The sequence below is a fragment of the Actinosynnema sp. NPDC002837 genome (genome assembly GCF_040295345.1).
Lineage (GTDB): Bacteria > Actinomycetota > Actinomycetes > Mycobacteriales > Pseudonocardiaceae > Actinosynnema.
This window is the reverse complement of record NZ_JBEOVG010000021.1, coordinates 1-57,671: the sequence shown is the minus strand read 5'-3', so window position 1 is coordinate 57,671 and position 57,671 is coordinate 1. Positions and strand designations below refer to the sequence as shown.

Sequence of the window (57,671 nt, the reverse complement as noted above, 5' to 3'; positions counted from 1 at the left end):
CGTGCGACGTCCACGTCGCCGCCGACCGCGTAGGTGTGGTAGCCGGCGCGGGTGCGCTTGAGGTACCACCACGCCGCCGCGGCGACGAGCATCATGAGCAGCACGCCGACCGGGACCGGGCCGATGCGGTCGAACCCGAGGTGCTGGAACGCGCGCGGCACGCTGCCCGCCGGCCCGGTGTAGTTCTCCTCCAGGTAGCCGCGCAGGATGAGCGCCACGCCGAGGGTCGCGATGAACGCGTTGACCTTGAGGACCGTGACGACCAGGCCGTTGACCAGGCCGACGACCGCGGCGACGCCGAGCGCCAGCAGCACGCCGGGCACCATCATCCCGTCGCTGCCCGCCATCGTCTCCGCCGCCACGAGCGAGCACAGCCCGACCAGGTAGGCCACGGACAGGTCGAGCGAACCGGTGATGATCACGATGGTCTGACCGACCGCGACCAGCCCCAGCACGGTGCTGCGGGTCAGGATGTTGAGGATGCCGCCCTGGTCGAGCAGCACGCCGCCGTTCAGGCCGACGAGGATGCTGCCGACCACGAGCAGCACGACCAGGGCCAGGTAGACGGTGACGGTCGGCGTGAAGCCGAACCGCCGGACCCCGCCACGGCGGGCGGCGCCCGCGAGCTTGACCTTCTCCTGCACGACGCTCACGCCACTTCTCCCATACCGTGCCCCGTGGCGAGGCCCATGACGGCTTCCTCACCGGCGCCCGCGGGCAGCTCGCCCGCGATCGCGCCCTCGTGGACGACCAGCACCCGATCGCTCATGCCGATCAGCTCGGGCAGTTCGGAGGAGATCATCAGGATCGCGACCCCGCTGCGGGCGAGGTCGCGCAGCAGCCGGTGCACCGCCTGCTTCGCGCCGACGTCGACGCCGCGCGTGGGCTCGTCCACGACGAGCACGCGCGGTCCGACCGCGAGCCACTTGGCCAGCACGACCTTCTGCTGGTTGCCGCCGGACAGGTAGCGCACCTCCTGGTGCTCGCCCCGTCCCACGACCGCGACCGACTTCAGCAGCTCGGCGAGGTCGGACTTGCGCCGCCCCGCGCCGCCCGCCAGCGCCGCCCGGCGGACGAGCAGCGCGTTGTCCCGGATGGACTGGCGCAGCGCCAGCCCCTCCCCCTTGCGGTCCTCGGTGACGTAGCCGATGCCCAGCCGCACGGCGGCACGCGGGTCGGTGATCCGCCGCACGACGCCGTCGACCTCGAGCGTGCCGGTGGTGAACGGCTCGACGCCCCAGATCGCCCGCGCGATCGCGGACCGCCCGGAGCCCTGGAGCCCGGCGATGCCCACGATCTCGCCCGCCCGCAGCTCGAACGTCACGCCGCGGACCCGGTCGTTGCCCGCGCCGCGCAGCGCCAGCCGCACGTCGCCGAGGTCGTCCGGGGTCGCGCGGTCGGGGTAGAGCGCGTCGAGGGACCGCCCGACCATGTGGCGCACGAGCTGGTCGGAGGTCAGCTCGGCGGTGAGGGCGGAGGTGACGAATGCGCCGTCCTTGAGCACGGTGATCCGCTTGCTCAGGTCGAACACCTCGCGCATGCGGTGCGAGACGTACAGGATCGCGATACCCCTGGTGCGCAACCGGTCGACCAGGCCGTACAGCAGCTCCACCTCGTGGTCGGCCAACGCGGCGGTCGGCTCGTCCATCGCCAGCACCCTGGCGTCGGTGGACAGCGCCTTCACGATCTCGACGACCTGCTTCTGCGCGACCGACAGCCGGTTGACGGTCTCGGCCGGGTCGACCCCGTCCTCGCCGAGCCAGTCCAGCAGCCCCTTGGTGTCCGCCTCCATCTTGCGGCGGTCCACCTGACCCCGGCGGACGGGCTCGCGGCCGAGGTAGACGTTCTCCGCGACGGTGCGGTGCTCCAAGAGGTTGAACTCCTGGTGGATGATCGCGATGCCCGCCCGCTGGGCGTCCCGGGGAGTGGCGAACGCGACCGGCTCGCCGTTGACCTCCACCTGGCCCGCGTCCGGCCGGTGCGCGCCCGCGAGGACCTTGAGGAGGGTCGACTTGCCGGCCCCGTTCTCGCCCATGAGCGCGTGCACCTCGCCCGCGCGCAGTTCCAGGTCGACGCCGCGCAGCACGGGCACGCCGAGGAAGCTCTTGGTGATCCCGGTGAGCCGGACGACGACATCGCCCTCTGCGGTCATCGGGCCACCTCCGTCCAAGCCCCGGACGACGCGGCGGAAGTCAGGACCGCGTCGGTGATCCGGACCGCCCGCAGGCCGTCGGCGAAGGTCGGCAAGCCGTCCGGCCGGTCCTCGCCGAGCACGGCGCGGTAGGTGTCGGCGACGAAGGCGTCGAAGCAGTCCTGGTAGCCCTGCGCGTGGCCGGCGGGCAGCCGCGCGTAGCGGGCCGCCGAGGGCGACAACGTCCCCGGGTCGCGCAGGAGCACCTGGTTGCCGTCGCGCTTGCCGACCCACAGCCGCTCCGGGTCCTCCTGGTCGAACGCGAAGCTGGACTCGGTGCCCGAGACCTCCAGGTGCAGCCGGTTCTTCCGGCCGGCCGCGACCTGCGAGACCACCAGCGTGCCGAGGACACCGGACTCGGTGGCGAACTGGACGACCGCGACGTCCTCGGTCGGCGTGGCGGACGGCCGCGGTCGCGCCTGGACGGTCGCCGTCTGCGCGGACAGCCGCCGGATCCGGTCGCCGGTGACGAACTCGACCAGGTCGCACCAGTGCGAGCCGATGTCGGCGAACGCCCGGGACGGGCCGCCGACCGCCGGGTCGACCCGCCAGTCGTCGTCGCTCGGCCGGGACAGCCAGTCCTGCAGGTAGCCGCCGCTGACGGTGGACACCACGCCCGCCTGACCGGTCGCCAGCCTGGCCCGCAGCTCGCGCACCATCGGGTGGAACCGGTACACGAACGGCACCGTCGCCACCCGGCCCGCGGCCACCGCCGCGTCGGCCAGGACGGCGGCTTGGGCGACGCCGACCGCCAGCGGCTTCTCGCAGATGACGTGCGCACCCGCGGCGAGCGCCGCCTCCACCGCCTCCGCGTGCCGGGCGTTGGGCGTGCACACGTGCACCACGTCGGCGCCCGCTTCGGCGAGCAGCGAGGCCAGCTCGGGGTAGCCGCGCTCGGCGCCGACCGCCTTCGCGGCGTGGTCCGCGCCGTCCGGAGTGCTCGCCACCGCGGCGACCACGGCGGCCCCCGCCCGTCGGGCCGCTTCCGCGTGCACGCGGCCCATGAACCCGGCGCCCACCACGGCGACCCGCGGTGTCCGTGGCTCGGCACGACCGCCGGCGGCCGGCTGAGTTAGGTGGGTCACAGTCATGTGGCGAACCGTAAGATCGGTAATGGCGGATGTCAACCAAAAGTAGGACATGTTTCGACGGCTGACGCCGTATGACTGCAACCTCTGCTTCAATTGAAGGGTGAAAGAAGACGTTTCCACCGTCGGCGCCGCGTCTCCGGGAGAGCTGCTGCGCCTGCTCCGCGACGGCGTGCCCCGCACCCGGTCCGAACTCACCACGGTGACCGGCCTGGCCAGGTCGACCGTGCGAGCCAGGTTGGACGCGCTGCTGGACGCGGGCCTGGTCAGCGACGGTGGCAGTGAGGCGTCGACCGGCGGGCGCCCGGCCGGCCGGTTCGTGTTCAACGCCCGCGCGCGGGTCGTGCTCGCCGCCGAGGTGGGCGCCACCCACGCGACCATCGCGGTGACGGACCTGACCGCTTCGCCGCTCGCGGTGCACCGGTTCGAGCAGGACATCGCCGAGGGCCCGGAAGTGGTCCTGCCCAGGCTCGTGGCGGCCTGGCGGTCGCTGCTGGAGGAGACCGACCTCGAGTCGACGCGCGTGGCGGGGGTCGGCATCGGCCTGCCCGGTCCCGTCGAGCACTCCACCGGCCGGCCGAACAACCCGCCGATCATGCCCGGCTGGGACGGCTACGACGTGCCGAGCCACATCGGCGCGGAACTCGGGGTCCCGGTCCTGGTCGACAACGAGGTGAACCTGATGGCCCTCGGCGAGCACACGAAGTGCTTCCCGGAGGCCGAGCACCTCATCGTGATCAAGGTGGCCACCGGGATAGGCGCCGGTTTCATCAGCAACGGCAAGCTGCACCGCGGCGCGGTGGGCTCGGCGGGCGACCTCGGCCACATCCTCGCGCCGCACGCCGGCGACGTGCCGTGCCGCTGCGGCAACACCGGCTGCCTGGAGGCGGTCGCCAGCGGGTCCGCCATCGCGGCGGCGTTGCGCGCCAAGGGCGTCGAGGCGCACACGAGCGCGGACGTCGTCGCGCTGGTCCGCGCGGGCAACCTCGAAGCCGGTCAGGCCGTGCGGCAGGCGGGCCGCGACATCGGCGAGGTCCTCGCCGCCTGCGTGAGCATGTTCAACCCGTCGCTGATCGTCGTCGGCGGCACCGTCGCGCTCGCCGGCGAGATGCTGCTGGCCGGCGTGCGCGAGGCGATCTACCGGCGTTCCCTGCCGCTGGCCACCGGGAACCTGCGCATCGTGCCGTCGCAGGCGGGTGACGACGCCGGCGTGCTCGGCGCGGCGGCGATGGTGGTGCAGCACGTCCTCTCGCCGGACGTGGTCGACCGCCAGCTGGCCTGAGCCGCGGGCGCGATCGCGTCCCGGCGGCTCCGCCGACCCGACCGACCAGGAGGTGCGTCGTGCCGCCCGAAGCCATCGCCGGTGCCCGACCCGTGCGCGAAGTCGTGGCGTGGAGCCGCGACCTGGTGCAGCCGGCCCTGCGCGCCGCCGTCGACGGGTTGCCCGCCGCGGCGCGCCGCGTCGCCGGCTACCACCTGGGGTGGTGGGACGAGCACGGCGACCCGACCGACGCGGACGGCGGCAAGGCGATCCGCCCGGTGCTGGCCCAGCTGGCGGCCGAGGCGGTCGGGGGCGAGGCGATCACCGCCGTGCCGGCCGCCGCCGCGGTGGAGCTGGTGCACAACTTCACGCTGCTGCACGACGACGTGCTCGACGAAGACCCGACCCGGCGGCACCGTCCGACGGCGTGGCGCGTGTTCGGCGTGCCGGACGCCGTCCTGGCCGGTGACGCGTTGCTGGCGCTCGCCTTCGACGTGCTCGTCGCGGGCGGGCACCCGGCCGCGCTGACGGGCGTGCGCCTGCTCAACGCCGCCGTGCTCGGCCTGGTCGACGGCGAACAAGCCGATCTCGCGTTCGAGGCGCGGCACGACGTCGGCGTGGCCGACTGCGTGGCCATGGCGGAGCGCAAGACCGGCGGCCTCCTGGCGTGCGCCTGCGCCCTCGGCGCCACGTTCGCGGGCGCCGGGCCCGCCGAAGTCGCGGGCCTGCGCGACTTCGGCCTGCGCCTGGGGGTGGCGTTCCAGCACGTCGACGACCTGCTGGGGATCTGGGGCGACGAGTCCGTGACCGGCAAGCCGGTGCACGGCGACCTGCGCGCCCGCAAGAAGTCCCTGCCGGTCGTCGCCGCCCTGACCTCCGGCACGCCGGCGGGCCGGGAGCTCGCCGTGATGTACGAGGGCGACGGGCGGCTGGTCGCCGCCGACCCGGCCCGCGCGGCGCACCTGGTCGAAGCGGCCGGCGGTCGCGCCTGGAGCGAGCGCCAGGCGGAGCTGCTCCTCGACCAGGCGTTGCGCCGGCTCGACTCGATCAAGCCCACGCCGCGCGCGGCGGCGGAACTGACCGACCTCGCCCACGCGATCGTCCACCGCGACCACTGACCACGCGGTGAAGCGGCACGGTCGCCCTGACGTCATGGGCGCGCGCCGAAGTGAGTGCCGTCATATGAGCATGTCGAGGTGAAACTCGTCGCCTAAGGACGGTCCGTCCACCTACTTCTGCATGTCCTCCGCCAAAAGCCGGGATTCCCACGAGGACGGCCACGGCACCCACCGGGAGTGCCGTGGCCGTCAAGGGAGTCGGCTGAGCCGGGTGTCTACTCCGGACGCTGCCACCGCGGGTCGTCGGCGGGCGGCGCGGTCGGCGGCGCGGGCGGCTCGGGCACGTCGACCGGGGTCAACCCGGCGGACGACGGCGAGACGACCTCCGGCGGCGTGACGAAGCCGGGCACGGACTGCCACGCGCTGATCCGCCGCACGACGTTCACCGCGAGCGCCGCGGCGGCCACCGACAGCACGGCCACCACCACGAGCACCGCACCGCCGTTGGCGAACCCGTCCACGGTCGTGCTGCGGGCCAGCGACCGGTCCGCGATCCGGTCGAACACCTGGTAGGCGATGAACAGGCCCCACCACCAGTTGACCTCGGCGCGGCCCCGGCCGAGCTCGTGCCGCGGCAGGCTGACCTGCCAGACGTCCACCACGACTCGGCGCGGGAACCAGAAGTTGATGATCGGCAGCCAGCCCCAGATGGCCCAACGCTTGGCGAGGTGGTGCGCGTCCGGCGCGACCAGGTCCGCGTTGGAGCGGACGTTCCACGTCCACACCACGAACACCACGCCCGCGGCGAGGTACGCGGCGGCGGCGCCCAGGTCGAGCAAGTCGGTCACGGCGAGCGTGCGCTCCAGCTCGGCCTCGCCGATGCGGCCGTCGACGTAGTCCTGCAGCACACCGTGCACGCGCCACACCCACCCGGCCAGGACCAGGTCCAGCAAGGCGGTCGACGCGACCAGCACGGAGAACGCGACACCGAGGCCGCGCACGGATCGGAACACGGAATCTCCACTAGAAAGGTCCCCCGACCCGGAGGGCAGCCTACGCGACGTGCCGGTGGCGGCCGATCGCTTTTGCGCCAAGCACACCGGCGAGGAACGCGACCCTCACGGCTACCGCAGGCCGGTGAGCTTGTCCGGGTTGATCTGCAGGCGCAGGTTCTGCACGAGCCCGTCGGCCAGGTCGAAGGTCAGGGCGCCGATGGGGGTCGTCCCGATGGTGACCAGCACGCCCAGCTCGCCGTTGATGGAGGCCGGTTCGAGGACGACGCCCGCCGAGGTGGGTTTGGCCAGGACGCCGCGCAGGCCGCGATGAACCGGGACGTGATCTCCGCGCGCCGCTCCGGGTCGGTGTCGAAGCGGGGACGGCGGGCCTGCACGTGCTCGCGGGCGCGGTGCGCGATCTGGCGGACGGTGGGCTCCGGGCGGTCCAGCGCGTCGGCGATCTCCGCGTGGGAGTAGCCGAAGACCTCGCGGAGCAGGAACACCGCGCGTTCGACGGGGTTGAGGGTTTCCAGCACCACCATCATCGCGGTGGAGACGGTGTCGGCCATTTCGGTCTCCGTGGCGGCGTCGGGCGAGGTCAGCAGCGGCTCGGGCAGCCACGGGCCGACGTAGGTCTCCCGGGTGGCCCGGGCGGAGGTGAGCCGGTTCAACGACAGGTTGGTGACCGTGCGCACCAGGTACGCCTTCGGGTGCCGGACGTCCGAGCGGTCGGCGGCGTGCCAGGTGAGCCAGGCGTCCTGGAGGACGTCCTCGGCGTCCGCGACGCTGCCCAGCATTTGGTAGGCGGTGGTGAACAGCAGCCGCCGGTGTTCGAGGTACGGGTCCCGATCGGTCATGGCCGCCATGCTCTCAACGCGCGGCGGCCGGCTCGCGGGTGGCGCGGCCGCCCTTCGAGACGATGGTGCTGACGTTCACGCGCTTGCCCAACCGGTACATCTTGACCGGGCTGCCGCTGACGAACTCCTTGTAGAGCACGGCGGCGCGGCCCTTGAGGTAGGCCCGGCGCGGGGTGTCGTCGGCGCGGGTGAACTGGATGACCGCGTCGCGGCGGCCGAGGCTGACCGGCTGGTGGAAGTAGCCGAACCGGAACGGCCGGGCCTGCTTGCCGCGCAGCAGCCGGGCGATGGTGTCGGCGGTGTGCTGGGCGGTGGGCAGGCCGCTCTGGCACGTGCCGTGGACGCTCCCCCAGCCGAGCCGGACGGCGGCGGCGTCGCCGATGGCGTGGACGTCGGGGTGCGACACCGACCGCAGCGTCGCGTCGACCACGACCAGACCCCGGTCGTCCACCGCGATGCCCGACTCACGGGCCAGCGGCGACACCGCCACGCCCGTCGTCCACAGGCAGGCGGCCGAGGCTACCCGCTCGCCGGTCTCCAGTTCGACGGCGTCGGCCTGCACCCGCGTGACCCGTGCGCCGACCACGACCGTGACGCCGAGGCGTCGCAGCGACCGGTCGAGGTGGGCGCGGGCCCGGTCGCCCATCATCGCGCCGGGCTCGGTCGCGCTGATCAGCGTGACGTTCAGGTCGGGTCGGGCTTCGGCGACCTCGGTCGCCGCCTCCACACCGGTCAGGCCGCCGCCGCAGACGGTGACGGTGTCGCCGGCGGCGAGCTCGTTCAGCCGGTCGTGGAAGCGGACGGCGACCTGGGGGCTGTCGAGCGTGAAGGCGTGGACGTCCGCGCCCGGGACCCGGCTGGTGTCGGTGGCGCTGCCCGGCGCGTAGACCAGGGTGTCGTAGTCCAGCCGGGCGCCGTCGTCGAGCGTGACGGTCCGGCCGTCGGGGTCGATGGCGGTGGCCCTGCCCCGCACGAACACGATGCCGGTGCCGGCGACCAGGTCGGCGATGCGCAGGTGGGCCAACTCCTGCCCGGCCGCGAGCTGGTGCATCCGCAGCCGCTCGGTGAACCGGGCCGACGGGTTGACCAGCGTGATCCGGACACCGCGCCGGCGGGTGCGGTGGGCCAGCCGGATGGCGGCGAACATGCCGGTGTACCCGGCGCCGAGCACGACGACGTGGTGGTCGAGTTCCATGACCTGCCCCTGTTCTCCTGACCGTGCCACCGGTTCCCCGGGGCGTTGAACGGCCATAGGACAGACCGGCGCCACCGGACGTGACACCTGCGGATGTGACGCGCGACACGTCACCCGGAGCCGGTCGGGTCGGCCGGCTCAGGACTCCACGTGAGCGCGCCTCGGCGCGCCCAGGGCGAGGACCGCGGCGAAGGCCACGCACATCACCACCTGGTAGGCGAGGGAGATCGGGACGCCGGCCCCGAGGCGGACCGCCCCCACGAACCCGGACGCCCACCAGCCCGCCACCACGCCCAGCGCGAAGCCGTGCCACAGCAGGAACACCGCGCAGAAGACCAGCACGGCCGTGCCCGCGTCGGCCCTGCGCCGCACCCGGCGCACCATCGGCACGAGCGCGGCGACGTTGACCGGCAGGCCCAGCACGATCAGCACGCCCAGCGCGGCCTGGTCGAACCTGCTCATCTCACCATGCGGACCGAGCAGCAGCAGGGCCGTCTGCACCCCGGTCGCGACGACCGCGAGCCGGCTCGCCCGGGTGCGGCGGGACTTCTCCATCGGACTCCACTCCGGTGCGAACGGCGTCGGGCACGGGTCGTCGGCGGCTGTCGTGCCGGACCGGCCGCCCGCGAATCATGACTGGTCGGCCGCAGCGGTCCGCGACCCGGTCGGCCCGACCGACTGGGGACGGCGTCGAACCCGTCCGCCCGCCGTGCGTGGCAGCAACGTGCCGCTCTCCGGGTGAGCCCCCGAACCGATCCCATACTCGGGGCGAGAACACGTGGAACGGGGAGGAAGCGTGCGGACCAGCACGAAGGCGGAGATCGCCCAGATCTCCGAGGCGGTGGCGCGTGCGGTGTTCACGCAGAGCAATCTGCTGTGGATGGTGCAGAGCGAGATCCAGGCCCGCCTGCCGGAGACCATCCGCCAGCACGCCCAGGCGGCGCTGCCCGGCCTGGCCGAGCACGCGGTCGCCGCGGTCACCCCGGACCCGGCCGAGCTGCGGGCCGCGGTCGAGGGGGCGGCGCGCAAGGAGCTGGAGGCCGACCTGCCCGAGCTGGTCACCCGCGCCGCGGACGACCTGCTGCCGGAGCTGGCCAGGGCCGCGGTGCGGGAGGCGACGCCGGACGCGGAGAAGCTGCGCGAGGAACTGGTCGCCGCCGTGGCCTCGGCAGCGACCGACATCGTGCGCGGCGAGGCCGGGGACGTGCTCGCGGACGTGGTGCGCCAGGCCACCGACCAGGTGCGCGACGCGGTGGCCGGCGGCCTCGCGCGGCAGTCCGACGAGGTGATCTCCGAACTGGCCCGCGACGCGGTCGCCAAGGCCACCCCGGACCGCGACGAGGTGCGTGACGAGCTGGTGCGCGCCGGGTCCGCCGCGATGGTCGAGGTGGTGCGCGCGGCGGTCGAGGAGGCGGCGCCCGGTGCGGTGCGGGACGAGGCGGACAAGGTCCGCGGCTCGCTGGCCGAGGCCGTGCGGCGCGCGGCGGCGGAGGTGCTGCCGGGGCTCGCCCGCGACGCGGTGGCCGGAGCGACTCCGGACCTGCGGCTGCTGCACGACGAGCTGGCCGGCAAGGCCGCGGTCGCGGCGACCGAGCTGGCGCGCGAGGCGACCCGCGAGGCCCTGCCGGACGTGGTCGGCCAGGTGTCCGCGGCCGCGCTGGACTCGGTCCGCGGCGCGGTCCGCGAGGAGGCGGAGAAGACGTTCGCGCAGTACGCGCCGAACGTGGTCACGGTGGTGCTGCCGCAGGGCGGGGAGGTGGAGCTGGGCGCGGACACGCACACCGTGCTGCCGGAGTTGCTGGTGGCCCTGCACGCGCGCTGCCACGTGCTGCTGGTCGGCCCGGCGGGTACCGGGAAGTCCATGCTGGCCAAGCACGCCGCGGGGGCGTTGGGCCTGGAGTTCCAGGCGCTGTCGCTGGGCCCGACCACCCCGATGAGCAAGGTGTTCGGCTACTACGACGCCCACGGCCAGTACCGCGACACCCCGTTCCGCCGGGCGTTCGAGCACGGCGGCGTGATGCTGCTGGACGAGCTGGACAACGGCCACCCCGGGCTGCTCGCCGAGCTGAACCAGGCGCTCGCGCTGGGGACGTGCGCGTTCGCGGACCGCATGGTCGACGCGCACGAGAACTTCCGGTTGGTGGCCACCGGGAACACCTACGGCACGGGAGGCGACCGGCAGTACGTCGGCCGGCAGACGCTGGACGCCGCCACGCTGGACCGCTTCGTGGTGATCGACGTGCCGATCGACGAGGGGTTGGAGGAGCGGATCGCGCTGCGGCACGCGCCATCGCACCCAGACGCGGTGCACGAGCTCCTCGACGAGGTCCGGGACCTGCGCAAGCTGGCGGAGGACAAGAAGCTGCCGGTGCTCTTCTCGCCGCGGACCAGCATCGACGGCGCCAAGCTGCTGGAGGCGGGCGCCACCGTGGAGCAGGTGATGCAGTGGCGGGTCGTGCGCGGCCTCTCCGACGCGCACCGCAAAGCGCTCGGGCTGGACTGACCCGTGCTGCGGACAACGCTGCCCCCGCTGCTGTCCTGGCGCGAGTTCCTCGACGCCGCCACGGCTCCGCCGTCCATCGCCCACGGGACCAGCCGGAGAGCCGACACCGGGTGGCACGGCTCCTCCTGGGAGGAGGCGGTCCGGCTGGCCGTCGACGGCTGGCCGCTGGCGCTGGAGGAGGCCGACGTGACGATCAGCGAGCTGCGCGAGAGCGCCGGCCTCTCCCACGCCGTCACCGTGCTGGAGCCGACCTGGGACGTGACCGGCAGCGAGGTGGACGTCGGCGCGTACCTGGCCGGTGTGCCGGAGTGCATGGTGGACGCGGTGCCCCGCCAGGTCTCCCGGCGGGGCAAGGTGATCACGTTCCTCGTCCCGTCCGGGTACTCGCACCGGATCGCGCACGACGTGATCATCAACCGCGGCCTGGCGCTGGCCACGTTGTGCGCCGCGATCATCGACGCCGGCCACAGCGTGGAGATCTGGTCCGGGGACGCCGGGATACTGCACTCGCCGCGGCAGCCCCAGCGCTACTGCGGCGTGGCGCGGGTGATCTCGGCCGGCGAGCCGTTCGACGTGGGCAGGCTGATCTTCGCGATGGCCCACCCCGGGATGCTGCGGCGGCTGTGGTTCGGCGTCTGGGACGCGCAGCCGAAGGAGGTCGCCGAGGCGGTGTACGCGGACAACTACGGGCGTCCCCCGTACACCTGCCTGGCCGACGACCTGCCCGCCGAGATCACCGACCCGTACGTGTTCCCGTACCTCACCGAAGAGGACCGGCAGTGGGACGACCTGCCGACGGCGCTGTCGTGGGGCCGGCAGGTGTTCAACGACCTGGGGCTGATCCAGGACTGATCCAGGACCGGTCCGACCGCCCGGATCGACTGCGCCGGACGCCTCACCGCCGCGGCGCCCCGCAAGCCTTCCGAAGTGTTCGCCCGACGTCCGCGATATGATCGCGAACCGGTTCAAGTGGCACCGGGCGCAACGTTTCCGCATTATTGCGGACGATGTGGTCGACGGGCACCATGGAGGCGTCCTGTGCAGTCGTCCCGCGAGACGGACTTCTACCCGGTTGCGATCGTGTCGTGCGACATCCGCGGTCATTCGGAGGCGAATGAACGCGATCAGGTCCGCCGCATCGAGAAGATCAACCGGATCGTGGCGGCGACGATCGATTCGTGCGGCCCGGGCGAGGTCGTCTGGTCGTCCGGTGGCGACGGCGGCCACGTGGTCTTCCGGCAACCCGACTGGCAGCAGCCCGCGGTCGACCTGCTCACCGAGTTGACCTCGTGGGCGAGGGCCGAGCGCGTGCCGCTGCGCATCACCTGCCACGTCGGCGAGGTCTGCGACGTCGTCGGCGCCGACGGGCGGGTCCAACTCGTCGGCGGCCCGATCAACTACGCGGGGTGGCTGCTGGGGCACGTGGTGGCCGACGACGTCGTCGCCTCCGAGGAGTTCCGGCGCGGGATGCGATCGTCGGAAACCGATCCGGCCGTGACCTTCCACGAACCGCTGCCCTTTCCCGCGCGCAATTTCCCGACCCGGCTGCTGTACCTGCTCTCCTTGGACGAAACCGTGCCGGAGTGGCCGGTGGAAAGCCTGAGCGACTCGGACAAGCTGAAGAAGCCGTCGGTACCGGCCGACGATTTCCGCAAGCACTGGGACGCGCTGTACCACACCAAGCGGATCTGGCAGGTGAACTCGACGTCCACGATCGCCACCAGCGAACTCAAGAGAGCGGCGCTGAATCTCCAGTACCGCGACCAGAACAGCAACGAGCTCAAGTCGAACCCGTTGTTGAACCGCTTCAAGGAAGACGAGCTGGCGAGCATGCTGCGGCTGGGCCAGCTCGTGGAGCGGACCGAGGGCGAGTTCATCTGCCGCTTCGACGAGCCGGGCGATTCCCTGTTCGTCATCCTGCGCGGACAAGTCGGCGTGTACAACTCCGAGGGCACGGGCTACCACGGCGACGCCGCGCCGATGTACCCCTACGGCGTGGGTGAGATCGTCGGTGACTTCGCCTTCGCGCTGGGCCGCCGCCGCACCGCCGACCTGGTGGCGTTGACGGACGTGGCGCTGCTGTCGTTCAACAACAACGACGTCCAGTCGAAGCTGCTCGGGAACGACGCCGTGGGTAAGGCCGCCGCGACCCAGTTCAACGCCTACATCAGCGAGCGCATCCTCGAGCACGTCAGCGACAACGTCCCGTACCTGGCGGGCCCGAAGGGCAAACCGAGTGGCCCCCTCACCGTCGGGCCGGATTCCCCGGACGACCCGCTCCAGCCGCTGCGCCGGTACTGCGAACTGGTGCCGCTGACCCCGTTCCGGATCTCGCTCGACGACATCGCTCCGCACGAGCAGTCCAAGGGCCTGTGCATCCTCGTCGCCGGCACGCTGCGCACCGAGGCCCAAGGCGAGCTGGACGGGCGGAAGTTCCCGATCATCTGGATCGACCTGCCCGACCTGAAGGTCCCGCCGCCCACCTACACCAACCTCACGTCGCCGAAGATGCTGCGCATCGACGCCAAGGGCATCGACGAGCTGACCGGCCGCCAGCACGACGCCCTGTTCAAGGTGCTGTCCCGCGTCGGGCAGCGGTCCGAGGACGGCTACCGGTACGACGTGTTCCTGTGCCACTCCAGCGCGGACAAGCCCGTCGTGCTCGACGTCCTGCGACGCTTGGAGGCGGTCGGGCTGAACTGCTGGTACGACGACAAGGACATGTGGCCGGGCGACACCACGCTGAGCACGGTCGAGTACGGCGTGAAGCACAGCAGGCGGATCCTCATCTTCGCCAGCCCGTCGTACTCGAAGTCGAGCTGGGCCAAGCTGGAGACGGCGATCTTCGCGCACCACCAGGTCAAGAAGCCGGTCGACCGGGCCGTCCAGGTCCTGGTGATCGACCAGGACTTCGACGAGAACGACCTGCCGGGGAGCATCCGGATCAACCAACGGGCGGAGTACTGGCGGTCGCCCACCGTCGACCGGTTGATCGCGGTCCTCCAGTCATGACGTTGGACGAGCTCATCGACCAGGTCGCCGTGCTCGACCGACTGGCCCAGCAGGTGCAGGTCGACGACGTCGCCGCGGGAGCGCGCGCGGCCAGGCAGCTCGGCGACGACTACGACGAGTGGTTCACCAGCTGCCTGTTGCTGCTGCCCGCCGACCTCCGGGAGAAGTTCCGCTTCGAGTACGAGGGCAGCGTCCGCACGCTGCAGTACCGCATCAAGCACTTCCTCCACGAGCCCGTGAAGCCCCGGCCGAAGTTCTTCGGTGGCAGGCACAAGCGGCCGAGCGAGCACCAAGGCCTGCTCGGTTACTGGCAGCACCCGTACGCCGACCGGTTCAGAGGTCCCATCAAGACCCAGAAGCAGCTGCTGCTGGAGGCACGGGCCAGGCTCGCCGCCCCGGCTCCGTCCGTTCACCGCGACGGGTCGGCGCCCGAGCCGGACCGGGATCGCACGGTCTTCGTGATCCACGGGCGCGACAAGAGGGCGCGCCGTGCGTTGTTCGACTTCCTGCGGGCGATCGGCCTGCAGCCGTTGGAGTGGTCCCAGGTGCTGGCCGAGGTCCGGCAGGGCTCCCCGAAGATCGGCGACGTCCTGCACGCCGTCCTGGGCAAGGGCCGTGCCGTGATCGTGCTCGCCACGCCGGACGACGTCGTGCGGCTCAAGGCCGAGCACACCGACGACGAGCACGACCCGGCGACGCGGCCGGCGGGGCAGGCCCGCCCGAACGTCATCTACGAGACCGGCATGGCGATGATGTTGGTCCCGGAGCGCACGATCCTGGTCGAGCTCGGCAAGGTGCGGCGGTTCACGGACCTCGACGGGCATTTCGTGGTGCGGTTGACCAACGACCCCGCACCGCGCAAGCTCCTGGCCCAGCGCCTGTCGGACGTCGGGTGCGCGGTGGACCTCAGCGGGAGCGACTGGCTGGAGGCAGGTGACCTCAGCGGCGCGGTCGAGACCGCGTTCTGAGTTCGTGCGCGCGGCCGGACGAGTCGACAATCGAGGTCATGACCCCTCGAAGCGACGTGCACAACAGCCTGACCGGTGATGCGGCGGTCGCGGTGCAGGCCGGTGCCATCCACGGCGACGTGCACATCACGGCGGGACCCGCCACCAAGGCCGTGCCCCGCCAGCTCCCCGCCGGTGGCGGCAGGCTGACCGGCCGTGAGGACCTGCTGGCCCGGCTGGACGCGCTGCCGTCCAGCGGGGTCGTCGTCGTGTCCGGCATGGCCGGTGTCGGCAAGACGGCGCTCGTGCTGCGCTGGGCGAACCGCGTGGTCGACGAGTTCCCCGACGGGCAGCTCCACGTCGACCTGCGCGGTTTCGGGGGAGGTGAGCCGCTGCGCGCGCAGGACGCGTTGGCGGGCTTCCTGCGAGCGCTCGGGTACGCCCGGCCGGAAGCGCTGACCACCGTCGAGGAACGCGCCGCGCATTTCCGGACGTTGATGAGCGGGCGTCGGGCGCTCGTGGTGCTGGACAACGCGTTATCCGCGGACCAGGTCCGGCCGCTGCTGCCGGGTCCCGCCGGTGGGCTGGTCGTCGTGATCAGCCGCCACCGGCTCAGCGGCCTCGTGGTCGAGCACGCGGCCACCGCGCTGCGGGTCGAACCGCTGGCCGAGGACGTCGGCCTGGCGCTCCTGCGCGCGGAGATCGGCGATCGGGCCCGTCACCCCGCCGCGGGCAGGGTGGTGCGGTTGTGCGCCGGGTTGCCGTTGGCGCTGCGCATCGTGTCCGAGCGGATCGCGCGCTCCCCGTCCGCCGAGCTCGACGGTGTCGTGGCCGACCTCGCCGACGAGCACGCGCGGCTCGACGTGCTCGACACCCAGGACGACGACGCCCGTTCCGCGGTGCGGACCGTGTTCTCCTGGTCCGTCCGGGCGCTGCCGGCCGGCGAGGCCACGGCCTTCCGGCTACTCGGGTTGCACCCCGGCGCGGAGTTCGGCACGCACGCCGTGGCCGCGCTGCTCGACGTCCCGCACGTCACCGCCGCCACGCTGCTGAGGTCGTTGGCGCGGCGGCACCTCGTGCTCGACCTGGGGTCCGGTCGCTTCGGGCTGCACGACCTGCTGCGGCTGTACGCGCGGGAGACGTGCGACCGGGTCGACACCGCTGAGGACCGACGAGCCGCGGTCGAGCGGTTGGTCGACCACTACCTGCACATGGCCGACCGCGCCGGGCGGATCATCATGCCGCACCGGCTGCGGTTCCCCCTCGGTGGACGGGCGGTGGCCATGCTCGACCTCCAGGGGCGCGACGCCGCACTGCGGTGGCTGGACCTCGAGCGTCGGAACCTCGAAGCGATGTGCGCGCTCGACGACCCCTCGCTCGACGTACGGCGCTGGCAGCTCGCTTACACGTTGCGGGACTACTACTTCCTGACCAAGGCGCTCGACGGGTGGTTGAGCACCCACGAGCAGGCGCTGTCGGCGTGCGTCCGCGCGGGTGACCCGCTCGCCGAGGCGCGCACCCGCAACAACCTCGGCATGGTGCTCGTCGAGCTGAACGAGCTGGAGGGAGCGGCCGAGCACTACCGACGGGCGCGGGAGCTGTTCGAGGAACTCGGCGACGGGCACGGGCGGAGCAACGCGCTCGCCAACGAGGCGGCCGTGCTCCGCAGGCGTGGCGAGTTCGCGGCGGCGTTGCGCAACCAGGAGCTCGCGCTCGGCTGGTACCGCGACAGCGGCGCGCACCGCAACGTCGGGATCACGTTGCGCAGCATGGCCCTCGTGGAGATGGAGCTGGGCCGGTTCGCCGACGCGGTCGCGCACGCCGAGGAGGCCATCGCCGTCGCGATCGGGCTCGGCTTGGACCTGGACGCGGCCGAGGGGTTCGGCCGGCTCGGCCGCATCCGGCACCGTGCGGGCGACCACGTCCTGGCGGAGGTCGCGTTCCACCAAGCCGTCCGCTACGCGAGGGCGTGCGGCAGCAAGCACGAGGAGGCACGGGCGCTGCAGGAACTCGGCGTGCTCGCCGCGTCGGCCGGCGACTTCGCCGAAGCCCGACGCTGGTGGACCGCCGCCCTGGACCTGTACCGCGCACTGGGGTCGGCCCAGGGAGCCACCGTGGCCGCAGCCCTCGCCCAGCTGGAGCCGGCCGCCGGCCCGTAGCCCACCAGCCGCCAGCCCGCCGGCCACCGCGGCTCGTGCGACCGGGTCGGCACGGCTGCAGCCCGCCGGCCGCCGCCAACGACCACCGGCCACCCCCACTCGGTAGCCCGCCAGCCGCCGGCCCGCCAGCCGCCGGCCCGCCAGCCGCCGGCCTGCCGGCCACCGCCGCTCGGCAGCCCGCTGGCCGCTGGCACCGCGGGCCGGTAGCCCACCGGCCGCCGGCCACCCACCGCCGACCACCCACCGCCGACCACCCACCGCCGACCACCCACCGCCGACCACCCACCGCCGGCCACCCACCGCCGGCCAGCGGCCACCGCGGGTCGGTAACCCACCAGCCCGCCGGCCACCGCCGCTCGGTAGCCTGCCCGCCAACCACCGGGCGTCGGCAGCCCGCCAGCCGCTGCCGCAGGCACCGCCAGCGGTCGGTAGCCCGCAGCCCGGAGCCCGCTGGCCAAGAGCACGGCACGCTGATCTAGCGGGTGGCGCCATGGTCACGTACACCGGTTGGGTGGGCGACCGCCCGTGGCTACCGGAGTGTGATGTGACCGGGGCCGCCGCGCCTCCCTATCATTTCCGGCAACGCTATCCGGCTTTCCATTCATACCCGGAGGCCGTCACGCCTTCGGGTGATCTTGGGTCGGAGGTCCGGCGGGTCGGGCCTGAGGCCCTGGCGTCACGTGCATTCTGCCCGATCGCCACCGTGACGTCGAACGGGTCGCCGACGAGTCCACCGCCCTCGGTCGGCTGGCCACGGCATCGACCGGACCGACCGGGTGTCCCGCGGCAGCACGCGCGGCGGGGCACGCCGGTCGGTCCGGTTCCGGTCAGTCGGGGCACGTCCGGTCGGGCACGCGGTCGGTCCGGTTGGTGCGGGTTGACCGGTCAGGGCAAGGTCCACCGCTGGTTGGCGGCGCCGTTGCAGTCCCAGAGGTGCAGCGCGGTGCCGTCGGCGGAGCTGTTGCCCGACGCGTCCAGGCAACGGCCGGACTGCGGGTTGCGCAGCGCGCCACCGGACTGCGCGGCCCACTGCTGCGCACCGGTGCCGTTGCACGTCCACAGCTGGGTGAGCGTGCCGTTCGCGGTACCGCCGGACCGAACGTCGAGGCACTTGCCCAGCGCCCGGATGGTGCCGTCGCCCGGCAGGGTCCACTGCTGCGCGCTCGTGCCGTTGCACGTCCACAGCTGGATCTTCGTGCCGTCCGCGGTACCCGCGTTGCTGACGTCGACGCACTTGCCGCCGAGGCCGGTGATCCGACCGGTGCGCGTGCCCGACAGCTCCTTGACCCGGATGTTGCGGAACGACGCGTCGTCACCGTCCCCGTGGTTCTGCAGGCCGAAGTGCCCCTGTTGCAGGCTGCGCGCCGGATCGGTGTTGGTGAAGTCGTTGATCTTCACGCCGTTGAGGAACAGCTGCAGCCGCTCCCCTTCGACGAGCAGCTCGTAGGTGTTCCACTCGCCGGGCGGGTTGAGCGCGCCGTCCCGCGCGGCGATGTCGGCGGACTTGAAGCCGTACACCGCGCCGGTGGTCCGGTCGACCGCGTCGGTGGGGTCGATCTGGATCTCGTAGCCGTTGTTCACCGCCGACCACGGGTCGCTGCTCGCCGGGAACCCGATGAACACGCCGGAGTTGTCGTCGCCGGCGAGCTTCCAGTCCAGCTTCAACGAGTACGACCGGAACTCCTTGGCCGAGTACCACAGCAACCCCATCCCGCCACGCGAGGTGAGGGTGGCGTCGGCGACGGCGAAGCTGCCCGGGCCGGCCTGGCTCCACCCACTGGTGTCGGAGCCGTTGAACAGCAACGTGTAGCCGGTCTCGGCCCGGCAGTCGGCGTCGGTCATGCCGGCCGCGTAGCGGATGCCGCCGAGCAGGTGCGCGCGGAACCCGGGCTCGGCGAACGACTGCTCGGTGTGCCCGCCGGCGGTGTACCAGGACCGTCCGCCCTGGTAGGTCTGGCACCAGGCGATCGGGTGGTCGCCCATGTTGCCGCCGGAGTAGGTGCCCTCGTCCAGGCGCGCGAGCACGTGCACGTTCGCCCGCGGGTTGGACCGGAAGTTGTACCACTCGTCGGTCCGGACCCAGTCCTGACCGAGGTGGGAGGTCGAGGCGTGGGCGCGGTCCTCGACCCGCACCGTCGCCTGCTGGATCGCGGGGTGCGAGTGGAAGTACCCGCCCACCACGCCGCCGTAGAACGGCCAGTCGTACTCGGTGTCGGACGCGGCGTGCACGCCGACGAAGCCGCCGCCGGAGCGCACGTAGGACTCGAACGCGCCCTGCTGGGTGGTGTTGAGCACGTCACCGGTCGTGGACAGGAAGATCACGGTCTTGTACTGGGTCAGGTTCGCGCCGGTGAAGGCGCCGGCGTCCTCGGTGGCGTCCACGGTGAAGTTGTTCGCCGCACCGAGGTCGCGGATCGCCTGGATGCCGTTCGGGATGGACGAGTGCCGGAAGCCCGCGGTCTTGGAGAAGACCAGCACCTTGTAGGGGGGATCGGCCGCGGTCGCCGGGACGGGGGCCGCGGCGAGGATCACCACCGCCGTCGCGGTGATCGTCGACAGCACGGATCGCAGTCGGGACATCAGTTGCTCCTCGGTCGAGCGGTCGTCGTGGTCAGGGCCCGATCCACTTCTGGTTGGCGGCGCCGTTGCAGTCCCAGAGGTGCAGCGCGGTGCCGTCGGCGGAGCTGTTGCCCGACGCGTCCAGGCAGCGCCCGGACTGCGGGTTCACCAGGGCGCCGTCGGCGCGCGCGACCCACTGCTGGGCGCCGCTGCCGTTGCACGTCCACAGCTGGGTGAGCGTGCCGTTCGCCGTGCCGCCGGACCGCACGTCGAGGCACTTGCCCAGCGCGCGCAGCGACCGGTCGACGGCCGCGGTCCACTGCTGGGCGTTGGTGCCGTTGCACGTCCACAGCTGGATCTTCGTGCCGTCGGCGGTGGCCGCGCCGCTCACGTCGACGCACTTGCCGCCGATGCCGGTGATCCGGCCGGTGCGGGGACCGGTAGCGAAGGTGAAGTCGTCGACGTCGAACAACGCGCCCGCGCCACCCTTGAACACCAGGTAGAGGGTGGTGGTGCCGGCGGGCCGGTTGGTCAGCCCCGCGCTGACGTCGGTGAACGTCTCCCAGCCACCGGTCACCGGCACGGTGGCGGAGCCGAGCAGCGCGCCGGTCGCGGACCCGGCCCGCACCTCGATGGTGCCGCCCGCACCGGCCGAGGCCACCCGCGCGGTCATCGTCGTCGCGTCGGTCAGCACGTAGGGCTGGAAGGCGATCCAGTCGCCGTTGTGGATGTCGCCGACCGCCTTGCCGCCGTGCGCGGCGCCCTTGTCGTAGACCGCGACGCCGTTGGCCGAACCGTGGTGCTCGGCCTGCCGGTTCTTCGGCTGGGTGACGTGCTGGGTGTGGGTGGTGACGCCGCCGCGGTCGGTGTACTCCGCGTCCCAGACGCCGAAGATGTTGGCGTTGGGGTCGTGCTCGCCGTCCTGGGGTGTCTGGACGGTGCCCGAGCACCCGGTGGCCTCGGTCAGCTTGTGGCCGTGCGAGTCGTGCCCGAGGATGTAGCTGATCTTGACCTTGGTGCAGTCGACCGCGCCGTCCTCGGGGTCGGTCACGGTGATCCGGAACGGCACCGCGTCGCCGAAGTCGAACAGCTGGCCGTGCTGCGGCAGGTGCAGGGTGACGGTCGGAGCCGTGTTGCCGACGGTCACCTGCACGCTCGCCGTGGCCGTCCGACCGGTGCTGTCGGTGACGGTGAGCGTGGCGGTGTAGGCGCCGTTGGCCGAGTAGGTGTGCTGCGGGTTGGCCGCCGTCGACGTACCGCCGTCGCCGAACTTCCACGCGAAGGTGATGGCGTCGCCGTCGGGGTCGGACGAGCCCGCGGACGAGAAGGTCACCGTCAGGGGCGCCTGGCCGGAGGTCTTGTCCGCGGCGGCCTTGGCGATCGGCGCGAGGCCGCCGGTCACGTGCTCGATGCGGTACAGCGCGGAGTTCGCGTCGCCGGCGAACCAGCCCGTGCCGTAGTCCAGCACGTACAGCGCGCCGTCCGGGCCGAACGCCGAGTCCATCACCTGCGTGCCGGACCACGGGAAGGCTGTGATCGCGCCCGGCGTGCCGTTGGCGTTGACCGCGATGTCCTTGATCCAGCGGCGGCCGAACTCGGCGCCGAAGAAGTGCCCGTCGTAGGACTGCGGGAACTTCACCGCGGAGTCGAGGTTCGGGTTGTAGCGGTAGACCGGGCCGCCCATGGGCGACTCGCTGCCGCAGCCGAGCTCGGGCACGGAGCAGCCGTCGTAGGAGATCCAGGCCGCTTTCGCCGCGGGCAGCGTCGGCAGGCCGGTGTTGCGGGGCGAGTTGTTCGTCGGCCCGCCCGCGCAGTTGTACTTGGCCCCGGAGGCGCCGGTGGCGAAGTTGTGGTCGTTGTAGGTCTCCTCGGTGGTGTTCGAGCCCGTGCAGTACGGCCAGCCGTAGAAGCCGGGGCCGGTGATGCGGTTGAACTCGACCTGGCCCGCCGGGCCGCGGGTGGCCGACGTCGACCCCGCGTCCGGTCCGTAGTCGCCGAGGTAGACGACCCCGGTCGCCTTGTCCACGTTGAACCGGAACGGGTTGCGGAAGCCCATGGCGTAGATCTCGGGGCGGGTGCCCGCGGTGCCGGGTGCGAACATGTTGCCCGCCGGCACGGTGTAGCCGCCGTCGGCGTTGACCTTGATCCGCAGCAGCTTGCCGCGCAGGTCGTTGGTGTTGCCCGCGCTGCGCTGGGCGTCGAAGGCCGGGTTGCGGTTGGCGCGCTCGTCGAGCGGGCTGTAGCCGTCGGAGGCGAACGGGTTGGTGTCGTCGCCGGTGCTCAGGTAGAGGTTGCCCGCGGCGTCGAAGTCGAGGTCGCCGCCGACGTGGCAGCACGTGCCGCGGCTGGCGGGCACGTCGAGGATCACCTTCTCGCTGCCGGTGTTCAGCGTGCCGTCGGCGTTGAGCACGAAGCGGGACAGCCGGTTGACCCCGTTCCAGGCGGAGAAGTCGGTCCCGTCGGAGGGCGCGTCGCCGGCCGGCGTCGACAGCGGTGGCGCGTAGTAGAGGAACAGGTGGCGGTTGGTGGCGAAGTTCGGGTCGGCGGCGATGCCCTGCAGGCCCTCCTCGTCGTGGGAGTAGACGGTGAGCTTCCCGGCCACCTTGGTGTTGCCGGCGGCGTCGGTGAGCCGGACCGTGCCGTCCCTGGAGGTGTGCAGGACCGACCGGTCGGGCAGCACGGTCATCGAGATGGGCTCGCCCATCTCGGCCGCGCCCTTGGCGAGCGTGACCTGCTGGAACGAGGGCGCGAGCGCCTGTCGGGGCGCCGAGTGGTCGAGCAGTGCGGGCGCTTGGGCGACGGCGGTCGCCGGTAAGGCGGTCTGGACCGCGGCGGCCACCAGGAGCAGGGCGGCGGACGCGAGGCCGGTGCGGGTTCGCGGGGATCTGGTCATGGTGACGTCGTCCTCCTGGACTTCACTGCCTGGACGTGCGACGAGGGGTGGTTCGCCGGCCGGCAGGGCGACCGGCGAACCCGCGGACCCCGCGATCAGGGGAGGACCCACTTCTGGTTGCCGACGTCGAGGCAGTCCCAGAGGTGCAGCGCGGTGCCGTCGGCGGAGTTGTTGCCCGCCACGTCGAGGCAGCGCCCCGACCTCGGGTTGCGCAACGAGCCGTCGGGCTGCGCGACCCACTGCTGCGCGCCCGTCCCGTTGCACGTCCAGAGCTGGGTGACGGTCCCGTTCGCCGAGCCGCCCTGCTGCACGTCCAGGCACTTGCCGAGCGCGCGGAGGGTCCCGTCAAGGCCCACCGTCCACTGCTGCGCGACCGTGCCGTTGCACGTCCACAGCTGGACCTTCGTGCCGTCGGCCGTGCCCGCGTTGCTGATGTCCGCGCACTTCGCGGCGAGGCCCTTGACCGGCCCGGTGCGGGCGGTGGTGCCCGGCTTGACGTTGAGGGTGTACCAGGCTTCCGTGCTCCACAACGCTTTGCCGGACTCGGAGGAGAACGGTCGGGGCGAGCGCAGGTGCACCACGTGTCCGTGCTGCAGGCCGGAGAGCATGACGGTGACCTTCTTGCGGTCCGCGGAGGGCGTCGCCGACTGCACGGTCAACGCCTGCTGGCCGATCTTCGGTCCGCCGTAGGTCGACGTCGGCAGGTAGCGCCACTGCGTCGCCTTGTACTTGGTCGCGAGGTCCTGCACCGTCTGGGCGGACAGCGGTTGGGTGTACTCCAGCTCGAAGCCGCCCTGGACCGCCCGCATGGCCACGACGTCGAACGCCTCCGCGCCGTTGGGCGTCAGCTTCTGCAGGCCGAAGTTCAGCTTGCCCGCCTGGCCCCAGTTGCCGCCCGCGCCGATGCCGCCGGTGTAGATCGCGCCGTCGGGGCCGAGGCTGATCCGGTTCACGCCGGATTCGAGCCCTTGCGTCATGCGGAACACCGCGCCCTGGTACTCGCCGCCGACCTTCTCCAGGAAGCCGCGTTGCAGGCCGCCGTAGGTCACGTCGCCGAAGACCAGCTGCCCGGCGAACGGTCCCGTGGTCAGCTGCACCGGGTTGCTCGGCGAGTTCGCGATCTCGTTCTGCGGCAGCCACAGCACCGGCGCGGTGATCGCGCGGTTGTCGAACGGGCCGACCGGGTTGGTGTAGTGGTTGAAGAACCGGTCCTGCTTGACGTGCACCAGCTTCGACGACGGCAGCCAGCCGCCCTGGTTGTCGGTGACGAAGACGTCGCCGTCGGGGCCCCACCCGATGCCGTGCGGCGTGCGCAGGCCGCCGGCGAGGTAGGAGATGGCGCCGGTGGCCTTGTCCACCTTGATCGTGGTGCCGCGGTTGGCCGCGGGCTGGGGGTCGGTCGTGGCGCCGCCGTAGTTGATCGCGACCGACAGGTTCAGGTAGAACGCGCCGTCCCGGTACAGCATCCCGAACGCGAACTCGTGGAAGTTGCCGCCGAACGGCCAGGTCGCGACGCGGCGGTAGTTGTCGGTGACCCCGTCGCCGTTGGTGTCGTTCAGCTCGGTGAGCCCGGCCTTCTCCGACACGTACAGCTTGCCGTCGACGTACTTGAGCCCCATCGGTTCCTGGAGCCCGGAGGCGATCCGCTGCGTGCGCACCTTCGTGGGGTCGGTGGCTCCCGTGACACCGCTGATCAGGTGCACCTCGCCCAGCTTGGTGTTCGAGCCGCCCCAGGTGGCGATGGCCAGCCGGCCGTCCGGCAGCCAGTCCATGCCGCTGACCTGCGGCTCGAACCCGCTCGGGCGCAGGTTGGTCAGGGAGTAGGCGGGGTGCACGCCGGTCAGCGGCAGGCCGTCGCCCGGTGCGTCGCCGCTGCCCTCGCACTCCTTGCGGCCCGGCGCGGTCACCCGGACCACGCCCGCGTCGGTGCTGAGCGCGGAGTTCGGCACGACGCTGAACCCGGTCGCGCCCGGCGGCTGCCACTCCAGGGTGAGCTGCTGGCCGCCCCCGTTGTCGAAGTGGTCGACGCGCAGGGAGTGGTAGCCGGCCCCGAGCTGGACCGAGCCGCTCTTCGACTCGCTGCCGTGCAGCCCGTCGTGGTCGACCACCACCGCGTTGTCGATCCGCAGCCGGGAGCCGTCGTCGCTGGTGAGGCGGAAGCCGTAGGTGCCCGCGGTGGTGACGGAGACGTTGCCGGTCACCTCGGTCAGGAAGCGGTCGGCGAGGCCGAAGTCCCCGGTGGTGGTCCAGTTGACCGACGGCATCAGCTTGTCGACGTTCGGCGTCTGGCCGGTCTTGAGGGTGCACAGCCGGGCGAGCTCGGTTTGCAGGTCGAAGACCCTGAGCGTCACCCCGGGCTCTTGGGGTGGAGGCGCGGCGGCGTGCGCGGGCGAGGAGACCGACAGGGACGCGGCCGTGACGAGGGCGATCGAGGTGAGGGAACCGGCGGCGCGCAGCCACCGGATGCGACGGGCGGGGAACGACATCGGCGGTTCTCCCTTGAACTAAGCCGGTGAGCAGGGGACTCGACTCGGCAAGGGGGTTCGGGCAGGGAGCCCTGGGAGCCGGCGTGTTAGGCAGGTCACATCGGGCCAGGCGACGGTAAGGCGACTTTTGTACAGAGTCAACGAAAGATTGTTCAAGAATTACGAAAGTACGTCGAAGGATGGCGAAAGTACCGGCATTCAGCCGCAGGCCGATCGTCGGTTCGGTGCTGCGGGTTGCTGCCTTCGCCCGGCGCACGCCCAGGCCGTCTCAGGTGATCCCGGACCCCGGCCTGGCGCACGGCGCAGGACGCCGCCGGCAGGCGCGTGGTGGCGCGCCTGCCGGCGGGTCCGCGGAAGCGGGAACGGTCAGCTCGCGGCGTTCATCAGGTCCACCGCGCTGTGCTGGCGTGCCGCGTCGCTGCGCTGGAACGGCCCGGCCCACGGCTGGTCGTAGGAGTCGCTGCTGGACCGGTCGCGCGCGTGGGCGGTGTCCGCCTGCCTCTTGAGGTAGGCGGTGTACGGGCGGTCCGGCAACGCCCGGTTCAGCTGACCGAGCCCGCGCACGAAGGCGCCCTTGAACGACGGGACGTCACCGCCGCCGCCGTTGTCGAACACGATCCCGCCGGGGTTGAGCGCGGTGCTGGTCGTCGAGGCGTCGGCCAGCGCGCGTGCCCTGGCGAGGTACGCCTGGTCGCCGGTGGCGCGGTGCAGCTCGGTCAACGCGGCCGGCGGCACGCCCTGGTTGTAGCTCCACGGGGTCTGGCCGTTGTTGCGGCACGTCGACGTGACGAGCCCGTCGTTGACCAGGTTCGAACCGTTGATCATCCCGCTGTTCTCGAACCACCGCCAGCCGTCCCTCGCGCGCTGGGCGTAGGTCGTCTCACCGGGCAAACGGTTGTGCAGCGCGGCGTTGAGCTGGACGTACAGCGAGTTGGCGATGGCGTTCTTGTAGGTCCGACTGGACGTCCACCAGATGCCTCCGCCGCAGGTCTGGTCCCAGTACCGGTGGACGTGGTCGGCGCCGGCGCGGGCGGTGTCGAGGTAGCGGCGGTCGCCGGTCAGGTCGTAGGCGGCGATCCACGCCAGGCCCCACCACGCGACGTCGTCGTTGTACTCGTTGATGAAGTTGCCCGCCCAGGCGTTCCGGTTGAGGTCGTAGGTCCGCGCGATGGCGTAGCGGTAGCTGCCCATGCCGCTGACCCGCGCGTTGTCGATGATCGCGTTGAGCGCGTTGGCGGCGTTCCACCAGCCGGTGGTGTCGAACAGGCCGGTGCTCAGGTTGTAGCGCTGCATCAGGGCGGTGGCCGCCGCGGTGCCGCGGTTCCCGGCGTTCCACGTCGTGCGGTACCAGCTCGTGCAGGCGATCGACGACGACCCGGCCGGCTGGCCGCAGGCCCGCAGCAGCCCGACGCCGAGGTTCGCCCAGTCGTCCACGTTGTGCATGGACGTGCGCCAGCCGCCGTAGCCGGCCGGTGTCGTGGTCGAGCCGAGCTTGGGCTGCCAGGTGACCCCCGCGTCGTAGGAGCGGTCGAGCCAGACCGCGTCGCCCTGGCCGCCACCGGAGATCACCGCCCAGCCCATGGTCTCGGAGCTGTCGAAGTGCAGCGCGACCCGACGGGTGCCGACGGGCACGGACTGGGCGACGCGCTCCCCCGCCGAGAGGGCGGGGTCGCGGCCGTCGCAGTGGAGGTTGCAGACCGGTCCGAGGGCGATCGACCGGGAACCGGCGGAGGGCCGGGACGGCGACCGGTGCGCGCTGGGCGGCAGGGCGGGGTCGCGGTCGTCGCAGTAGCTGTCGCAGACGGCGGTCGCCGGCGGTGGCGCGGTGACCGGATCCGGTGGGGTGGCGGGCGATGCGGGCGCCAAGACCACAAAGGACAGGAGCAGGGATGCGTGAACCACGGTGTTCAGCACAGGACCTCCCCAACGGGAGTGGGTGGCCGACAGGGTGTGAGAACGCTCTCACACCGAGGCTAGGACCGGCCTTCGCACAGCGTCAACACGGAGCACCGGACAGGTTCGTGTCAAAGCCGGCCGGCCGCGGCCCTCGAAGATCGACCACGCCGAGCCGCCCGGGTTCGCGCACACAGTCCAAAGAGGACGGAACAAACGGCCCTCGACCTTCGGGCCCTGGGCGTCGACGACGCCAAGTCGGCCGCCCGCGCGGCCGACACCCTGATCGGGAATGGAACCCCTGAAGCAGTGACACACCGCGTCGACCACCCCGAACAATGCACGGATCAGCCGGGTAGGGGTGGTGCCGAAAATTCATCGCCCATCAGCCCGGCAATTCACCGGACATCATTCCGCAAATTCGAGAGCACCTCGGGAGCACGCCCTGCGAATCGCATTCCGACAAGGCGCCGAAACCCGGTGGCGGATGGCTTCACGGCCATCCGCCACCGGGCTCGGGACTTACTTCACTTGCCTTGCTTGACCAGGGCGCCGGCGTCGATCTTCAGGTGCGTGCCGGTGGTGTAGCGCGACTCGTCCGAGGCCAGGTACAGCACCGCGTGCGAGACGTCCTCCGGCTCCACGAACGGGATCGGCATGGCGTGGAACGCGAAGAAGCCCTGCACGCCCTCCTCCGGGGTGGGCTCCTCCAGGTCCGGCCGGAAGATCTTGTACATCGACGGGTTGTGCATCATCGCGGTGTTGACGTTGGACGGGTGCACCGCGTTGATCCGGATGCTCATCGGCGCCAGCTGGGTGGCGAGGATGTTGGTGTAGAGCACCAGGGTCTGCTTGGCGACCGAGTACGCCGCGCCGCCGGGGCCCATCGGGCCGGGGTCGCCGTGGCCCGGCATCAGGCCGACCGCGGAGCCGACGATGATGACCGACGAGCCGGGCTGCAGGTAGGACAGCGACGAGTGCACGGTGTTGAGCACACCCGTCAGGTTGATGTCGACGATCTGGGTGAACGTGGTGAGCGGGCGGCCCGGGCCGAGCTGGGCGATGCCCGCGTTCGGGATCACCACGTCCAGCTTGCCGAGCTCCGCCACGCCGGCGTCGATCGCCTGCTGCAGCGCGGCGCGGTCCCGCACGTCGACCTTCGCGGTGAACGCCCGGCGCCCGGCCTTCTCGATCAGGCGGGCGGTCTCCTCCAGGTCCTCCTCCGAGGCCATCGGGTAGTCGATACCCGGGAGGTCCTCGCAGAGGTCGAGGGCGATGATGTCGGCGCCCTCCTCGGCGAGCCGCACCGCGTGGCTGCGACCCTGCCCACGCGCCGCGCCCGTGATCAGCACGACCTTGTCTTCAACGCGGCCCATTGTGCGGCCTCCTGCCATCGCTGTGAACGAACAATTCGTCGACGGATGCCGCGATCACCGGTTCCGGTGTTCCGCGTCGGAACTCGCGAACACCCGTCGGAGCATTGACACCCGCCAACTGTCTACCGGTCCCCCGCAGCCCAGGGAAGACATTCGACCCCCTAGCGGCCCGGTGTTCCGAACTCGTCCGCAATCCCCTGTCGGGTAAGGGGACTAGGGGCTAGGCACTCCCACGACCCCTGGTTACAGTCGTCCACTGAACCGGTTTGAGCAGCCGATCCGAGGAGCACGGCATGAGCGGCACCCAGGACACCTCGATTCCGCAGAACGACGCCGACAACGCGTTGGTGGAGGCCGACTTGCTCGTCGAGGACGTGTCGATCGACGGCATGTGCGGCGTCTACTAGGTCGACCGGATGGAATTCGACCCGGACCGGCCGTACCGCTGCTCGCCCGCGCTCGCGCTGCGCCCGGAGCCGTTCGGCGCGCTCGCCTACCACTTCGGCACCCGTCGGCTGTCGTTCCTCAAGTCCACCAAGCTGGTCGAGGTGGTGCGCTCGCTGGAGCACCAGCCCTCCGCCGCCGCCGCGCTCGTGGCCGCCGAGGTGCTGCCCGAGGAGCACCGCACGTACCTGGCGGCCCTCGCCCGGCTCGCCGAGGCGGGCACGATCGAACCGCGCCCGTAGGGCCGGCCACCTCGCTGAAAGGCGCGCGATGAAGCTGTCCGAGCACTTCAAGCTGGGTCTGGACGCCCCGATCTGCCTGACCTGGGAGCTGACCTACGCCTGCAACCTGGCGTGCGTGCACTGCCTGTCGTCCTCGGGCAGGCGCGACCCGCGCGAGCTGAGCACCCAGGAGTGCAAGGCGCTGATCGACGAGTTCCAGCGCATGCAGGTCTTCTACGTCAACATCGGCGGCGGCGAGCCGACCGTGCGCCCCGACTTCTGGGAACTGGTCGACTACGCGGTGGACCACCAGGTGGGCGTGAAGTTCTCCACCAACGGCGTGCGGATCGACCGCGCCCGGGCCCGCGCGCTGGCCGCGTCCGACTACGTCGACGTGCAGATCTCGTTGGACGGCGCGACCGCCGAGGTCAACGACGTGGTGCGCGGACCCGGCTCGTACGCCACGGCGCTGCGGGCGATGGCGAACCTGCGCGACGAGGGCTTCCGCGACTTCAAGATCAGCGTGGTGATGACCCGGCAGAACGTCGGCCAGCTGGACGACTTCGCCGCCATCGCCGAGGAGCACGGCGCGCAGCTGCGGATCACCCGGCTGCGCCCGTCCGGTCGCGGCGCCGACGTGTGGGACGAGCTGCACCCGACCGCCGAGCAGCAGCTGCGGCTGTACGAGTGGCTGTCGGCCAACGGCGACCGGGTGCTCACCGGCGACTCGTTCTTCCACCTCAACGCGCTGGGCTCGGCGCCGTTGCCGGGGCTCAACCTGTGCGGCGCCGGCCGGGTGGTGTGCCTGGTCGACCCGGTGGGCGACGTCTACGCGTGCCCGTTCGCGATCCACCGGGAGTTCCTGGCGGGCAACGTGCGCGAGCCGGGCGGCTTCACCGGGGTGTGGCGCGGGTCGGACCTGTTCGCCCGGCTGCGGGAGCCCTCCGACGGCGGCGCGTGCTCGTCGTGCTCGGCGTTCGACTCGTGCCAGGGCGGGTGCATGGCGGCGAAGTTCTTCACCGGCCTGCCGCTGGACGGGCCCGACCCGGAGTGCGTGCGCGGGCACGGCGAACGGGCGCTGGCCACGGTCGGCGCGGCGCCGCGGTCGGACGTCGACCACTCGCGGCGCAAGGCGGTGCCGCTGCAGCTGACCTTCGGGCCGCCCGCCGTCGTCCCCGCGCCGGCCTTGCGCCCGTGCGACCCGAATCCGCTGAGCGGGTTCGAAGTGCCGCGATGACCGCGTTGACCGGTCCGGTCGTGCTGGCCGGGCGGACGGCGCCGAGCCGGGTGCTGTTCGGGCCGCACGAGACCAACCTGGGTGACGGGCGCGCGCTGTCCGAGCGGCACGTCGCGTACTACGAGCGGCGGGCGGCGGGCGGGGCCGGGCTGATCGTCACCGAGGCGGCGAGCGTGCACGACTCGGACTGGCCCTACGAACGCGCGCCGCTGGCGGCGTCGTGCGCCGACGGGTGGCGCGCGGTGGTCGCGGCGTGCCGCCCGCACGGCGCGCTGGTGCTGGCGGGGTTGGGGCACGCGGGCTCGCAGGGCAGCTCGGCGTACGGGCAGCGGGCGTTGTGGGCGCCGTCGCGGGTGGCCGACGTGGTGAGCCGTGAGCTGCCGGCCGAGCTGGAGGAGCGTGAGATCGCGGCGCTCGTGGCGGGGTTCGCGGCGGCGGCGGCCTCGGCGGTGGCGTGCGACGTGGACGGGGTGGAGGTCGACGCCGGGCAGTACTCCGTGCTTCGGCAGTTCCTCTCCGGGCTGACCAACCTGCGCGGTGACCGCTACGGCGAGGACCGGACGGCGCTGCTGGTCGAGGTGCTGGCGGCGGTGCGGGGCGAGGTGGGCGACGGGCGGGTGCTGGGGCTGCGGCTGTCGTGCGACGAACTGGCGCCGTGGGCGGGGATCACGCCGGAGCACGCGGTCTCGTCGTTCGCCGGGTTCGCCGACGTGGTCGACTACGTGGTGCCGGTGCGCGGGTCGGCGATGAACGTGTCCGCGACGCGGCCCGACTCGCACACCGAGCCGGGGTTCAACGCGGGGCTGTGCCGGGCGGTCCGCGAGGCGGTGTCGGGGCGGGCGGCCGTCGTGTGGCAGGGCAGCGTGGTCGACCCGGGTGCGGCGCGTGCGGCGGTCGAGGACGGCACGGCGGACCTGGTGGAGATGACGCGGGCGCAGATCGCCGAACCGCGCTTGGTGTCGCTCGTGCGGGCGGGGACGCCGGAGCGCATCCGGCCTTGCGTGCTGTGCAACCAGTTCTGCCGGGTGCGCGACAGCCGCAACCCCCGGGTGAGCTGCCTGGGCGACCCGGGCAGCGGGTACGAGGTGGAAGAGCCGCCGGTGGACCTGCCTTGGCCGGGTACGGGCTGGGACGCGGGTTCGGGCGCGGGCACTCGTTCCGGCGGCGGTTCGGACGCCGGCGTGGGTGTTGGTGCGATGTCGGACGCCGGCGCGGGTTTTGGCGCGGGTGCGGGTATCGGCGCGGGCTCGGTGTTGGACGAGGTGTTGGTGGTCGGTGGTGGGCCCGCCGGGTTGGAGGCGGCGCGGGTGTTGGCGTTGCGGGGGCGGTCCGTGCGGTTGGTGGAGCAGGAGGACGTGCTCGGGGGGACGTTGCTGGTCGCGGCGCGGCTCGCCGGGCGGGCGCGGCTCGCGGAGTTGGTGTCCTGGCTGGAGCGGGAGGTGCGGCGGCTCGGCGTGCGGGTGGAGAACGGGACCAGGGTCGACCTCGCCGACCTCGACCCCGCGGCCTCCGTGCTGCTCGCCACCGGGTCGGTGGCCGGACCGCGGGCGTACACGTCGGACGGGCCCGTGATCGAGACGCGCGACCTGCTCGCGGGACTCGCCGCGGGCGCGCAGGTGGACGACCTCGTGCCGGCCGGACCGGTGCTGGTGGTGGACCCCGTCGGCGACTGGACCGGCGCGGGCACGGCGGAACTGCTGGCCGCGGCCGGTCGGGACACCGCCATCGTCACCCAGGACCCGGTGATCGGCACGCAGCTCGCCATCACCGGCGACTTGGCCGCGGCCAACACCCGGTTGCAGGTGGCGGGCGTGCGGCCGCACAAGCGCGCGGCACTGCGCCGGGTGCTCGACGGGCGCGCGGAGTTGGTGAACGTCATCACCGGTGTCGAGTCCGGTGTGGACTGTTCGGTGGTGGTGCACTGCGGGCACCGGCTGCCCAGCCCGACTCCGACCGGGCTGGCTTCGGCGGGTGACTGCGTCGCGCCGCGCACCGCGTACCAGGCCGTCCTCGAAGGCCGACGTGCCGCACTGTCGTTGGCCACGTCCCCTCGCGTGCTCGGGCGGGTGTGACGTGTCGCGCTACCGGTACCTGTTCTCCCCCGTCCGGCTCGGCCCGGTCGTCGTGCCCAACCGGATCGTGTTCGCCGCGCACCTGACCAACCAGGCGCGCCACGGCCTGCCCAGCGAGGCGCACGCGGAGTACTACGCCGCACGTGCGGCCGGCGGCGCGGGCCTGATCATCACCGAGGAGCACTCCACCCACGTCACGGACTGGCCGTACGAGAAGCTGGTGCACGGCTTCCGGCGCGAGGCGATCGCGGGCTACCGGCGGATCACCGACGCGGTGCACGCGCACGGCGTGCCGATCTTCGCGCAGCTCAACCACAACGGCGGCCAGGCGTCCTCGATGTACTCGCGGCTGCCGGTGTGGGCGCCGTCCGCGGTGCCCGACCCGCTGTTCCGCGAGGTGCCCAAGGCGATGGACCACGGCGAGATCGCCGAGGTGGTGGCCGGCTACCGCACCGTGGCCGCGCACTGCGTGGAGGGCGGCTTCGACGGCGTGGAGCTGCAGTGCTCGCACTCCTCGATCGTGCGCGGCTTCCTGTCACCCGTGACGAACCTGCGCACCGACGGCTACGGCGGCTCGGCGCGCAACCGCGCCCGCATCCTGCTGGAGATCGTCGAGGCGGTCCGGGAGGCGATCGGACCGGACCGGGCGCTGGGCGTGCGGCTGTGCGGTGACGAGCTGATCGAGAACGGCACGAGGATCGAGGACGCCGTCGAGGTCGCGCGGATGGTCGAGGCGACCGGCGCGGTGGACTACCTCAACACCTCGATCGGCGTGGCGACGTCCACCCTGTTCATGATCGAGGCGTCGATGGCGTTCCCGCCGGGGTACGCGCTGCACATCGCGAGCGCGATCCGCGAGGCCGTCCGCCTGCCCGTGATCGGCTCGGGTCGGATCAAGGACCCGGCGCAGGCCGAGCGCGCGCTCGCGGAGGGCCAGTGCGACCTCGTCGGCGTGGTGCGCGGGCAGATCGCGGACCCCGAGTTCGCCGCGAAGGCGCGCGCGGGGCGGGCGGGTGACGTCAACGCGTGCCTGTCGTGCAACCAGGAGTGCGTCGGTCGGGTCGGGTTGGGGCGTTGGCTGGGCTGCGTGGTGAACCCGCGTGCCGGGCGGGAGACCGTCGTGCTGCCGACGCCGCGCCGACGTGGCCGACGGGTGTTCGTGGTGGGTGGTGGGCCGGCGGGGTTGAAGGCCGCGGCGACGGCCGCGGGGCGCGGGCACGACGTGACGCTGCTGGAACGTGCCGCGCAGGTGGGTGGTCAGGTGGCGCTGGCGGCGACCGTGCCGAGCCGGGTGGAGCTGGGTGAGCTGGTGCGCGGGCTGCTCGCGGAGTGCGGGCGGTCCGGGGTGGACCTGCGGACGGGCGTGAGCGTCGACGCGGGGTGGTTGCGGGCGCAGGCGCCGGACGTGGTCGTGCTGGCCACCGGTGCGCGGCCGAAGCGCCCGTGGTGGGCCGGTGAGCTGGAACGGGTGGTGGACGTGCGGGATGTCCTGGAGGGGCGGGCGGCGCCGTTCGGCGAGGTGCTGGTGGTGGACGAGCTGGGGTTCCACCAGGCGACTTCGGTGGCCGAGCTGCTGGCCGACCGGCGGGCCTCGGTGCGGATCAGCACGCCCGGGATGGTGGTCGGCCAGGACCTCGGGCTGACGCTGGACCTGGAGATGTTCACGATCCGCGCGCACGCCAAGGGGATCGCCCAGTCGACCGACGAGGTGGTGACCGGCGCGTGGCGGGCGGAGGACGGCGGTGTGCTGGTCGACCTGCACAAGCACACCACCGGGGTGACGGTGCAGCAGCGCTACGACTGGGTGGTGTGCGCGGTGCACCAGGACCCGGAGGACGGGCTGTGGCAGGAACTGCGGGACGCGCCGTTCGAGGTGCACCGGGTGGGTGACTGCCTGACGCCGCGGCGCGCGGACTCGGCGGTCGCCGAAGGCCACCGGACGGCGGCAGCCCTGTGAGCGCCGCGGTCGGTGGGTCGGCTCCGCGCCCGGGAGATCCGGTTGAGTCGGATGTCGGTGGTCGGGCTGAAGTGGCGGAGCAGTCGCGCGGCAAAGCAGAGGGAACCTCGCAGGCGGGCGGCAAGGCGGCGAGGGCGCAGCAGACCGGCGGCCAGACCGAAGTGGTGCGACAAGCCGGTGAAGGCGTGGGCAAGCGCGTCGCGGTCGTCCCGGTTCGTGACGGGGTGGTGCCGTTGGGCGCGGACGAGGCGGTTGCCGAGGCCGGTGGGGTGGCGTTGATCGTCGGCACCGGCACGCGGGTGGCGGCGGGAGCGCTCGGGGCGTTGGCGTTCGGCACGCTCGTCGAGGCCGGGGCGTTCGCGCCAGGTCGGTGGGCGCGTGGGCTCGTGCGGGCGCTGGCCGGGCACCACTGCGTGATCCTGCCGGGCTCGCCGGACGGTCGCGACCTCGCGCCCCGGCTCGCCGCCGAACTGGGCCGTCCCCTCCTGCCCGGTGCGGTGCGGGTGTCGGACGGTGGTGCGGAAGTGGTGCGGTGGGACGGTCGGGTGAGTGTCGAGCTCGCCGTGGACGGGCCGTTCGTCGCGACGCTGCTGCCCGGCGTGCGCGGCGTCCACGCGGTCGACGGCACGCCCGACCTGGTCGAGGCGGCAGCCGACGACCGCGACGCCGAGGACGCGACGTCGGTCGAGGTCCTGGCGCCCGACCCCGCCACCGCCGACCTGGCCGAGGCGCCCCGGATATTCGGCGCGGGCGTCGGGCTGGGCGACGCGCGGGCCGTCGACGTGATGGCACGGGTGGCCGCGGCGCTCGGCGCGTCCGCGGGCGCAACCCGGGCGGTCACCGACGCTGACTGGGCGGGCGCCGAACGGCAGATCGGCACCACCGGCGTCGTGGTGAACCCCGAGCTGTACGTGGCGTTCGGCGTGTCCGGCGCGGTGCAGCACACCAGCGGGCTCGGCAGCCCGGCGCACGTGGTGAGCGTGAACACCGACCCGTCCTGCCCCATGACCGCGATGGCGCACCTCGGCATCGTGGCCGACGCGCCCGCGGTGCTCTCCGAGTTGGCCGCGAGGTTGGGCGTATGAGCGAGTTCGACGTGGTGGTGGTCGGCGCCGGGCCGGCGGGATCGGCGGCGGCGCTGGAGGTCGCCCGGTCCGGTCGCTCGGTCGCCTTGGTCGAGCGCGGCCCGTTCCCCGGCTCGAAGAACGTCTACGGCGGCGTGGTCTACGGCCGCGTGCTGGACGACCTGGTGCCGAACTGGTGGGAGCACATGCCGGTGGAGCGCTGGGTCACCCGCCGCTCCACCATGGTCATGACCGAGGAACGCGCGCTCACCGTCGACTTCCGCACGCAGGACTGGGGCCGGCCGCCCCACAACGGCGCGACCGTGCACCGGGCCGACCTGGACCCGTGGCTCGCCGGGCTCGCGGTCGAGGCGGGCGCGGTCCTCGTGCCCGCCACCGTGGCGACCGGGCTGCTGCGCGGGCCGGACGGCGCGGTGGCCGGCGTCCGCACGGACCGACCGGACGGCGACCTGCGCGCCGGGGTCGTGATCGCGTGCGACGGCGTGAACTCGTTCCTGGCCAAGGAGGCCGGCCTGTTCGACGCCTCCCGCCAGGCGGAGCACACCATGCTCGGGGTGAAGGAGACCATCGCCCTGCCGCGCGACGTGATCGACCAGCGGTTCGCGTTGCGCGGCGACGAAGGCGCGGACATCGAGATGCTCGGCTGCACGGGCGACGTGCCCGGCGGCGGTTTCCTCTACACCCAGCGGGAGTCGGTCTCGCTGGGCGTCGTGCTCGCGCTGCCCGGCCTGGCCGCCGCGCGCACCCGGCCGGAGGCCCTGCTCGCCGACCTCAAGCGGCACCCGGCGATCGCGCCGCTGATCGCGGGCGGCGAGGTGGTCGAGTACTCGGCGCACCTCATCCCGGAGGGCGGCTACCGCCACCTGCCACGACTGGCCGACGACGGGCTGCTGCTCGCGGGCGACGCGGCCGGGTTGTGCCTGGCGGCCGGGATCTGGCTGGAGGGCGTGAACTTCGCCCTGGGCTCGGGCGCGCAGGCCGGGCGCAGCGCGGTGGCGGCGCTGGACGAGGGCGACACCTCGAAGCGCGGCCTGGCGGGGTACCGCAAGGCGTTGGAGCGCTCGTTCGTGCTCGCCGACCACCGCAAGCTGCGCGACATCCCGGGCCTGGTGATGTCGGAACGGGTGCAGCGCCAGTACCCGGGGCTGCTGTGCGACCTGGCGCAGTCGGTGTTCCAGGTCGACAACCCCCGGCCCAAGCCGGGGCTGCGCGGGTTGCTGCGCCGCAGCGCGAAGGACAACGGGGTGCGGCTGCGCCACCTGGTGCGCGACGCCGTGACCGGGATGCGGGGGTTCGGATGAGCTACGCCGAGCGGGCGTTCGACGACGTGCTGTCCACTGTGGAGTTCCACGTCGGCGAGCGGGCGCACATCACGGTGGACACCTCGGTCTGCGCCTCGTGCACCTCTCAGGTGTGCGTGCACGCGTGCCCCGCCGACCTGTTCGTGCCCATGGCGGACGGCGGCATCCTCTTCAACTACGAGCACTGCTTCGAGTGCGGCACGTGCTACCTGCTGTGCGACCAGCCGGGTGCGATCACCTGGACCTATCCCGACGGCGGCCAGGGCGTCGTCTTCACGAAGGGGTGAGGCCGGTGCTCGTCGTCGCCGCCCTGCGCCGGACCGAGACGCACGCCTCGGTCGACCCGCTCACCGGGCGGGTCCGGCGCAACCCGCGCACCGGCGGGCTCGCCGAGGCCGACCGCTGCGCGCTCGAACACGCCGTGCGCCTGGCCTCCGCGCTGCCCGGCGCCCGTGCCGTCGCGGTGACGCTCGGTCCGCCCGGGGCGGACGACGTGCTGCGACTGGCCCTCGAAGTCGGCGTGGACGAGGTGCTGCGGGTGGACCACCCGGCGGAGGACGACCACACCGACGACGGCAGCCGGACCGCGGCGGCGCTGCTGGCCGGGCTGCGCGCCGGACCCGGCGTGCCGGACGTCGTGCTGTGCGGGGACCGCTCGGCGGACCGCGGCACCGGGACCACCCCCGCGTTCCTCGCCGGGTTGCTCGGCGCGCGGCAGGCGTTGGGCCTGTGCGAACTGGACCTGCGGGACGGTGAGCTGCACGGCGTGCGGCGGCTCGACGGCGGCCGGCGCGAGCGGCTGCGCATCGGGTTCCCCGCCGTGTGCTCGGTGGAGCCCGGCGCGGTGCGGCTGCGGCGCGGCGCGCTGCCCGCGGTGCTCGCCGCCCGGCAGGCCGTGATCCCGGTGGTGTCGCCGGGTGTCCGCGCGGACCACCGGGTGACGGTCACGTCCGTGCGCCCCTACCGACCGCGGCCCCGCGTGCTCCCGGCGGCGAGCACCGCGTCGCACCACGAGCGCATCCTGGCGCTGTCCGGGCCGACCGGTCCGAAGGTCCGCTCGCGCGTCGTCACGCCCGGGACGCCGCAGGCCGCGGCCGACGAGCTGCTGGCGTTCCTGCGCGAGCACGGGTACCTGCCGTGACGCCGCGCGTCGCCGTGGTCACCGGAGCCGCGCGCGGCATCGGCGCGGCCGTCGTCGGCCAGCTCGCCGAGCAGGGCTGGCGGGTCGTCGCGGTCGACGTCCCCGGCGACCTGCCCGGCGTGCCGTACCCGTTGGGCACGCGCGAGCAGTTGGCGGAGCTGGCGGCGCGGTGGCCCGGCCAGGTGCTCGACGTCGTCGCGGACGTGCGCGATCAGTCCGGTGTGGACGGAGCGGTCGCCCTGGCGGAACGGGAGTTCGGCCGGCTGGACGCGGCGGTGGCCGGTGCGGCGGTGATGGTCGGCGGCACGCCCCTGTGGGAGACCACCGACGAGCAGTGGGACGCCTTGTTCGACAGCGGGGTGCGCGGCGTGCTGAACCTGGCCAGGGCCGCCGTGCCCGCCCTGCTGCGGGCGCCGACGCCGCGCTCGGGGCGGTTCGTCGCCCTGGCCTCCGCCGCCGCGCACCGCGGGTTGTGGCACCTCGCCGGGTACAACGCCGCCAAGCACGCCGTGGTCGGCCTGGTCCGCGGGCTGGCGACCGACCTGCGCGGCACGGGCGTCACGGCCACCGCCGTCTCCCCCGGCTCGACCACGACGGACATGCTGACCGCGAGCGCCGCGCTGTACGGGCTGGCGGACGTGTCCGAGTTCGCCGGGCACCAGCTCGTCGAGCGGCTGCTCGACCCGGACGAGGTCGCCGCCGCGGTGAGCTGGCTGTGCGGCCCGCAGTCCTCGGCCGTCACCGGAACCGTGCTGCACGCCGATGGAGGGTTTACCGCATGAGCGAGTTGTGGCTCCGCCTCGACGGGGGCACCCGGACGTTGGCCGGTGGTCGCGTGGTCCTCGGCGGGTCGCCGTACCGGGTGATGCGCCTGTCGGCGACCGGCGCGAAGGTGGTCCGGTCGTGGCTCGACGGCGAGCCGGTCGGCGACGACCCGGCCCGGCGGGCGTTGGCCCAGCGGCTGGTGCGCGCGGGGATGGTGCACCCGGTCTACAAGGTCGGCCTGACGACCGCGGACGTCACCGCCGTGACACCGGTGCGCGACCAGCCCGGCGAGCTGCGCACCGTGGACGGCGTCGCCGCCTCGATCGTCGTCGACGACGGGTCGGCGCGGAGGGTGCCCGGCGCGGCGCTGCGGCACCCGGTCGCGCGCGGTCCGGCGGCGGCCCGCAACGCCGGCGCGGCGCTCGTGCGCACCGAGCTGGTGGCGTTCCTCGACGCCGACGTGCACCCGGACCCCGGTTGGCTGGACGCCGTGCTGCCGCACTTCGCCGACCCCGAGGTGGCCCTGGTCGCGCCGCGGGTGCGCAGCCTGCCGGGCGACTCGACGCTGGCCCGGTACGAACTGGTGCGCTCACCGCTCGACCTCGGCACCGCGCCGGGTCCGGTGCGCCCCGGCGCGCGGATCAGCTACATGCCCAGCGCCGCGATCGTCATGCGCACGTCGGTGCTGCGCGAGATGGGCGGCTTCGACGAGAGCCTGCGCTTCGGCGAGGACGTGGACCTGGTGTGGCGAATGGTGGCCGCCGGGCACCTGGTGCGCTACGAACCGGCGTCCACGGTGGCGCACGAGCCGCGATCGACCTGGCGGAAGTGGTTGCGCCAGCGGTTCGACTACGGCACGGGCGCGGCCCCGCTGGGGCTGCGGCACGGTCCCGCCGTGACGCCGGTGAAGATGTCGCCGTGGAGCGCGCTGGCCTGGGCGTTGGCCGCGGTGGGCCTGCCGGTTGCGGGCGCGGGCGTGGCGCTGGGCACGGCGGCGCTGTTGCCGCGCAAGCTGAAGCGGTACGAAGTGCCCGAGGTGGACTCGCTGCGGCTCGCGCTCCAGGGCCACCTCGGCGCGGGCACGCAGGCGGCCGACGCGATCACCAGGGTGTACGGACCGGTGGCGATGCCGCTGATGGCGCTGTCGAAGCGGGGGCGGCGGCTGCTGGCCGCGTCGCTCGCGCGGCACCTCGTGGAGTGGCGGGACAGCCAGGTCGAGCTCGACCCGGCGCGGTTCCTGGGGCTCCGCGTCGTCGACGACCTGGCGTACGGCTGCGGGGTGTGGTGGGGGTGCGTGAAGCACCGGACCGTCCAGCCGCTGCTGCCCGAACTCGTCGACTGGCCCGGCAAGCTGCCGCCGTCGTGACCGCGCTCGGCGATCTCACGTGGCCCGAGGTGGCGGAGCTCGCGCCCCGCAGCGTGCTGGTGGTGCCGATCGGCTCGACCGAGCAGCACGGGCCGCACCTGCCCGGCACGGTGGACACCGAGGTGGCGGCGTGCCTGGCCGAGCGGGTGGCCTCGGCACGGCCGTGGGCCGTGCTGGCGCCCGCCGTGCCCTACGGGTCGAGCGGGGAGCACGCCGGGTTCCCGGGCACGCTGTCGATCGGGCACCACGTGGTGCGGGCGCTGGTGCTGGAGCTGGTGCGGTCGGCCGACGTGTTCGCCGGGGTGCTGCTGGTGTCCGGTCACGGTGGCAACGCCGAGCCGCTGAGCCGGGCGGTCGCGACGGCGGTCGCGGAAGGGCGGTCGGTCGCGGTCTGGTCGCCGACTGGTCCGCCGCGCGACAGCCACGCCGGGCACACCGAGACGTCGGTGATGCTCGCGGTGCGCCCGGAAGCCGTGCGGCTGGACCGGTTGGAACGCGGCGACACCCGCCCGTTGCCTGAGCTGATGGGCGTGCTGCGCGAACGAGGGCTGCGACCCGTCACCGCGAACGGCGTGCTGGGCGACCCGACGACGGCCTCGGCCGAGGCGGGCCACCGCATCCTGGCCCGGTGGACCGCGGACCTGCTGGCCGCGGCGGACCGCTTCCACCACGCCCACGTCGGTGCTTCGCCCACGCCGTGACGGCCGCGGTGGGGCATGGTGAACACGCCACGCCCCACCGGGAACCCCATGCACGACCGCGGGTTACGACACGCCCTGTCCCGTGAGGACGGAGGCCAGGTCGCCCCGGTTGTTGGCGTTGAGCTTGCGGTACACGCGGGTCAGGTGCTGTTCGACCGTGCTGACCGTGATGTAGAGCGTGCGGGCGATCTCGCGGTTCGAGTGACCTCTCGCCGCGAGCATCGCGACCCGCTGCTCGGCGTTGCTCAGCACCGGCGCGCCCTCGTCCGCCCGAGGCGTGAGGGTGACCGGCCGGGCGTCCGGGGCGTGCATGACCGGCGTCGTCGGGTGCGGCGCGGTGCGCTGCCGTGACGCGGCGCTCACCGAGCCCGTGGGCGTGACGCCCCGGCAGGCCTTGGCGACCTGCTCCGCGCGGCTGGCTGTCTGGCGCGACAGCTCGGCCTCCCCCAGGTGCTTCTGCACCGCGCTCAGGTCGGAGAGCGCCTTGGCCAGCTCGTACCGGTCACCCGAGCCGTGCAGGGCGTTGATGGCCTGCTTGAGCAGGGCCGGCCGGTGCGCGGGCTCGGTGGCCAGGGCGAGCAGCCGCAGCGAGATGCCCTTGGTGCGCAGGTCCACGCACCGGCCCGGTTCGAGCTGCTGGCTGAGCAGGTCGCGCGCCTCGGACACCCGCTTGAGCTTCAGGCTGGCCTCGGCGACGTCGCTGCGCCACGACACGAGCGCCGGCACGTCCAGGCCCCACTTCTCCGCCTGCGCGCCCGCGTCGCGGAAGTCCCGGATCGCGGCGAGCGCCCGGTCGGTGGCGAGCAGGTGGTGCCCGCGCGCCTGGAGGTACCGCAGCCCGCCCAGGGTGGCGAACATCGACTCGGGCACCACGACCGAGTTCAGCACCTCGGCGGCTTCCTGGTGTCTGCCGGTCCTGGTCAGCGCGCTCACCAGGACCGAGACCGGGTAGCCGACGACCATGCCCCAGTTCTGCGGCGGCAGGACCCGCAACGCGGTCTCGGCGTTGGACTTGGCCGCCGACAGGTCGCCGCAGCGCAGCGCGACCTCGGCCCGGATGTTGCTGAACACCGCCAGCCACGTGGTCGCGCCGCGCCGGGTCGCCTCGTCCACCAGCGAGTCGCACCACTCGGTGGCCTTGTCGAGCCGGTTGCCGTAGGCGAGCGCGAGCAGCGCCGACGACACGATGCCGAGCGTGTTGTCACCGAGGCAGTAGCTGCGCACGATCTGCTCGGCGCTCGACGACGCGGCGTCGTTGGCGCCCTGGGTCCACACCGTCTCGACCGCGGCCACCGCCTGCGACCACGGGTCGCCCGCCGCGGGCCGGTCGGACGGGGGGAAGTGGTTGCGCCCCGACCCGTAGATCAGGTGGTGGGCCAGTCGCAGCTCGGCCTCGATCAGGGGTTCGGACAGCGCCGCGCTGTCGTGCGCCGCGCGGAGGACGTCCGCGATCTCCTCCTCGTCGCCGTTCCACAGCGCGCAGCGGATGAGGACGACGGCGTCACGGCCGGAGAGCTTGCCCTCCCGCAACGCCGTGCGCAGAGCGGGCACGTACGGCGCGGCGGCGGACGGGTTCAACCGCCACGAGGCGCGCGCGAGCATGGCCGTGATCGTCAGTCGGGTCGGCTCGTCGGCGCACGCGGTGAGCGCGAGCTTGAGGCAGCGCAGGGCCAGCTGCACGCGGTCGGTGGCCAGGGCCTGCTCGGCGGCGGCGCGCAGCAGGCCGACGCCCCAGCCGTCCGGGACGCACCCGGCCGAGATGATGTGGTCGGCGACGTCCATCGCGGAGGCGCCGCGGCGGTGCAGCATCTCGGCGACGTCCAGGTGCGCGGTCGCGCGCTCGCAGGCCGACATGCCGCCCAGGAGGGCGTCCCGGACCGCGGGGTGCCGTGACCGGCCCGCCGTGAGGATCCCCGCCTCGGTGAGGATGGCGAGGACCTGTTCGACGTCCTTGACGTCCACCCCGGTCAGCAGCGACAGCTCGGTCGGCTGGCTGAGGTCGCCCAGCACCGCGACCGCGCGGGCCACGTCCAGCGTCTGGTTGTCCCAGCGGTGCAGGCACGACAGCACGGCGCGGCGGAACGCCGGGCCGACGACCGGCTCGCACCGCTCGGCGTCGCCGCTGTTGAGGTAGTCCTCCAGCAGCGCCTGCACCAGCATCGCGTTGCCGCCGCTGAGCCGGTGGACCTCCGGCGCGAGCCTGCCGGCCGCGGCCGGGTCCACGACGGACCGCTCGACCAGTTCGGCCACGCCGAGCTTGGTCAACCGGGCGAGGTGGAGCCGGTGGTGCGGGCGGCGGGTGATCTCCGAGCCGAACAGCAGGTCGGTCGGCTGCGACCGGTCCCACTCGGTGACCACGAGCAGGATGCGCGCCCAGCCGAGCCGCCGCTGCAGGTACAGCAGGAGGCGGCGGGACTGGGGGTCGGCGTACTGGACGTCGTCCACCCCGATGACCAGCGGCCGGTCCTTGGCCAGGTGCAGGATGATCGCGCAGATCTCCCGGGCGGTCTGCGCCTCGTCGGCGGACGAGGAGAGCCGGTCCCACACCCGTTCGGCGACGCCGTTGGGCAGGCCGGCGCTGTGGAACAACTGGTCGAGCACCCCGGCCGGCAGGCCGGTCTCGTCGCGGGAGCCGCTGGCGCCGAGAAAGGTCGCACCGCCGGCCGTCACCAAGCCCGCGAATTCGTGAAGAAGTTTCGTCTTGCCGCTCGCGGGACCACCGCGCACCACGACCAGTTGGCCACAGCCCGCGGAGATTTCCGCCAGGCGACCTTGCAGCAAATCGAACGCTTCCTCGTATTGAACAAACGCCATGCGTCTGACCCCCAAGCCAGCTCACGGGTACATCACTCAAAGCGAAGACCTGAACACGGCGCGAGAGGTATCCGTTTCAATACGAGACGACCGGGGAGCCGTGGTAGGACGGCGCCCCGATACCCTTCACCGTGCGTGGTGGCCGCTGGTGCGGCCGAGTGGAGCCTACCCACAAACGGGTGAGGTGTGGTGTGTTTGCGGAGATCCGCAAAAAGGGTTCCTACTACGCGTGACCGAGATAGGTGAGCACGGCGCGCACGCGTCGGTGCTCATCGGGAGTCACATCGAGACCGAGTTTGGCGAAGATGTTGCCGATATGTTTCTCGACCGCCCCCGAGGAGACGTGCAGGTCCCGTTCGATAGCCCGATTGGACAAACCTTGGGCCATTAGGCCGAGTACTTCAGTCTCCCGGTGCGTCAACGCGGCGAGCGGGTCGACCTTGCGCCGCGCGATGAGCTGCGAGATGACCTCGGGGTCGATCGCGGTGCCGCCGGCCGCGACCCGGCGCACCGAGTCGAGGAACTCCGCCACGTCGGCGACGCGCTCCTTGAGCAGGTAGCCGATCCCGGTCGTGCCGCCGGCCAGCAGCTCGGCCGCGTAGGTCTCCTCGACGTACTGGGACAGCACGAGGACGGGCAGGTCCTTGACGATCTCGCGGGCCGCCACCGCGGCGCGCAGCCCTTCGTCGGTGAACGTCGGCGGCAGCCGCACGTCGACGATCGCCATGTCCGGCCGGTGCTCCTCGACCGCGCGGAGGAAGTCGTCGGGGTTGTCCACGGCGGCGACCGTCTCCATGCCCTCGTCGGCCAGCAGGCGCTGCACCCCCGCCCGGAGCAGAGCGGCGTCCTCGACGATCACAACACGCATGCGCTCTCCTGACAGCAATGCCGGTACGCGAGGCACCCTACCGGCCGAGCGCCGCGGTGCCCGGCGCTTCGCGTCACCACGAACAGGGCAGCTCAGCGCGGATGACGGTGGGTCCGCCGACCGGGCTCTCCACGGTGATCACGCCGTCGATGGTGGCCGCGCGGTCGGCCAGCCCGGCGAGCCCGCCGCCCGGGCGGATCTTCGCGCCGCCGACGCCGTTGTCGGTGATCTCCAAGGTGACGCCGTCGCCGTCGCGGCGCGCCCGCACGGTCACCTCGGTCGCCTCCGCGTACTTGGCCGCGTTGGTCAGCGACTCGGCGACGATGAAGTAGGCCGTCGTCTCCACGGCCGCCGGCGGCCGGGGGTTGAGCTTGGTGTCGATGCGCACGTCCATCGGCGACTTCGCCGCGAGCGCGGACAGCGCGGCGTCGAGGCCGCGGTCGCGCAGCACCGCCGGCGAGATGCCGCGGGCCAGGTCGCGCAGCTCCGACACGGCGAGCTTGGCGCCGACGTGCGCCTCCTCGATGAACTCGCGCGCGGACTCCGGGTCCTGGGCCAGTCGCATCTTGGCCTGGCCCAGGCTCATCGCGACCGACACCAGCCGCTGCTGGGCGCCGTCGTGCAGGTCGCGCTCGATGCGGCGGCGCTCGGCCTCGGCGGCGTCGACGCCGCGGGCCCGCGACGCCTGGAGGCGTTCGGCCCGCCGTTGCAGCTCGGACTTCTTGGTCGGGCCCAGGACGCCGCGCGCGACCAGCCCGTGGGCGAAGCCGATCCACGGCACGGCCCAGATGCTGACCGGCACCAGCACGACGCCGATCGCGGCGACGGCGAACTCGGCGATGCCCAGCGGCATCGCGAGCGCCACGTAGGCGACCTCGCGCCACGTCCGCGAGTCGGTGATGCGCCGGAACACGCGGCGGATCAGGCCGCGGTCCTCGTCCGGGTCGAACTCGATGGGCGCCACCGGCGGCACCTCGACGTCGAGCATCCGGCCGACCCACTGCCGCTCGACCCGGCAGAACCAGCCGGTCATCCGCAGCGTGCCCTCGACGATGGGTATGCCGATCCAGATGGGGGTGGTGATCGCGCCGACCACCAGGCCGGTGAACGTCAGGCCGAACTGGACGACGCGCGGGACGGCGCTGGCGAAGAAGAAGCCCAACGTCCGCAGGATGCCCTTGCGGGACCCGGCGAACACCCCGTCCCTGCGCACCAACATGTCGCCTCCGACCTGAACGTCACCGCCCGTTGGTGGCGATGAGCTCCCCCCGCCAGCCCAGGTCAGTAATATGGCACACGGAGCCGGACGCGGGGGAAGGTTGCGCCGAACGCCGGATCAGCCGTGCTCGACCAGGTGCTTCTCCAGCACGTCGGCCGCCAGCCTGCTGCCGCCCGACTCGCGCACGTGCCGCTGCATCTCGCGGGTGTTCGCCGCGATCGCCTCGTCGCCCGCCACCTCGGCGACCAGTTCCCGCAGCTCCTCCACCGACATCGTGCCGAAGGGCAGGATGCGGCCGACGCCCAGCTGCGTGATCCGCTTGGCCGTCGGCTGGTCGACCGGCGTCAACGGGATCATCACCATCGGCGTGCCCGTGTGGAGGGACTCCATGACGCTGCCGAGGCCGCCGTGGGTGACGAAGACGCTCGCGCGGTCGAGCACCTCCAGGTGCGGCAGCCAGCGGTGGATCTCGACGTTCGCGGGCAGCGGGCCGATCTCGTCGGGGTCGATGCCGTCGCCCACGGTCATCACCACGTGCCACGGCTCGGTGGCGAACGCGTCCGCGGCGACCCGGAAGAACTCCGGCATCTGGTTGAACACCGTGCCGAGGGACACCAGCACGACGGGCCGGTCGCCGGCGGACGGCTCCCACTTGCCCAGGAACGGCCGGTCGTCCATCGACGGGCCGACGAACGCGAAGCGCTCCTCGTCGAAGGTCTCCCCCGCGAACTGGAACGCCCGCGGCAGGTAGACGAGGTTGAACTCCTCGCCCGGCAGCACGAACTCCGACACCGGCGTCTCGATCCCGAACGAGGCGATGACCTCGGCCATCGCGCCGAACACGTCGCCCATCTCGTCGGGCACCTCGCTGACCACGCCGTCCTCGTCCTCCATCATCGCGTGGAGGTAGGAGAAGTGCTCGTTCGAGGCGAACACCGAGACGGACTGCAGGGCGGGCCGCTGCCACTTCAGGCCCAGGATCCGCCAGGCGAGCGGCGTGGCGGAGTCGGCGATGACCATGTCCGGCACGTCGTCGGCCAGGCCCTCCAGGGCCGCCCGGACCATCGCGCCGCTGTCCTCGACCAACGTGCGCGGCATGAACGACGCGTCGGAGTTGATGATGTCGAGGATGTCGACCTTGTCGTACTTCGAGTCGTACGGGAGCAGCGTGGCCCCGGAGGGCTTGACGACCTCTGCCATGCTCTCACCGGTGACGTAGGTGACCCGGTGACCGCGGCGAATCAGCTCGGCCACGACCGAGAGGTTCGGGAACACGTGACCGCGGTCGGGGATGCCGACGAACAGGAAATGGTGGGACATCGCTGCGGGTCCAATTCGGTAGGCGGGCTCAGGTCTGAGGCGGGTACTGCCGACGGTATGAACCGCCGCCCCGTACGGACGGCCCCTAGAGGCCCCCTAATTCGACCCTTGTCGGGCGAAACCTCCCGTCGTCCGACGTCGACTGTTACCCGGTAATACACCCGTGCGGCGCAATCCGGAAAGCCCGCGTTCACCCCAATGGCCCCGGCCCGGCTACTGCGAACGATAGGGGGCGCGAAGCGTGGGAAACAGCTGCCCGCCGTTGCTCCCTATGGCACAATCCCCGCAGATCAAGCGCCCGGCGCGACGTGGACGCCGCGACCGACGCCGTGTCCCGGCACCGGCGGGCTGTTTCCGCCCGTCCCGGCCCATGATCATCCCAATCAGTCACCACGAACGTCGCACCGCTCAACCGAACGAGGGGGACCACGGATATGGCCGATGACTTCGCGATCGAGGCGAACGGCCTGGTGAAATCGTACGGGTCGGTCCAAGTGCTGGCCGGTGTCGACATCCGGGTCGCCCGGGGCGGCATCTTCTCGCTCCTCGGTCCCAACGGCGCGGGCAAGACGACGATGGTCCGCATCCTGTCGACCCTCGTGCGCCCCGACGGCGGCACGGCGCGCGTGGCGGGCCACGACCTGTTGAAGGACCAGCGCAAGGTGCGCCGCGCCATCAGCCTGACCGGTCAGTCGGTCGCGCTGGACCAGCGGCAGACCGGCGAGGAGAACCTGCGCATGATGGCGCAGCTGTCGGGCCTGTCCGGCTCCCGCGCCCGCGCGCGGGCCAAGGAGCTGCTGACGCAGTTCGACCTCGTGGAGGCCGGGTCCCGCCGCGTCGGCACCTACTCCGGCGGCATGCGCCGCAGGCTCGACCTCGCGGCCGGCCTCGTCGGCGAGCCGTCCATCGTGTTCCTGGACGAGCCGACGACGGGTCTGGACCCGCGCAGCCGCCGGATGATGTGGGAGGTCATCAGCGGGCTGACCGCCGCCGGCGTGACGATCTTCCTCACCACGCAGTACCTCGAGGAGGCCGACGAGCTGGCCGGCCACGTCGCGCTGCTCGACGGCGGGCGCGTGGTGGCCGAGGGCACGCCGACGGAGCTGAAGGAGCGGGTGGCCGAGCAGCGGCTGGACGTCACGTTCGTCGACGACGACGCGTTCCGCGCCGCCCTGGGCTTCCTCGGCGAGCGCGCCGTGCACCGCGAGGAGTCCCGTCGCACGATCGGCATCGCGACCGACGGCACGGCGGCGCACATGCGGGCGCTGCTGGACGAGATCGACGCGGACCGCACCGCGGTCACGCAGTTCGAGGTGCACAGCGCGACGCTGGACGACGTGTTCCTCGCGCTCACCGGGCGCGCCGCGACCCGGGCCGAGGACCAGACCGGGAAGGCCGACGGCGACGCCGAGGCCGAGCACGAGAAGGAGAACTCCGGTGTCTGACACCGCCACCCCGCCGTCTCGCATCGGCCACTGGCCCGCGATGAGCAGCCGGGCCGCCCGGCTCGCGCTGCGCGACCTGGACGCGCTGCTGACCACGTGGATCCTGCCGATCGCGATCATGGTGCTGTTCATGTCGCTGTTCGCGGGCGCCATCCAGACCGGCACCGACTACATCCTCTACCTCACCCCCGGCATCCTGCTGACCTGCGCGGGCTTCGGCGCCGCCACCACCGCGGTCACCGTCAACAACGACATGACCGGCGGCATCGTGGACCGCTTCCGGTCGATGGACATCAGCGGCGCGCCGGTGATCGCCGGTCACGTCCTGGTCGGCACGATCCGCACGATCATCACGCTCGTGCCGGTGGTGGGCGTCGCGCTGCTGTACGGGTTCCGGTCCGAAGCGACCGCGCTCGACATCCTCAGCGCGGTCGGCATCATCGCGCTGTTCATCTTCGCGATGGCTTGGTTGGCCGCGTCGGTCGGCGTGCTGGCCCGGTCGAGCGAGGCCGCGAACGCGTTCACCTTCGTGGTCGTGTTCCTGCCCTACCCGAGCAGCGCGTACGTGCCGATCCACACCATGCCCGGCTGGTTGCAGCCGTTCGCGGAGTACCAGCCGGTGACGCCGGTCATCGAGACCATCCGCGGCCTGCTGCTCGGCACGCCGGTGGGCGACAACCCGCTGCTGGCCGTCATCTGGTGCGTGGGCATCGCCGCCGCCGGCATCGTGTTCTGCACGGTGATGTTCCGCCGTCGCACGGCCTGACCGCAGGAGCACGAAAGGCCCGGCCGGGAATCATCCCGGCCGGGCCTCTTCGTCTACCGAGGACGTCCACAGTGGACGTCGGATCAGGGTGTTCTGGTGCCCACGAACAGCCCGCGTGCCGCGTGACCGCCGCCCTCGACGTACTCCACCGGGCAGCCGGCGTCGGCGAACGCGGCCTCGTACTCCGCCCTCGTGTAGAGCCCCAGGCTCTGGCGGTCGGTGAAGTAGCGGATGTTGTCGCCGTCGGCGCCGCTGACCAGGTAGTGCATCTCCACCACGCTGCGCGCCTTGACCGTCTTCCACCGGCCCATCCGCGACACCACGACCCCGTTGTGCTCGAACGTCGCGGTGACCAGCTCGCCGCCGTTCCAGTGCTCGGCGAGGATCCACGGCTCCACGACCAGGACGCCCTTGGGCGACAGGTGGCGCACCATGTTCTCGGCCGCCGCGCGCAGCCCCGCCAGGCCGGGCAGGTAGCCGACGGAGCTGTACATCGAGCACACGGCGTCGAACTCGCGGTCCAGCGCGACGTCCCGCATGTCACCGCAGTGGATCGGCACGTCGGGCAGCTTCGCCCGGGCGTGCTCCACCATGGCCGCGGACAGGTCCACGCCCACCACGTCGAACTGCTCGGCGAGGTGGACCAGGTGCGAGCCCGTGCCGCAGCCGAGGTCCAGCAACGTGGTCGCGTGCGGGCAGCGGTCCAGCACGAGACCCCGGATCACGTCCGCTTCCGCGCGGTAGTCCTTGTGCGCCTGGTAGATCGCGTCGTAGGCGTCGGCGAATTCAGCGTCGTACACGGGAACCCCGTTCGGTCACGGCGTCGCGGATGATCCCGGCGATGCCGATGATCTCCTCCTCGCCGATGGACGTGCCGGTCGGCAGCGCCAGCACCCGCTCGGCCAGGGCCTCCGAGTGCGGCAGCGGCAGCGGGGCGTGCACCCCGGGCGCCTGCTTGTACGGCTCGATCTCGTGGCACGCGGGGTGGAAGTAGCGGCGCGCCATCACGTTCCGGGCGTGCAGGACCTCGCACATCTCGTCGCGCGACAGGCCGGCGACCGCACCGTCGACCTCGATCACCAGGTACTGGTTGTTCGACCGCTCGTCGGGCGCCTGCTCGCGCACGGTCACGCCCGGCACGCCGGCCAGTTCCCTGAGGTACAGCTCGTAGTTGAGCAGGTTGTGCTTGATGAGCTCGTCCATCACCTCCAGCGAGGTGAGGCCCATCGCCGCGACGCCCTCGTTCATCTTCCCGTTGGTGCCGCAGGAGACGACGTCGCGGTCCGGGTCGATGCCGAAGTTGCGCATGGCGCGGACCCGCGCGGCCAGCTCGGGGTCGTTGGTCACCACCGCGCCGCCCTCGAAGCTGTTGAGGAACTTCGTGGCGTGGAAGCTCAGCACCTCGGCCGCGCCGAACCCGCCCAGCGGCACGCCGCCGTAGGTGGAGCCCAGGCCGTGGGCGGCGTCGAAGATCAGCGGGATGCCGTGCCGCTCGGCGATCGCGGTCAGCTCGGCGATGGGGCACGGCCGGCCGAACACGTGCACGGCGACGATCCCCTTGGTGCTCGGGGTGATCACCCGCTCCAGGTGCTCGGGGTCGATGTTGCCGGTCCCCTGGTCGATGTCGCAGAACACCGGGACGACGCCGATCCAGCTCAGCGCGTGCGCGGTGGCGACCCAGGTGAACGACGGCACGATCACCTCGTCACCCGGCCCGATGCCGCACGCCCTGGCGGCGAGCTGGATGCCGACGGTCGCGTTGACCACCGCCACGCAGTGGTCCGCGCCGGTCACCTCGACCAGTCGCTGCTCGAACTCGCGGACCAGCGGACCGTCGGTCAGCCACAGCCTGTCCAGTGCCTCGTTGAGGAGCTCGAACAAGCGAGACCGATCACCCACGTTCGGGCGCCCCACGTGCAGCGGGCTGCTGAAAAGAGGCTCGTCAGGCATTCCTGCATGGTGCGGGCCGGTCGACCGCCCCTTCAACCCCTACGGAATGCCGGCCACCCCTCGGCCGCCCCTTAAGGAAATCGGGCGCACCCCCGACCCACCCTTAGCTTCCGCGCCGGCCTTGATTCCACCGCGCCGAGGCCACACGATCGAGCGGGTCGACCGCGTCGATCCTCCGTCCACATTACCCGGTCACGCGGCACCGTCGACTCTTTCCAGCGCCGATCCCCCGATCGACCGCGCCGGCCCGCTCACGAGCCACAGGAAGTGCCCAGTGTCCGAAACCACGGCGGCACAAGCCGTCCTGCTGCGCACCACGGATGCGACGACACCCGTGCGCATCGCCGAGTCGGTCTTCGCCGACTCCGGTTCCGAGATGTCGCTGCCCGAGTTCCTCCAGTGGTTCGCCGAGAGACTGGCCACCGACGGCAGCGTCATCGACAAGATCCCGCTGCGCGACCTGAAGGGGTGGCGGACGGACCCGGACACCGGGAACCTGGTCCACGACAGCGGCAAGTTCTTCGTGGTCGAAGGCCTGTCGGTGCGAATCGAGGGCGCGGCGGTGCCCGCGTGGACGCAGCCCATCATCAACCAGCCGGAGATCGGCATCCTGGGCATCCTGGTCAAGGAGTTCAACGGGGTGCTGCACTGCCTGATGCAGGCCAAGATGGAACCGGGCAACTGCAACACCCTCCAGCTGTCGCCCACCGTGCAGGCGACCAAGAGCAACTACACGCGGGTGCACAAAGGCGCACCGGTGCCGTACCTGGACTACTTCACCGACACCGGCCGCAACCAGGTGCTGGCGGACGTGCTGCAGTCCGAGCAGGGTTCCTGGTACTACCGCAAGCGCAACCGGAACATCATCGTCGAGACCACCGACGACGTCGAGCTGCTCGACGGGTTCTGCTGGCTGACCATCGGCCAGCTGCACCACCTGTTCGAGATCGACAACCTGGTCAACATGGACTCCCGCACGGTGCTGTCCTGCCTGCCGTTCTCCGGGGACCGGCTGACCGAGGCGTTCTCGGCGACGGGCGGCGCGGTGCGGCTCGACGTGCTGCGCTCGTGCAGCGACGACGAGGGCAGCCTGCACACCATCGGCGAGATCCTGAGCTGGATCACCGGCGCCCGGACCCGGCACGACGTGGCCACCACGCGCATCCCGCTGGACCAGGTCGAGCACTGGGTGCGCACGGACGAGCGGATCTCGCACGAGAGCGGGCTGTTCTTCAACGTCGTCGGCGTCGACACGGTCGCGGGCAACCGCGAGGTGCGCAGCTGGACCCAGCCGATGATCGAGCCCACCGACGTCGGCGTGGTGGCGTTCCTCGCCAAGCCGATCAACGGCGTGCTGCACGTGCTGGTGAACGCGCGGGTGGAACCGGGTTACCTCGACGTGGTCGAGCTGGGCCCGACCGTGCAGGGGATGCCGAGCAACTACTCCGCGCTGCCCGCCGCCGCGCGCCCGCCGTTCCTGGACGAGGTGCTCGCCGCGCCGCCGGACCGGGTGCGGTTCGAGACGGTCCTGTCCGAGGAGGGCGGGCGGTTCTTCAACGCGCAGACCCGCTACACCGTGGTCGAGGTCGACCTGGAGGTGCCGCCGGAGCTGGCGGAGGACTACCGCTGGATGACGCTGCACCAGCTGGTGAGCCTGCTGCGGCACGGGCACTACGTCAACGTGCAGGCCCGCAGCCTGATCGCGTGCCTGCACAGCACGTTCGGCGCGTCGAACTGGGACGAGGGGTGACGGTGCGGCACGTCAGGCTCGGCCGCACGGCCCTGAAGGTGAGCAGGCTGTGCCTCGGCACGCTCAACTTCGGCGTGCGCACCACGCGGGAAGAGGGCTTCGAGGTCATGGACGCCGCGCTCGACCTCGGCGTGAACTTCTTCGACACGGCCAACAACTACGGCTGGCAGGTCCACAAGGGATTCACCGAGGAGCTGATCGGCGAGTGGTTCGGCCGTGACGGCGCGCGGCGGGAGAAGGTGGTGCTGGGCACCAAGGTGTGCCAGCCGATGAGCGACCGGCCCAACGACCAGGGCTTGTCCGCGCGGCACATCATCGCCTCCTGCGACGCGTCGCTGCGCCGGCTGCGCACCGACTGGATCGACCTGTTCCAGCTGCACGACATGGACTTCACCGCGCCGTGGGACGAGGTGTGGACCGCGTTGGAGGTGCTGATCGGGCAGGGCAAGGTCCGCTACGTCGGCACGTCCAACTTCGCCGCCTGGTACCTGGTGTCGGCGCAGGAAGCCGCGCTGCGGCGCGGGAACCTCGGCGTCGTGTCCGAGCAGTGCGTCTACAACCTGGTCCGACGCGGCGCGGAGGCCGAGCTGATCCCGGCGACCACCGCTTATGGCGTCGGCGTGTTCGCGTGGTCGCCGCTGCACGGCGGTCTGCTGGGCGGCGCGGTGCGCAAGCTCGCGGACGGCACGGCGGTCAAGACGGCGCAGGGCCGGGCCGAGGTCGAGATGCGCACGCGGCGCGACCGGATCACCGAGTACGAGAAGCTCTGCGCCGACCTCGGCGCCGACCCGGCCGAGGTGGCGCTGTCCTGGGTGCTGACCAGGCCCGGGATCACCGGCGCGGTCATCGGCCCGCGCACCCTGGAGCACCTGGTCTCGGCCGAACGCGCCCTGGAAGCGCCGCTCGACGACGAGGTGGCGGGAAAGCTCGACGAGCTGTTCCCGGCGTGAGAACCGGGGTCGCGACAACCGGGAAATCCGCACGAACGCCGGACCGGCCAGCCCCCCGGCGGTCTTGGTGTCAGCGCCAGCGCCCAGGGGTGAGGCTAGCCCTACCCACCGGCTCAGGGCGCGCCCCATTCCAGCGGAGCGCCGACCGCTCGTAGTGTTCCTGGCAGCTGCGATGGGGCAAGACGAACGGCGCTGACGAACCTTTGAGGAGTCACGAAGTGGAAACCCAGAAATCCTCGAGCACGGCGATTGTCCGGCTGGATTCCGTGCGCAAGGTCTACGGCAAAGGTGCGAACAGCGTCACCGCGCTCGCCGATCTCTCGCTCGAATTCGAGAAGGGCACCTTCACCGCCGTCATGGGCCCGTCGGGCTCGGGCAAGAGCACGATGCTGCACTGCGCGGCCGGGCTCGACCAGCCCACGTCCGGCACGGTCGTGCTCGACGACGTCGACCTGGGCAAGCTGAACGAGAAGAAGCTGACGCTGCTGCGCCGCCGGCGCATCGGGTTCATCTTCCAGTCGCTCAACCTGCTGCCCGCGCTGACCGCCGAGCAGAACGTGACGCTGCCGTTGCAGCTGGCCGGCACCAAGCCGGACCGCGCCGCGGTGGAGGACGCCCTGGCGCAGGTCGGTCTCGCGGACCGCCGCCACCACCGGCCGACCGAGCTGTCGGGTGGTCAGCAGCAGCGCGTCGCCGTCGCACGTGCCCTCATCACCCGCCCGGCCGTGATCTTCGCCGACGAGCCGACCGGCGCGCTGGACACCCGGTCCGGCCGCAGCGTGCTGACCCTGCTGCGCAACGCCGTGCGCAACCACCAGCACACCATCGTCATGGTCACGCACGACCCGTCCGCCGCTTCCTACGCCGACCGCGTCGTGTTCCTCGCGGACGGCCAGATCGACAGCGAGCTGCGCAACCCCACCGCCGAGACCGTCGCCGAGCGCATGACGATGCTCGGCGCCTGGGCCGACAAGGACGCCGTCGGGTCGAGCTCGTTCGGGGGTGTCTGATGCTGCGCCTCGCCCTGCTGACGCTGCGGCACCGCTGGGCCGGGTTCGTGGCGACGTTCGTCGGCATGTTCCTGTGCGCGGCGATGATGATCGCGGCGGGTGGTCTGCTGGAGACCACCGTGCTCAACGCCATCCCCGCCGAACGGCTGGCCGCCGCGCCGGTCGTGGTGACCGGGGACCAGAGGTTCGGCGCCACCGGCTCGTTCAGCGAGCGCATCCGGCTCGACGAGGGCCTGGTGGACACCGTGGCCGCCGTCCCGGGTGTCGCCGAGGCCTTGCCCGACCGGGGCTTCCCCGTCCTGCCGCTGGGCACCACCCCGCCGAGCGGCACGCCGCTGGCCACCACGGGCCACGACTGGGACACCGCGAAGCTGCGCCCGTACTCGCTCAGCGAGGGCGCCGCGCCCACCGCGGGCCAGGTCGTGCTCGACCCGATCGCGCAGCAGCAGTCCGGCGCGAAGGTCGGCGAGCCGGTCACGCTGTCCATCGCGGGCGGTGTCGAGCAGTTCGAGGTCGCCGGCATCGCGAGCGGTCCGGGCGCGAACAACTCGGCGACCGTCTTCTTCACCGCCGAGGACGCGAGCCGGTTCGTGACCGACACGTCGAAGGTCGACGCGATCGCCGTGCTGCCCGAGCCGGGCACGGACACGGCGGCGCTCGCCCAGCGGATCACCGACGCGCTCGCGGGCAAGCAGGCGACCGTGCTGACCGGTGACCAGCGCGGTCACGCCGAGTACCCGGTCGCGCTGGAGTCCGACGACCTGCTGCTGATCTCGTTGATGCTGGCCAGCGTCGCCTTCCTGGTGTCGCTGCTGGGCATCGCGGTGACGCTCACCCTGGCGCTGCAGAACCGCCACCGCGAGCTCGCCCTGATGCGCGCGGTCGGCGCGACGCCGGGTCAGCTGCGGCGGATGGTGCTCGGCGAGACGATCGCGGTCGCGCTGGTCGCCTCCGCGCTGGCCGTCGCGCCGGGTGTCCTGCTGGGTCGCTGGCTGTTCAGCCGGGTCGTGGACGCGGAGATCGCGCCCAAGATGATGGCGTTCCACCTGGGCTGGATCCCCACCGTCGCCGCGGTGGTGACGGCCCTGGTCACGGCCGTGGGCGCGGGGCTGGTGGCCGGTCGGCGCGCGACCAAGACCCGGCCGATCGAGGCGCTCGGCGACCTCGCCGCCCAGCGCACCCGCGCCGGGTGGGTCCGGCGGGGGCTGGCGATCCTGTGCGTGATCTACTCCGGTGGCCTCGTCTTCGTCACGTTCAACTTCGTCAGCGGCCCGTTCGTGGCCGGACCGGCGACCTGGTCGTCGATCCTGCTGGCGATCGCGTTGCTGCTGCTCGGCCCGGACGTCTCACGGCTCATGGTCGCGGTCCTCGGTCCGCTGCTGCGCGCGCTGTCCGGGTTCTCGGGCACGCTGGCCACGCTCAACGCGCGGGCCCGGCCGGCTCAGGTGGCCGCCGTGATCACGCCGTTGATCCTGCTGGTCTCCGTGGGCACCGGCAGCCTGTACGTGAACACGACCGAGCAGAGCACGGTCGGCAAGTACACCGAGGGCTTCGGCGCCAACACGATCCTGCGGTCGGGCCCGGACGGGTTCGCGCCCACCGTGCTGGAGGAGGTCCGGGCCCTGCCGGGCGTCGGCAAGGCGTCGGAGTTCCTGGTGAGCAACGGGTTCATCACCTCGCCGACCGACGCGTGGGCGGGCCAGCAGAGCCTCGGCGGCTGGCAGCTGAAGGGCTTGACCGCGGACGCCGCGCAGGAGGTCACCACGACCAAGGTCGCGCAGGGCTCGCTGGCGGACCTGAAGGGCGACGCGGTGTCGCTCAACGAGGGTCACGCGCAGGCCATGGGTGTGAAGGTGGGCGACTCGATCACGATGCGCCTCGGTGACGGCGAGGAGGTCGGCCTGCGGGTCGTCGCGCTGCACGCCGAGGACGAGGACTTCACCTCGATCATCCTGCCCGCCCGGTTGCTGGCCGAGCACACCACGTCCGGCCTGCCCAACCACATCGTGGCGGCGCCGGCGGCCGGTACGGACGCGGCCCAGCTGACCACGGCGATGGAGGCCGTGACGGCGGCTCACCCGGGCAGCCACGTGGTGAACCGGGAGCAGCTGAACGAGGCGTTCGAGAACTACCTCGACGCGATGGCCACGATCAACTACCTGTTCCTGACCATCCTGCTCGGCTTCATCGCGATCTCGGTGATCAACACGTTGGCGCTGTCGGTCGGCAGGCGGCGTCGTGAGTTCGGCCTGCAGCGGCTGACCGGCGCGACCCGCGGCCAGGTGATGAGGATGACGATGCTGGAGGGCGTGCTGGTGGCGCTCATCGGCATCGTGCTCGGCAGCCTCATCGCGCCCACGACGATCGTGTCGTTCAGCCTGGCGCGGACGGGTTCGCCGTTCCCGGTCGGCCCGGTGTGGATGTACTTCGCCGTGGTCGGTGCCGCGTTCGTCCTCGTGCTCGCCGCGACGTTCACGTTCGCGATGCGTGCGACGAAGGGTCGACCTTTGGAGGCGGCACTGCCAGAGGCCGACTAGCACCACCCCGTCCAGCGCCGCGTCCGCTCAGGCCCTGCGACTTCCCCTTGGGGAGTTGTGGGGCCTGAGTGTTTGTGGGGGCGGGCTGGGTTTGGGTTGGGGCGGGGCGGGTTGGGCTGGTTGGGCTGGTTGGTTGGGGGTTGGGTGGCGCGGTGGTTGGGCGGGGCAGTGGTCGCGGTGGTTGGGGAGCGGCGGTGGTTGGGGCCGGCTCGATTTGACATGGGGCCCTTACGGGCACCCCAGGCAGGCCAAAGCCGGGCAGGCCTGGCGGGAAAAGCG

At 72.3% G+C, this 57,671-nt stretch carries 43 protein-coding genes (1 of these 43 running past the window's edge); 25 read left to right on the top strand and 18 right to left on the bottom strand.

Translation table 11 applies throughout. From position 1 onward, the window contains the following. The 3 genes from ABTZ99_RS17545 to ABTZ99_RS17535 form a co-directional block, all read right to left on the bottom strand. Positions 1–527, bottom strand: the 5' portion of a protein-coding gene (locus ABTZ99_RS17545; RefSeq protein ID WP_499612318.1) for an ABC transporter permease. It extends 361 nt beyond the left edge of the window; 527 of the gene's 888 nt are visible here — the first part of the coding sequence; it begins with the start codon at positions 525–527; its stop codon lies beyond the left edge, outside the window. Positions 528–649: 122 nt separating this feature from the next. After that, a complete protein-coding gene (locus ABTZ99_RS17540; RefSeq protein WP_499612265.1) occupies positions 650–2,152 on the bottom strand; it encodes a sugar ABC transporter ATP-binding protein in 1,503 nt (500 codons plus the stop codon). Continuing rightward, positions 2,149–3,282, bottom strand: a complete 1,134-nt coding sequence (locus tag ABTZ99_RS17535) for a Gfo/Idh/MocA family protein (RefSeq protein ID WP_498782849.1) — start codon at positions 3,280–3,282, stop codon at positions 2,149–2,151. Before ABTZ99_RS17535 ends, ABTZ99_RS17540 begins: the two co-directional genes overlap by 4 nt. A 100-nt stretch (positions 3,283–3,382) precedes the next feature. Between ABTZ99_RS17535 and ABTZ99_RS17530 the strand changes: the two genes are divergently transcribed. Together ABTZ99_RS17530 and ABTZ99_RS17525 are read left to right on the top strand one after the other, a co-directional pair. Further along, positions 3,383–4,561: an ROK family transcriptional regulator gene (locus tag ABTZ99_RS17530; RefSeq protein WP_498782847.1), complete on the top strand. Its 1,179-nt coding sequence runs from the start codon at positions 3,383–3,385 to the stop codon at positions 4,559–4,561. 59 nt (positions 4,562–4,620) lie between these two features. Beyond that, positions 4,621–5,658, top strand: coding sequence for a family 2 encapsulin nanocompartment cargo protein polyprenyl transferase (locus ABTZ99_RS17525; RefSeq protein WP_498782845.1), 1,038 nt, complete (start codon positions 4,621–4,623; stop codon positions 5,656–5,658). A gap of 215 nt (positions 5,659–5,873) precedes the next feature. Here ABTZ99_RS17525 and ABTZ99_RS17520 read toward each other — a convergent pair whose 3' ends face one another. The 4 genes from ABTZ99_RS17520 to ABTZ99_RS17505 all read right to left on the bottom strand — a co-directional run bounded on the left by ABTZ99_RS17520 (position 5,874) and on the right by ABTZ99_RS17505 (position 9,200). Further along, positions 5,874–6,611 carry a DUF4328 domain-containing protein gene (locus ABTZ99_RS17520; RefSeq protein WP_498782843.1) on the bottom strand — a complete coding sequence of 246 codons (738 nt, stop codon included), beginning with the start codon at positions 6,609–6,611 and terminating at the stop codon, positions 5,874–5,876. A 188-nt stretch (positions 6,612–6,799) separates the two neighbouring features. Then, positions 6,800–7,450 carry a sigma-70 family RNA polymerase sigma factor gene (locus ABTZ99_RS17515; protein WP_499612262.1) on the bottom strand — a complete coding sequence of 217 codons (651 nt, stop codon included), beginning with the start codon at positions 7,448–7,450 and terminating at the stop codon, positions 6,800–6,802. A 13-nt stretch (positions 7,451–7,463) separates the two neighbouring features. Next, a complete protein-coding gene (locus tag ABTZ99_RS17510; RefSeq protein WP_499612260.1) occupies positions 7,464–8,645 on the bottom strand; it encodes an NAD(P)/FAD-dependent oxidoreductase in 1,182 nt (393 codons plus the stop codon). 138 nt (positions 8,646–8,783) lie between these two features. Beyond that, positions 8,784–9,200 carry a hypothetical protein gene (locus ABTZ99_RS17505; RefSeq protein ID WP_499612258.1) on the bottom strand — a complete coding sequence of 139 codons (417 nt, stop codon included), beginning with the start codon at positions 9,198–9,200 and terminating at the stop codon, positions 8,784–8,786. A 241-nt stretch (positions 9,201–9,441) separates the two neighbouring features. Between ABTZ99_RS17505 and ABTZ99_RS17500 the strand changes: the two genes are divergently transcribed. From ABTZ99_RS17500 to ABTZ99_RS17480, 5 genes are all read left to right on the top strand, one after another. Continuing rightward, on the top strand, positions 9,442–11,148 hold the full coding sequence (locus tag ABTZ99_RS17500; protein ID WP_499612256.1) for an AAA family ATPase: 1,707 nt from the start codon (positions 9,442–9,444) through the stop codon (positions 11,146–11,148). A 3-nt stretch (positions 11,149–11,151) separates the two neighbouring features. Then, complete coding sequence (locus ABTZ99_RS17495; protein WP_499612254.1) at positions 11,152–12,000, top strand: DUF7192 family protein; 849 nt, start codon at positions 11,152–11,154, stop codon at positions 11,998–12,000. Positions 12,001–12,186: 186 nt separating this feature from the next. Beyond that, on the top strand, positions 12,187–14,160 hold the full coding sequence (locus ABTZ99_RS17490; RefSeq protein ID WP_499612253.1) for a TIR domain-containing protein: 1,974 nt from the start codon (positions 12,187–12,189) through the stop codon (positions 14,158–14,160). Further along, positions 14,157–15,128 (top strand): TIR domain-containing protein, encoded by a 972-nt coding sequence (locus tag ABTZ99_RS17485; RefSeq protein ID WP_499612251.1) that lies wholly within the window; start codon positions 14,157–14,159, stop codon positions 15,126–15,128. The genes ABTZ99_RS17490 and ABTZ99_RS17485 overlap by 4 nt, the downstream gene beginning before the upstream one ends. A gap of 38 nt (positions 15,129–15,166) precedes the next feature. Beyond that, a complete protein-coding gene (locus ABTZ99_RS17480) occupies positions 15,167–17,266 on the top strand; it encodes an ATP-binding protein (RefSeq protein WP_499612249.1) in 2,100 nt (699 codons plus the stop codon). An 885-nt stretch (positions 17,267–18,151) separates the two neighbouring features. Here ABTZ99_RS17480 and ABTZ99_RS17475 read toward each other — a convergent pair. The 5 genes from ABTZ99_RS17475 to ABTZ99_RS17455 all read right to left on the bottom strand — a co-directional run bounded on the left by ABTZ99_RS17475 (position 18,152) and on the right by ABTZ99_RS17455 (position 28,473). Beyond that, the gene (locus tag ABTZ99_RS17475) at positions 18,152–19,846 is read right to left on the bottom strand and encodes a ThuA domain-containing protein (RefSeq protein WP_499612247.1); all 1,695 of its coding nucleotides are present in this window, start codon (positions 19,844–19,846) and stop codon (positions 18,152–18,154) included. Positions 19,847–19,877: 31 nt separating this feature from the next. Beyond that, the gene (locus ABTZ99_RS17470) at positions 19,878–22,718 is read right to left on the bottom strand and encodes a PQQ-dependent sugar dehydrogenase (RefSeq protein ID WP_499612245.1); all 2,841 of its coding nucleotides are present in this window, start codon (positions 22,716–22,718) and stop codon (positions 19,878–19,880) included. A 95-nt stretch (positions 22,719–22,813) separates the two neighbouring features. Continuing rightward, positions 22,814–25,204: a ricin-type beta-trefoil lectin domain protein gene (locus ABTZ99_RS17465; protein ID WP_499612243.1), complete on the bottom strand. Its 2,391-nt coding sequence runs from the start codon at positions 25,202–25,204 to the stop codon at positions 22,814–22,816. Positions 25,205–25,570: 366 nt separating this feature from the next. Continuing rightward, entirely contained in the window at positions 25,571–27,070 is a 1,500-nt protein-coding gene (locus ABTZ99_RS17460; RefSeq protein ID WP_499612241.1) for a glycoside hydrolase family 76 protein, read from the bottom strand. A gap of 554 nt (positions 27,071–27,624) precedes the next feature. Further along, positions 27,625–28,473, bottom strand: coding sequence for a mycofactocin-coupled SDR family oxidoreductase (locus tag ABTZ99_RS17455; protein ID WP_498776834.1), 849 nt, complete (start codon positions 28,471–28,473; stop codon positions 27,625–27,627). Positions 28,474–28,766: 293 nt separating this feature from the next. Between ABTZ99_RS17455 and mftA the strand changes: the two genes are divergently transcribed. The 12 genes from mftA to mftE all read left to right on the top strand — a co-directional run bounded on the left by mftA (position 28,767) and on the right by mftE (position 40,763). Then, complete coding sequence (gene mftA / locus ABTZ99_RS17450; protein ID WP_230567598.1) at positions 28,767–28,880, top strand: mycofactocin precursor MftA; 114 nt, start codon at positions 28,767–28,769, stop codon at positions 28,878–28,880. A gap of 9 nt (positions 28,881–28,889) precedes the next feature. Beyond that, positions 28,890–29,159 (top strand): mycofactocin biosynthesis chaperone MftB, encoded by a 270-nt coding sequence (gene mftB, locus ABTZ99_RS17445; protein ID WP_498776831.1) that lies wholly within the window; start codon positions 28,890–28,892, stop codon positions 29,157–29,159. Positions 29,160–29,187: 28 nt separating this feature from the next. After that, on the top strand, positions 29,188–30,375 hold the full coding sequence (gene mftC / locus ABTZ99_RS17440) for a mycofactocin radical SAM maturase (protein WP_499612238.1): 1,188 nt from the start codon (positions 29,188–29,190) through the stop codon (positions 30,373–30,375). After that, entirely contained in the window at positions 30,372–32,447 is a 2,076-nt protein-coding gene (locus tag ABTZ99_RS17435) for an oxidoreductase (RefSeq protein ID WP_499612236.1), read from the top strand. The genes mftC and ABTZ99_RS17435 overlap by 4 nt, the downstream gene beginning before the upstream one ends. A gap of 1 nt (position 32,448) precedes the next feature. Continuing rightward, positions 32,449–34,404 (top strand): mycofactocin system FadH/OYE family oxidoreductase 2, encoded by a 1,956-nt coding sequence (locus ABTZ99_RS17430; protein ID WP_499612235.1) that lies wholly within the window; start codon positions 32,449–32,451, stop codon positions 34,402–34,404. A gap of 71 nt (positions 34,405–34,475) precedes the next feature. Beyond that, a complete protein-coding gene (locus tag ABTZ99_RS17425; RefSeq protein WP_498776823.1) occupies positions 34,476–35,489 on the top strand; it encodes a mycofactocin-associated electron transfer flavoprotein alpha subunit in 1,014 nt (337 codons plus the stop codon). After that, positions 35,486–36,790: an FAD-dependent oxidoreductase gene (locus ABTZ99_RS17420; RefSeq protein WP_498776821.1), complete on the top strand. Its 1,305-nt coding sequence runs from the start codon at positions 35,486–35,488 to the stop codon at positions 36,788–36,790. The genes ABTZ99_RS17425 and ABTZ99_RS17420 overlap by 4 nt, the downstream gene beginning before the upstream one ends. Further along, positions 36,787–37,077 carry a ferredoxin family protein gene (locus ABTZ99_RS17415; RefSeq protein WP_498776819.1) on the top strand — a complete coding sequence of 97 codons (291 nt, stop codon included), beginning with the start codon at positions 36,787–36,789 and terminating at the stop codon, positions 37,075–37,077. The genes ABTZ99_RS17420 and ABTZ99_RS17415 overlap by 4 nt, the downstream gene beginning before the upstream one ends. 5 nt (positions 37,078–37,082) lie before the next feature. Further along, positions 37,083–37,931, top strand: a complete 849-nt coding sequence (locus tag ABTZ99_RS17410; protein WP_498776817.1) for a mycofactocin-associated electron transfer flavoprotein beta subunit — start codon at positions 37,083–37,085, stop codon at positions 37,929–37,931. Further along, the gene (locus ABTZ99_RS17405) at positions 37,928–38,713 is read left to right on the top strand and encodes a mycofactocin-coupled SDR family oxidoreductase (RefSeq protein WP_498776815.1); all 786 of its coding nucleotides are present in this window, start codon (positions 37,928–37,930) and stop codon (positions 38,711–38,713) included. Before ABTZ99_RS17410 ends, ABTZ99_RS17405 begins: the two co-directional genes overlap by 4 nt. Continuing rightward, positions 38,710–40,062 carry a mycofactocin biosynthesis glycosyltransferase MftF gene (gene mftF, locus ABTZ99_RS17400; protein WP_498776813.1) on the top strand — a complete coding sequence of 451 codons (1,353 nt, stop codon included), beginning with the start codon at positions 38,710–38,712 and terminating at the stop codon, positions 40,060–40,062. Before ABTZ99_RS17405 ends, mftF begins: the two co-directional genes overlap by 4 nt. Continuing rightward, complete coding sequence (gene mftE / locus ABTZ99_RS17395) at positions 40,059–40,763, top strand: mycofactocin biosynthesis peptidyl-dipeptidase MftE (protein ID WP_498776811.1); 705 nt, start codon at positions 40,059–40,061, stop codon at positions 40,761–40,763. Before mftF ends, mftE begins: the two co-directional genes overlap by 4 nt. A gap of 63 nt (positions 40,764–40,826) precedes the next feature. Here the strand turns inward: mftE and ABTZ99_RS17390 are convergent, their stop codons facing one another. From ABTZ99_RS17390 to ABTZ99_RS17375, 4 genes are all read right to left on the bottom strand, one after another. After that, entirely contained in the window at positions 40,827–43,577 is a 2,751-nt protein-coding gene (locus ABTZ99_RS17390; protein WP_499612232.1) for a helix-turn-helix transcriptional regulator, read from the bottom strand. A 223-nt stretch (positions 43,578–43,800) separates the two neighbouring features. After that, complete coding sequence (locus tag ABTZ99_RS17385) at positions 43,801–44,445, bottom strand: response regulator transcription factor (protein WP_230567585.1); 645 nt, start codon at positions 44,443–44,445, stop codon at positions 43,801–43,803. A gap of 73 nt (positions 44,446–44,518) precedes the next feature. Next, positions 44,519–45,664 carry a sensor histidine kinase gene (locus tag ABTZ99_RS17380; protein WP_498776807.1) on the bottom strand — a complete coding sequence of 382 codons (1,146 nt, stop codon included), beginning with the start codon at positions 45,662–45,664 and terminating at the stop codon, positions 44,519–44,521. 117 nt (positions 45,665–45,781) lie between these two features. Next, positions 45,782–46,984 (bottom strand): macrolide family glycosyltransferase, encoded by a 1,203-nt coding sequence (locus ABTZ99_RS17375; protein WP_499612230.1) that lies wholly within the window; start codon positions 46,982–46,984, stop codon positions 45,782–45,784. Between the two features lie 434 nt (positions 46,985–47,418). On the opposite strand from ABTZ99_RS17375, the gene ABTZ99_RS17370 reads away from it, so the two are divergent. Continuing rightward, positions 47,419–48,429: an ATP-binding cassette domain-containing protein gene (locus ABTZ99_RS17370; protein WP_498776803.1), complete on the top strand. Its 1,011-nt coding sequence runs from the start codon at positions 47,419–47,421 to the stop codon at positions 48,427–48,429. Next, positions 48,422–49,195 (top strand): ABC transporter permease, encoded by a 774-nt coding sequence (locus tag ABTZ99_RS17365; RefSeq protein WP_498776801.1) that lies wholly within the window; start codon positions 48,422–48,424, stop codon positions 49,193–49,195. The genes ABTZ99_RS17370 and ABTZ99_RS17365 overlap by 8 nt, the downstream gene beginning before the upstream one ends. 83 nt (positions 49,196–49,278) lie before the next feature. Here the strand turns inward: ABTZ99_RS17365 and ABTZ99_RS17360 are convergent, their stop codons facing one another. Both ABTZ99_RS17360 and ABTZ99_RS17355 read right to left on the bottom strand, forming a co-directional pair. After that, positions 49,279–49,995, bottom strand: a complete 717-nt coding sequence (locus ABTZ99_RS17360) for a class I SAM-dependent methyltransferase (protein WP_499612228.1) — start codon at positions 49,993–49,995, stop codon at positions 49,279–49,281. Then, entirely contained in the window at positions 49,982–51,076 is a 1,095-nt protein-coding gene (locus tag ABTZ99_RS17355) for a DegT/DnrJ/EryC1/StrS family aminotransferase (RefSeq protein WP_499612226.1), read from the bottom strand. The genes ABTZ99_RS17360 and ABTZ99_RS17355 overlap by 14 nt, the downstream gene beginning before the upstream one ends. A 343-nt stretch (positions 51,077–51,419) precedes the next feature. Here ABTZ99_RS17355 and ABTZ99_RS17350 point away from each other — a divergent pair, with 343 nt between their 5' ends. From ABTZ99_RS17350 to ABTZ99_RS17335, 4 genes are all read left to right on the top strand, one after another. Further along, entirely contained in the window at positions 51,420–52,895 is a 1,476-nt protein-coding gene (locus ABTZ99_RS17350; RefSeq protein ID WP_499612224.1) for an NDP-hexose 2,3-dehydratase family protein, read from the top strand. After that, positions 52,850–53,845 carry an aldo/keto reductase gene (locus ABTZ99_RS17345; protein ID WP_499612222.1) on the top strand — a complete coding sequence of 332 codons (996 nt, stop codon included), beginning with the start codon at positions 52,850–52,852 and terminating at the stop codon, positions 53,843–53,845. Before ABTZ99_RS17350 ends, ABTZ99_RS17345 begins: the two co-directional genes overlap by 46 nt. Positions 53,846–54,063: 218 nt before the next feature. Next, entirely contained in the window at positions 54,064–54,855 is a 792-nt protein-coding gene (locus ABTZ99_RS17340) for an ABC transporter ATP-binding protein (RefSeq protein WP_498776791.1), read from the top strand. Next, positions 54,855–57,392, top strand: a complete 2,538-nt coding sequence (locus ABTZ99_RS17335) for an FtsX-like permease family protein (protein ID WP_499612220.1) — start codon at positions 54,855–54,857, stop codon at positions 57,390–57,392. Before ABTZ99_RS17340 ends, ABTZ99_RS17335 begins: the two co-directional genes overlap by 1 nt. Positions 57,393–57,671: the final 279 nt, after the last annotated feature.

Excerpts from the sequence above, each read along its gene's own strand:
- ABTZ99_RS17540 (WP_499612265.1), bottom strand. The coding sequence starts at position 2,152 with ATGACCGCAGAGGGCGATGTCGTCGTCCGGCTCACCGGGATCACCAAG.
- ABTZ99_RS17535 (WP_498782849.1), bottom strand. The coding sequence starts at position 3,282 with ATGACTGTGACCCACCTAACTCAGCCGGCCGCCGGCGGTCGTGCCGAG.
- ABTZ99_RS17515 (WP_499612262.1), bottom strand. The coding sequence starts at position 7,450 with ATGACCGATCGGGACCCGTACCTCGAACACCGGCGGCTGCTGTTCACC.
- ABTZ99_RS17510 (WP_499612260.1), bottom strand. The coding sequence starts at position 8,645 with ATGGAACTCGACCACCACGTCGTCGTGCTCGGCGCCGGGTACACCGGC.
- ABTZ99_RS17505 (WP_499612258.1), bottom strand. The coding sequence starts at position 9,200 with ATGGAGAAGTCCCGCCGCACCCGGGCGAGCCGGCTCGCGGTCGTCGCG.
- ABTZ99_RS17485 (WP_499612251.1), top strand. The coding sequence starts at position 14,157 with ATGACGTTGGACGAGCTCATCGACCAGGTCGCCGTGCTCGACCGACTG.
- ABTZ99_RS17480 (WP_499612249.1), top strand. The coding sequence starts at position 15,167 with ATGACCCCTCGAAGCGACGTGCACAACAGCCTGACCGGTGATGCGGCG.
- ABTZ99_RS17475 (WP_499612247.1), bottom strand. The coding sequence starts at position 19,846 with ATGTCCCGACTGCGATCCGTGCTGTCGACGATCACCGCGACGGCGGTG.
- ABTZ99_RS17470 (WP_499612245.1), bottom strand. The coding sequence starts at position 22,718 with ATGACCAGATCCCCGCGAACCCGCACCGGCCTCGCGTCCGCCGCCCTG.
- ABTZ99_RS17465 (WP_499612243.1), bottom strand. The coding sequence starts at position 25,204 with ATGTCGTTCCCCGCCCGTCGCATCCGGTGGCTGCGCGCCGCCGGTTCC.
- ABTZ99_RS17455 (WP_498776834.1), bottom strand. The coding sequence starts at position 28,473 with ATGGGCCGCGTTGAAGACAAGGTCGTGCTGATCACGGGCGCGGCGCGT.
- mftA (WP_230567598.1), top strand. The coding sequence starts at position 28,767 with ATGAGCGGCACCCAGGACACCTCGATTCCGCAGAACGACGCCGACAAC.
- mftB (WP_498776831.1), top strand. The coding sequence starts at position 28,890 with ATGGAATTCGACCCGGACCGGCCGTACCGCTGCTCGCCCGCGCTCGCG.
- mftC (WP_499612238.1), top strand. The coding sequence starts at position 29,188 with ATGAAGCTGTCCGAGCACTTCAAGCTGGGTCTGGACGCCCCGATCTGC.
- ABTZ99_RS17435 (WP_499612236.1), top strand. The coding sequence starts at position 30,372 with ATGACCGCGTTGACCGGTCCGGTCGTGCTGGCCGGGCGGACGGCGCCG.
- ABTZ99_RS17420 (WP_498776821.1), top strand. The coding sequence starts at position 35,486 with ATGAGCGAGTTCGACGTGGTGGTGGTCGGCGCCGGGCCGGCGGGATCG.
- ABTZ99_RS17415 (WP_498776819.1), top strand. The coding sequence starts at position 36,787 with ATGAGCTACGCCGAGCGGGCGTTCGACGACGTGCTGTCCACTGTGGAG.
- mftF (WP_498776813.1), top strand. The coding sequence starts at position 38,710 with ATGAGCGAGTTGTGGCTCCGCCTCGACGGGGGCACCCGGACGTTGGCC.
- ABTZ99_RS17390 (WP_499612232.1), bottom strand. The coding sequence starts at position 43,577 with ATGGCGTTTGTTCAATACGAGGAAGCGTTCGATTTGCTGCAAGGTCGC.
- ABTZ99_RS17385 (WP_230567585.1), bottom strand. The coding sequence starts at position 44,445 with ATGCGTGTTGTGATCGTCGAGGACGCCGCTCTGCTCCGGGCGGGGGTG.
- ABTZ99_RS17380 (WP_498776807.1), bottom strand. The coding sequence starts at position 45,664 with ATGTTGGTGCGCAGGGACGGGGTGTTCGCCGGGTCCCGCAAGGGCATC.
- ABTZ99_RS17375 (WP_499612230.1), bottom strand. The coding sequence starts at position 46,984 with ATGTCCCACCATTTCCTGTTCGTCGGCATCCCCGACCGCGGTCACGTG.
- ABTZ99_RS17370 (WP_498776803.1), top strand. The coding sequence starts at position 47,419 with ATGGCCGATGACTTCGCGATCGAGGCGAACGGCCTGGTGAAATCGTAC.
- ABTZ99_RS17335 (WP_499612220.1), top strand. The coding sequence starts at position 54,855 with ATGCTGCGCCTCGCCCTGCTGACGCTGCGGCACCGCTGGGCCGGGTTC.